56 protein-coding genes and 1 pseudogene (1 of these 57 running past the window's edge) are annotated in these 56,309 nt (G+C 72.7%); 35 read left to right on the forward strand and 22 right to left on the reverse strand.

Annotated features, from left to right (window positions below; translation table 11 throughout):
- Positions 1 to 269: 269 nt before the first annotated feature.
- Together GCL84_RS02740 and GCL84_RS02745 are read right to left on the reverse strand one after the other, a co-directional pair.
- A complete protein-coding gene (locus tag GCL84_RS02740) occupies positions 270 to 944 on the reverse strand; it encodes a response regulator (protein ID WP_156753730.1) in 675 nt (224 codons plus the stop codon).
- Positions 941 to 2,224, reverse strand: a complete 1,284-nt coding sequence (locus GCL84_RS02745) for a sensor histidine kinase (RefSeq protein WP_156753731.1) — start codon at positions 2,222 to 2,224, stop codon at positions 941 to 943. Before GCL84_RS02745 ends, GCL84_RS02740 begins: the two co-directional genes overlap by 4 nt.
- 61 nt (positions 2,225 to 2,285) lie before the next feature.
- Between GCL84_RS02745 and GCL84_RS02750 the strand changes: the two genes are divergently transcribed.
- Positions 2,286 to 3,167: an aminoglycoside phosphotransferase family protein gene (locus GCL84_RS02750; RefSeq protein WP_156753732.1), complete on the forward strand. Its 882-nt coding sequence runs from the start codon at positions 2,286 to 2,288 to the stop codon at positions 3,165 to 3,167.
- A 17-nt stretch (positions 3,168 to 3,184) separates the two neighbouring features.
- Here GCL84_RS02750 and GCL84_RS02755 read toward each other — a convergent pair whose 3' ends face one another.
- Complete coding sequence (locus GCL84_RS02755) at positions 3,185 to 5,155, reverse strand: hypothetical protein (protein WP_156753733.1); 1,971 nt, start codon at positions 5,153 to 5,155, stop codon at positions 3,185 to 3,187.
- A 272-nt stretch (positions 5,156 to 5,427) separates the two neighbouring features.
- Between GCL84_RS02755 and GCL84_RS02760 the strand changes: the two genes are divergently transcribed.
- Together GCL84_RS02760 and GCL84_RS02765 are read left to right on the forward strand one after the other, a co-directional pair.
- The gene (locus GCL84_RS02760) at positions 5,428 to 6,750 is read left to right on the forward strand and encodes a DUF2252 domain-containing protein (RefSeq protein WP_407924352.1); all 1,323 of its coding nucleotides are present in this window, start codon (positions 5,428 to 5,430) and stop codon (positions 6,748 to 6,750) included.
- A gap of 94 nt (positions 6,751 to 6,844) precedes the next feature.
- On the forward strand, positions 6,845 to 7,456 hold the full coding sequence (locus GCL84_RS02765; RefSeq protein ID WP_156753735.1) for a malonic semialdehyde reductase: 612 nt from the start codon (positions 6,845 to 6,847) through the stop codon (positions 7,454 to 7,456).
- Between the two features lie 95 nt (positions 7,457 to 7,551).
- Here the strand turns inward: GCL84_RS02765 and GCL84_RS02770 are convergent, their stop codons facing one another.
- The gene (locus GCL84_RS02770) at positions 7,552 to 8,964 is read right to left on the reverse strand and encodes an LVIVD repeat-containing protein (RefSeq protein WP_407924353.1); all 1,413 of its coding nucleotides are present in this window, start codon (positions 8,962 to 8,964) and stop codon (positions 7,552 to 7,554) included.
- Positions 8,965 to 9,160: 196 nt separating this feature from the next.
- Between GCL84_RS02770 and GCL84_RS02775 the strand changes: the two genes are divergently transcribed.
- The 4 genes from GCL84_RS02775 to GCL84_RS02790 all read left to right on the forward strand — a co-directional run bounded on the left by GCL84_RS02775 (position 9,161) and on the right by GCL84_RS02790 (position 13,089).
- A complete protein-coding gene (locus GCL84_RS02775; protein WP_235925950.1) occupies positions 9,161 to 9,805 on the forward strand; it encodes a DUF305 domain-containing protein in 645 nt (214 codons plus the stop codon).
- Entirely contained in the window at positions 9,802 to 10,338 is a 537-nt protein-coding gene (locus tag GCL84_RS02780) for a GNAT family N-acetyltransferase (protein WP_156753737.1), read from the forward strand. Before GCL84_RS02775 ends, GCL84_RS02780 begins: the two co-directional genes overlap by 4 nt.
- A 128-nt stretch (positions 10,339 to 10,466) precedes the next feature.
- Complete coding sequence (gene thrS / locus GCL84_RS02785; RefSeq protein WP_156753788.1) at positions 10,467 to 12,491, forward strand: threonine--tRNA ligase; 2,025 nt, start codon at positions 10,467 to 10,469, stop codon at positions 12,489 to 12,491.
- A 52-nt stretch (positions 12,492 to 12,543) separates the two neighbouring features.
- A complete protein-coding gene (locus GCL84_RS02790) occupies positions 12,544 to 13,089 on the forward strand; it encodes an HIT family protein (RefSeq protein WP_156753738.1) in 546 nt (181 codons plus the stop codon).
- A 46-nt stretch (positions 13,090 to 13,135) separates the two neighbouring features.
- Here the strand turns inward: GCL84_RS02790 and GCL84_RS02795 are convergent, their stop codons facing one another.
- Positions 13,136 to 13,696: a YceI family protein gene (locus GCL84_RS02795; protein WP_156753739.1), complete on the reverse strand. Its 561-nt coding sequence runs from the start codon at positions 13,694 to 13,696 to the stop codon at positions 13,136 to 13,138.
- Positions 13,697 to 13,795: 99 nt separating this feature from the next.
- Here GCL84_RS02795 and GCL84_RS02800 point away from each other — a divergent pair, with 99 nt between their 5' ends.
- From GCL84_RS02800 to pdxS, 6 genes are all read left to right on the forward strand, one after another.
- Positions 13,796 to 14,323 (forward strand): MarR family winged helix-turn-helix transcriptional regulator, encoded by a 528-nt coding sequence (locus GCL84_RS02800; protein WP_156753740.1) that lies wholly within the window; start codon positions 13,796 to 13,798, stop codon positions 14,321 to 14,323.
- A 113-nt stretch (positions 14,324 to 14,436) separates the two neighbouring features.
- Positions 14,437 to 15,045, forward strand: a complete 609-nt coding sequence (pgsA, locus tag GCL84_RS02805) for a phosphatidylinositol phosphate synthase (protein ID WP_156753741.1) — start codon at positions 14,437 to 14,439, stop codon at positions 15,043 to 15,045.
- Positions 15,042 to 15,914 (forward strand): phosphatidylinositol mannoside acyltransferase, encoded by an 873-nt coding sequence (locus tag GCL84_RS02810; protein ID WP_156753742.1) that lies wholly within the window; start codon positions 15,042 to 15,044, stop codon positions 15,912 to 15,914. Before pgsA ends, GCL84_RS02810 begins: the two co-directional genes overlap by 4 nt.
- Positions 15,911 to 17,035, forward strand: a complete 1,125-nt coding sequence (locus GCL84_RS02815) for a glycosyltransferase family 4 protein (RefSeq protein WP_156753743.1) — start codon at positions 15,911 to 15,913, stop codon at positions 17,033 to 17,035. The genes GCL84_RS02810 and GCL84_RS02815 overlap by 4 nt, the downstream gene beginning before the upstream one ends.
- A complete protein-coding gene (locus GCL84_RS02820; protein WP_156753744.1) occupies positions 17,032 to 18,009 on the forward strand; it encodes an NUDIX hydrolase in 978 nt (325 codons plus the stop codon). The genes GCL84_RS02815 and GCL84_RS02820 overlap by 4 nt, the downstream gene beginning before the upstream one ends.
- Positions 18,010 to 18,136: 127 nt before the next feature.
- A complete protein-coding gene (pdxS, locus tag GCL84_RS02825) occupies positions 18,137 to 19,063 on the forward strand; it encodes a pyridoxal 5'-phosphate synthase lyase subunit PdxS (RefSeq protein WP_156753745.1) in 927 nt (308 codons plus the stop codon).
- Between the two features lie 291 nt (positions 19,064 to 19,354).
- Here pdxS and GCL84_RS02830 read toward each other — a convergent pair whose 3' ends face one another.
- Positions 19,355 to 19,753 carry a prevent-host-death protein gene (locus GCL84_RS02830; RefSeq protein WP_156753746.1) on the reverse strand — a complete coding sequence of 133 codons (399 nt, stop codon included), beginning with the start codon at positions 19,751 to 19,753 and terminating at the stop codon, positions 19,355 to 19,357.
- A gap of 153 nt (positions 19,754 to 19,906) precedes the next feature.
- Entirely contained in the window at positions 19,907 to 20,464 is a 558-nt protein-coding gene (locus GCL84_RS02835) for a helix-turn-helix domain-containing protein (protein WP_235925951.1), read from the reverse strand.
- Positions 20,465 to 20,537: 73 nt separating this feature from the next.
- On the opposite strand from GCL84_RS02835, the gene GCL84_RS02840 reads away from it, so the two are divergent.
- From GCL84_RS02840 to GCL84_RS02870, 7 genes are all read left to right on the forward strand, one after another.
- Entirely contained in the window at positions 20,538 to 21,230 is a 693-nt protein-coding gene (locus tag GCL84_RS02840; protein WP_156753748.1) for an AzlC family ABC transporter permease, read from the forward strand.
- Positions 21,227 to 21,535: an AzlD domain-containing protein gene (locus GCL84_RS02845; protein WP_156753749.1), complete on the forward strand. Its 309-nt coding sequence runs from the start codon at positions 21,227 to 21,229 to the stop codon at positions 21,533 to 21,535. Before GCL84_RS02840 ends, GCL84_RS02845 begins: the two co-directional genes overlap by 4 nt.
- Positions 21,536 to 21,581: 46 nt before the next feature.
- A complete protein-coding gene (pdxT, locus tag GCL84_RS02850) occupies positions 21,582 to 22,211 on the forward strand; it encodes a pyridoxal 5'-phosphate synthase glutaminase subunit PdxT (RefSeq protein ID WP_407924354.1) in 630 nt (209 codons plus the stop codon).
- Between the two features lie 31 nt (positions 22,212 to 22,242).
- Positions 22,243 to 22,995 carry a YebC/PmpR family DNA-binding transcriptional regulator gene (locus GCL84_RS02855; RefSeq protein WP_156753750.1) on the forward strand — a complete coding sequence of 251 codons (753 nt, stop codon included), beginning with the start codon at positions 22,243 to 22,245 and terminating at the stop codon, positions 22,993 to 22,995.
- A 117-nt stretch (positions 22,996 to 23,112) separates the two neighbouring features.
- Positions 23,113 to 23,625 carry a DUF4262 domain-containing protein gene (locus tag GCL84_RS02860; protein WP_156753751.1) on the forward strand — a complete coding sequence of 171 codons (513 nt, stop codon included), beginning with the start codon at positions 23,113 to 23,115 and terminating at the stop codon, positions 23,623 to 23,625.
- The gene (locus tag GCL84_RS02865; RefSeq protein WP_156753752.1) at positions 23,622 to 24,524 is read left to right on the forward strand and encodes an ABC transporter ATP-binding protein; all 903 of its coding nucleotides are present in this window, start codon (positions 23,622 to 23,624) and stop codon (positions 24,522 to 24,524) included. Before GCL84_RS02860 ends, GCL84_RS02865 begins: the two co-directional genes overlap by 4 nt.
- A complete protein-coding gene (locus GCL84_RS02870; protein ID WP_156753753.1) occupies positions 24,514 to 25,266 on the forward strand; it encodes an ABC transporter permease in 753 nt (250 codons plus the stop codon). The genes GCL84_RS02865 and GCL84_RS02870 overlap by 11 nt, the downstream gene beginning before the upstream one ends.
- Here GCL84_RS02870 and GCL84_RS02875 read toward each other — a convergent pair.
- On the reverse strand, positions 25,220 to 25,690 hold the full coding sequence (locus tag GCL84_RS02875; protein WP_156753754.1) for a cupin domain-containing protein: 471 nt from the start codon (positions 25,688 to 25,690) through the stop codon (positions 25,220 to 25,222). The genes GCL84_RS02870 and GCL84_RS02875 overlap by 47 nt on opposite strands.
- Positions 25,691 to 25,708: 18 nt before the next feature.
- Between GCL84_RS02875 and GCL84_RS02880 the strand changes: the two genes are divergently transcribed.
- From GCL84_RS02880 to GCL84_RS02925, 10 genes are all read left to right on the forward strand, one after another.
- The gene (locus tag GCL84_RS02880; RefSeq protein ID WP_235925952.1) at positions 25,709 to 27,457 is read left to right on the forward strand and encodes a metallophosphoesterase family protein; all 1,749 of its coding nucleotides are present in this window, start codon (positions 25,709 to 25,711) and stop codon (positions 27,455 to 27,457) included.
- Between the two features lie 53 nt (positions 27,458 to 27,510).
- Positions 27,511 to 28,149 carry a crossover junction endodeoxyribonuclease RuvC gene (gene ruvC, locus GCL84_RS02885; protein ID WP_156753790.1) on the forward strand — a complete coding sequence of 213 codons (639 nt, stop codon included), beginning with the start codon at positions 27,511 to 27,513 and terminating at the stop codon, positions 28,147 to 28,149.
- Positions 28,146 to 28,748 (forward strand): Holliday junction branch migration protein RuvA, encoded by a 603-nt coding sequence (gene ruvA / locus GCL84_RS02890; protein WP_156753756.1) that lies wholly within the window; start codon positions 28,146 to 28,148, stop codon positions 28,746 to 28,748. Before ruvC ends, ruvA begins: the two co-directional genes overlap by 4 nt.
- 20 nt (positions 28,749 to 28,768) lie before the next feature.
- The gene (gene ruvB / locus GCL84_RS02895) at positions 28,769 to 29,830 is read left to right on the forward strand and encodes a Holliday junction branch migration DNA helicase RuvB (protein WP_197522983.1); all 1,062 of its coding nucleotides are present in this window, start codon (positions 28,769 to 28,771) and stop codon (positions 29,828 to 29,830) included.
- 118 nt (positions 29,831 to 29,948) lie between these two features.
- Positions 29,949 to 30,359 carry a preprotein translocase subunit YajC gene (gene yajC, locus GCL84_RS02900; protein WP_156753757.1) on the forward strand — a complete coding sequence of 137 codons (411 nt, stop codon included), beginning with the start codon at positions 29,949 to 29,951 and terminating at the stop codon, positions 30,357 to 30,359.
- 197 nt (positions 30,360 to 30,556) lie between these two features.
- Positions 30,557 to 32,368 carry a protein translocase subunit SecD gene (gene secD / locus GCL84_RS02905; RefSeq protein ID WP_156753758.1) on the forward strand — a complete coding sequence of 604 codons (1,812 nt, stop codon included), beginning with the start codon at positions 30,557 to 30,559 and terminating at the stop codon, positions 32,366 to 32,368.
- A 1-nt stretch (position 32,369) separates the two neighbouring features.
- Entirely contained in the window at positions 32,370 to 33,581 is a 1,212-nt protein-coding gene (gene secF / locus GCL84_RS02910) for a protein translocase subunit SecF (RefSeq protein WP_156753759.1), read from the forward strand.
- A gap of 1 nt (position 33,582) precedes the next feature.
- Positions 33,583 to 34,116 (forward strand): adenine phosphoribosyltransferase, encoded by a 534-nt coding sequence (locus tag GCL84_RS02915; RefSeq protein ID WP_156753760.1) that lies wholly within the window; start codon positions 33,583 to 33,585, stop codon positions 34,114 to 34,116.
- 314 nt (positions 34,117 to 34,430) lie between these two features.
- A complete protein-coding gene (locus GCL84_RS02920; protein ID WP_407924355.1) occupies positions 34,431 to 36,608 on the forward strand; it encodes a RelA/SpoT family protein in 2,178 nt (725 codons plus the stop codon).
- A 47-nt stretch (positions 36,609 to 36,655) separates the two neighbouring features.
- A complete protein-coding gene (locus tag GCL84_RS02925) occupies positions 36,656 to 37,546 on the forward strand; it encodes a hypothetical protein (protein WP_156753761.1) in 891 nt (296 codons plus the stop codon).
- 19 nt (positions 37,547 to 37,565) lie between these two features.
- Here the strand turns inward: GCL84_RS02925 and GCL84_RS30920 are convergent.
- From GCL84_RS30920 to GCL84_RS02950, 5 genes and pseudogenes are all read right to left on the reverse strand, one after another.
- Positions 37,566 to 37,780, reverse strand: a pseudogene (locus GCL84_RS30920) (IS982 family transposase); the annotation flags it as partial.
- Positions 37,781 to 37,911: 131 nt separating this feature from the next.
- Positions 37,912 to 38,154: a hypothetical protein gene (locus tag GCL84_RS02935; RefSeq protein ID WP_156753762.1), complete on the reverse strand. Its 243-nt coding sequence runs from the start codon at positions 38,152 to 38,154 to the stop codon at positions 37,912 to 37,914.
- A gap of 69 nt (positions 38,155 to 38,223) precedes the next feature.
- Positions 38,224 to 38,937 carry a helix-turn-helix domain-containing protein gene (locus GCL84_RS02940; RefSeq protein ID WP_156753763.1) on the reverse strand — a complete coding sequence of 238 codons (714 nt, stop codon included), beginning with the start codon at positions 38,935 to 38,937 and terminating at the stop codon, positions 38,224 to 38,226.
- Positions 38,937 to 39,638 (reverse strand): peptidylprolyl isomerase, encoded by a 702-nt coding sequence (locus GCL84_RS02945; RefSeq protein ID WP_156753764.1) that lies wholly within the window; start codon positions 39,636 to 39,638, stop codon positions 38,937 to 38,939. Before GCL84_RS02945 ends, GCL84_RS02940 begins: the two co-directional genes overlap by 1 nt.
- Positions 39,635 to 40,408: a peptidylprolyl isomerase gene (locus GCL84_RS02950; protein WP_156753765.1), complete on the reverse strand. Its 774-nt coding sequence runs from the start codon at positions 40,406 to 40,408 to the stop codon at positions 39,635 to 39,637. The genes GCL84_RS02945 and GCL84_RS02950 overlap by 4 nt, the downstream gene beginning before the upstream one ends.
- A gap of 131 nt (positions 40,409 to 40,539) precedes the next feature.
- Between GCL84_RS02950 and GCL84_RS02955 the strand changes: the two genes are divergently transcribed.
- Together GCL84_RS02955 and GCL84_RS02960 are read left to right on the forward strand one after the other, a co-directional pair.
- Complete coding sequence (locus GCL84_RS02955) at positions 40,540 to 41,247, forward strand: MBL fold metallo-hydrolase (protein ID WP_156753766.1); 708 nt, start codon at positions 40,540 to 40,542, stop codon at positions 41,245 to 41,247.
- Positions 41,247 to 41,870 carry a hypothetical protein gene (locus tag GCL84_RS02960; RefSeq protein WP_156753767.1) on the forward strand — a complete coding sequence of 208 codons (624 nt, stop codon included), beginning with the start codon at positions 41,247 to 41,249 and terminating at the stop codon, positions 41,868 to 41,870. The genes GCL84_RS02955 and GCL84_RS02960 overlap by 1 nt, the downstream gene beginning before the upstream one ends.
- Here GCL84_RS02960 and GCL84_RS29770 read toward each other — a convergent pair.
- The 3 genes from GCL84_RS29770 to pnuC form a co-directional block, all read right to left on the reverse strand.
- On the reverse strand, positions 41,842 to 42,981 hold the full coding sequence (locus GCL84_RS29770; protein WP_156753768.1) for a YibE/F family protein: 1,140 nt from the start codon (positions 42,979 to 42,981) through the stop codon (positions 41,842 to 41,844). The two genes, GCL84_RS02960 and GCL84_RS29770, sit on opposite strands and share 29 nt — an antisense overlap.
- Before the next feature lie 959 nt (positions 42,982 to 43,940).
- Positions 43,941 to 44,981, reverse strand: coding sequence for an AAA family ATPase (locus tag GCL84_RS02970; protein WP_156753769.1), 1,041 nt, complete (start codon positions 44,979 to 44,981; stop codon positions 43,941 to 43,943).
- Positions 44,978 to 45,610: a nicotinamide riboside transporter PnuC gene (gene pnuC / locus GCL84_RS02975; RefSeq protein WP_235925953.1), complete on the reverse strand. Its 633-nt coding sequence runs from the start codon at positions 45,608 to 45,610 to the stop codon at positions 44,978 to 44,980. Before pnuC ends, GCL84_RS02970 begins: the two co-directional genes overlap by 4 nt.
- A 129-nt stretch (positions 45,611 to 45,739) precedes the next feature.
- On the opposite strand from pnuC, the gene GCL84_RS02980 reads away from it, so the two are divergent.
- Positions 45,740 to 47,662: an intein-containing Rv2578c family radical SAM protein gene (locus tag GCL84_RS02980; protein ID WP_235925954.1), complete on the forward strand. Its 1,923-nt coding sequence runs from the start codon at positions 45,740 to 45,742 to the stop codon at positions 47,660 to 47,662.
- A 556-nt stretch (positions 47,663 to 48,218) separates the two neighbouring features.
- Here GCL84_RS02980 and GCL84_RS02985 read toward each other — a convergent pair.
- From GCL84_RS02985 to GCL84_RS29115, 6 genes are all read right to left on the reverse strand, one after another.
- The gene (locus tag GCL84_RS02985; RefSeq protein WP_156753771.1) at positions 48,219 to 49,001 is read right to left on the reverse strand and encodes an SDR family oxidoreductase; all 783 of its coding nucleotides are present in this window, start codon (positions 48,999 to 49,001) and stop codon (positions 48,219 to 48,221) included.
- A gap of 70 nt (positions 49,002 to 49,071) precedes the next feature.
- Positions 49,072 to 50,568, reverse strand: coding sequence for a DEAD/DEAH box helicase (locus GCL84_RS02990; protein ID WP_156753794.1), 1,497 nt, complete (start codon positions 50,566 to 50,568; stop codon positions 49,072 to 49,074).
- Positions 50,569 to 50,887: 319 nt separating this feature from the next.
- Entirely contained in the window at positions 50,888 to 51,856 is a 969-nt protein-coding gene (locus tag GCL84_RS02995) for a serine protein kinase RIO (RefSeq protein WP_156753772.1), read from the reverse strand.
- A 227-nt stretch (positions 51,857 to 52,083) separates the two neighbouring features.
- Entirely contained in the window at positions 52,084 to 52,824 is a 741-nt protein-coding gene (gene yaaA / locus GCL84_RS03000) for a peroxide stress protein YaaA (protein ID WP_156753773.1), read from the reverse strand.
- A 154-nt stretch (positions 52,825 to 52,978) separates the two neighbouring features.
- Positions 52,979 to 53,347, reverse strand: coding sequence for a VOC family protein (locus GCL84_RS03005; protein WP_156753774.1), 369 nt, complete (start codon positions 53,345 to 53,347; stop codon positions 52,979 to 52,981).
- Positions 53,348 to 53,395: 48 nt separating this feature from the next.
- Entirely contained in the window at positions 53,396 to 53,770 is a 375-nt protein-coding gene (locus tag GCL84_RS29115) for a peptide deformylase (protein WP_197522979.1), read from the reverse strand.
- Positions 53,771 to 54,753: 983 nt separating this feature from the next.
- On the opposite strand from GCL84_RS29115, the gene GCL84_RS03015 reads away from it, so the two are divergent.
- Both GCL84_RS03015 and GCL84_RS03020 read left to right on the forward strand, forming a co-directional pair.
- A complete protein-coding gene (locus tag GCL84_RS03015) occupies positions 54,754 to 54,945 on the forward strand; it encodes a hypothetical protein (RefSeq protein WP_156753775.1) in 192 nt (63 codons plus the stop codon).
- Between the two features lie 100 nt (positions 54,946 to 55,045).
- Positions 55,046 to 56,309: the 5' portion of a proline--tRNA ligase gene (locus GCL84_RS03020; RefSeq protein WP_156753776.1), read on the forward strand. It continues 485 nt past the right edge of the window; 1,264 of the gene's 1,749 nt are visible here — the first part of the coding sequence; its start codon is at positions 55,046 to 55,048; the stop codon falls past the right edge of the window.

Raw genomic sequence — 56,309 nt, forward strand, 5'->3', positions numbered from 1 at the left:
GTTGCCGAAACGACCGAGTACATCCAGTACGCGGCCGTTCCGGCGCCCCGCCCAGACACGCCGTGGACCCGCCGATACACGGCGAACGTTCTGAGCCGAGCCACTAGGCCGTGTTTCGGAAGTCCGTGTTCGCGATAGCCGCGCCGGAGCGGCCCCTGACGGCACGGGGTGAAGGCACCGGTACAACCCCGGTACCGGCACCTCCACCCCGCACCGCCAGAAACCACACCGATCACGACTCTCATCGAACGAGACTCCCGAAACGCGGCCTAGCCGCCGGGGGAGACGACACCGTTCTCGTAGGCGTAGACGACGGCGTGGGTGCGGTCGCGCAGGTCGAGCTTGGTCAAGATCCTGGACACGTGAGTCTTGACCGTGGTCTCCCCGAGGTGCAGCTCCTTGGCGATCTCGGCGTTGCTCGCCCCGCTGGCCAGGGCGACGAGCACCTCGTACTCCCGGTTGGTCAGCTCCGCGGGCTTCGCCGGGTCCGGGGCCGCGGGGCAGGGCGCGGGCTGGGGGGTGGAGAACCGGGCGATGACCCGGCGGGTGAGCTCGGGGGAGAGCAGGGCGTCGCCGCGGGCGACGATACGGACCGCGTCGACGAGGTCCTCGGGGGAGGCGTTCTTGAGCAGGAAGCCGCTCGCGCCCGCGCGCAGCGCCTCGAACAGGTAGTCGTCGGTGTCGAAGGTGGTGAGGATGACGACCTTGGTCGCGCAGTCCGGGTCGGCCAGGACGGTCCTGGTCGCGGCCAGGCCGTCGGTGCCGGGCATCTGCACGTCCATCAGCACCACGTCCGGGCGCAGCTCGCCCACCAGCTCCACCGCCCGCGCCCCGTCGCCCGCCTCGCCGACGACCTCGATGCCCGGCTCGGTCCCGAGGATGACCCGGAAGCCCGCCCGTACCAGGTCCTGGTCGTCGACCAGCACCACCTTGATGTCGCTCACGGCGCCGCCACCGCCTCCACCGGGAAGACCGCCCGCACCCGGTACCCGCGGTCGGAGCGCGGCCCCACCTCCAGCTCCCCGTCGTGCACGGCGACCCGCTCCCGCATACCGACCAGGCCGAAGCCGCCCGCCCCCGGTTTCGCGCCCGCCCCGTCGTCGGTCACCTCGACCTCCAGCGCGTCGCGCCGGAACCGCACCCGCACGTCGGCCGAGCGCGCGCCCGCGTGCTTGAGCACGTTCGTCAGCGCCTCCTGCACGACCCGGTAGGCCGAGAGGGCGACGCTCTCGGGCACCGGGCGCGGGTCGCCGAAGGTGCCGAGGGTGATGTCGAGCCCGGCCGAGCGCGCCGAGGCGACCAGGTCGTCGACCTGGCCCAGGCCCGGCGCCGAGACCGGCGCGGCCTGCTCGGGCTGGGCGTCGGTGTCCGAGCGCAGCACCCGCAGCAGACCGCGCAGCTCGCCGATCGCCTGCCGGGCGGTGTCCTCCACCGACCGCAGCGCGCCGCTGGCCACCGCCGGGTCCCGGTCGAGCACCCGCCGCGCCGCGCCCGCCTGCACGCCCATGACCGACACGTGGTGGGCGACGACGTCGTGCAGGTCGCGGGCGATGCGGACCCGTTCCGCGGTCACCGCGCCCTCGATGTTGCGCTCCTGCGAGTGCCGCAGCTGCTCGGCCCGGTCGGCCAGCTCGGCCTCCCGGCGCGCCGACAGCCACGCCATGTTGCCGTAGTAGTAGGCCGAGCCGAAGAACAGCATGTTGAACCCGATCGAGTAGAGGATCGACGCCAGCACCGGGTCCAGCGGCCCCGCCGCGCCGGGGAACTCCGGCGCGGGCTCCACCAGCGCCCGCACCAGCGACTGCCCCAGCCACACGAACATCGCCGCGATGACGCCCACCCGCGCCCACCGGGCCACCCGCCGGTCCTGGCCCCACGCCCCCACGTTGTGGATGGCCAGGAACAGCGAGATCGACGGCACCAGGTTGTCCCCGGTCTGCTGCCACTGCCCGGCGATGAACACCACCCCCACCACGACCAGCACCGGGACCGGGAACCGGGTGCGCACCACCAGTGGCAGCGCGATGGCGGTGTTCCACGCCAACTGCTCACCCAGGGGCGGGATGTCGTCGAACACCCGCCCCCCGGCGCTGCTGACCAGGATGGTCGTCAGAGCGGCCCCCAGGACCACCGCCAGCCCGAGCTGCACGTCCCGCCGCCGCTGCTCAGGCCCGGACGCGGGCCTGCGCCACACGGCGCGCTCCTCGTCGGACCATTCACCCATGCGAGTGACCGTACCGGGTAATTCGATTGCCCACGCCCGCGACCTGCGGTGACATCGACGCATGGACGGACGCGCGGGCATCGACGCGAACCTGGTGCGGCGGCTGCTCGCCGCCCAGTTCCCCCACTGGGCGGACCTGGACGTGCGGCCGGTGCCGGTCGACGGGTGGGACAACCGCACCTACCGCCTCGGTGACGACATGTCGGTGCGGCTGCCGACGGCGCAGGGGTACGTGCGGTCGGTGGGCAAGGAGAGCCACTGGCTCCCGAGACTGGCCCCACGGCTCCCCGTGCCCATCCCGGAGGTCCTGGGCGACGGCGTGCCGGGCGAGGGGTACCCGTTCCCGTGGTCGGTGCGCGGGTGGATCGAGGGCGAGCGCGCCGACCGGGCGGAGATCCCGGACCGCGCCGCGTTCGCCGTGCGGGTGGCGGCTTTCCTGCGGCGACTGGGCCAGTGCGACGCCGAGGGCGGGCCGTTGGCGGGCGAGCACTGCTGGTACCGGGGCGCTTCCCTGACCCACTACGACGATGAGACCCGCCAGTCCCTCCACGCCGTCCGGGATCTGATCGACGCGGACAAGGCCCTGCACGCCTGGGAGACCGCTTTAGCCGCGCGGTGGACCGGTTCCCCGGTCTGGTTCCACGGCGACATAGCCCCCGGCAACCTCTTGGTCGTCGACGGCCGCTTGGCAGCCGTGATTGATTTCGGCACGTCCGGGGTCGGTGATCCGGCCTGCGACCTGGTGCTCGCGTGGACGTGGCTGGACGGGGGCGCGCGGGAGGCCTTCCGCGAGGCCGTTGATCGTGACGAGGCGATGTGGGCGCGGGCGCGTGGGTGGGCGTTGTGGAAGTCGACCCTGGTGATGGCGGGGAACCTGGGGGACGCGGCGCAGGTCGCCGCTGAGCGGCGGATCGTCGACGCCGTGCTCGCCGAGGTCGAGTAGGCGGCGTCCTGTTGCTCTTACCTGACCACCAGGACGGCGATGCCCAAGATCGTCAGGAGCAGCAGGGCCACGATGACGATGATCATGAAGAGGATGGTCCTGCGGTAGGTCAGCGGCTTCATGCCCGCTTGCTTGACCGGGGGCACCGGGGCGGGTTGGGCGGGCGGGGGTGCGGCCGGGGTGTCCACTGTGGCTGGACCGGGTGGGGGCGGGGGTGGGGGAGGCGCGGGGGCGGGTTGGGGGGTTCTGGCTTGCTGTTCCAAGTAAGCGATGGTGGCGCGCAGGTGGTTCTCCTGCTCGTGCCACCGCTGCCGCTCGGCCGCAAGTTGGTGGGTGAGGTCGGGGGTGGGTGCGTGGTGGGGCGTGCCTTCGGCCAGGAGTCTCGCGGTGAACTCGGCGAAAGCGGCGGCGGGCTCGGGGGACCTCGTGCTGATGGCCAGGACCTCGCGTGCCAGCTCGACCGAGGGGCGTGCGGAGCCGGGGAAGGCCAGGGCCGCCAGGGCGGCCATGACGTCGCAGAGGGCGGGGTCGTCGGTGGCGTGCAGGGCGGTGAGCAGCCAGGTGGAGGGGGCGCCGTAGAAGCCCAGGCTGGTCGCGGTGTGGCGGTCGATCACGGCTCGGAACAGGGTGCGCCGGTCATCGTCGTCGCTGAGCCTGGCCAGCCAGCCCGGCACCACCCTGGCCTCCAGCGGGGGCACCTCGCCGACCAGGGCGAGCAGCGCCGAGGGGGCCGAGGCGAGGTAGCGCTCGCCGAGGGGGCCGATGTCGCCCTCGCGGACGACCTCGGCCGCCGCGGTCTCCAGGGCGACCGGGAACAGGTCGGCCAGGTCGGGGTCGGCGGGGTCCAGGCCCAGCGCGCGCAGCCACGCCCCGAGCCGCGCCGGGTCGGTGCCGGTCGCCACCAGGTCGCGGGCCAGGTTGACCAGGTCGGCTCGGCCGGGGCAGCGCCTGCGGGTCAGGGCGACCGAGGTGTCGAACCAGTCCGGGCGGTCCTCGCGGGCGGCGGGCAGGCGCAGCGGGACCACGGCCGGGGTCGCGATGTGCTCGGTGAGCAGGATCAGGTGGACCGCGTCGGCGAACACGCCGTCCTGGCCCGCGGGGCGGGCGCACAGCCAGTCGATCGCCTCGGCCGGCCTGCCGCGCACCCACGCGGTCAGCGGCGGCAGGTTCTCCGCCAGCAGCACCCGCTCGTCGCCGCGGTCCAGCGCCGGGCGGATCTCGTCGAGCTGCAGGTGGACCAGTTCGTTGTCGACGATCGCGTGCACCAGCGCCAGCGCCGACGGCGAGCCCCGGTACTGGCCGACGGCGGCGGGCTCGTCGACCCGGGACGCCAGCCACCGCACCGCCGCGCCGGTGTCCTCGTCCCACCCGGTCCGGGCCGCGGTCGGCCGCGCGCGGTCGGCCAGCCACCGCTCGACCCACGCCGCCGCCGCCGAGTCGCGCAGCCGCGCGGGCCAGGACCCGGTGACGACCCGGCTGGGCCCCGGCGCGTCGACCAGCAGCGTGGTCCACACCCGGTCGCGCACGACCGCGTCCGGCAGCACCCGCAGCACCGCGCCGATGGCGGCCACCACCCCGTCCGGCTCGCCGGGGACCCGCACGGCCGCGTCGTCGTCGACCAGACCGGCCAGCACGCGCTCGACCGCCGTCCGCGCGACCGGCAGCGGCGGGTGGTCCCACCCCGCGACCGACAGCCCCGTGTCCGGCAGCAGACCCCCGCCCGCCGCGACCTCCGCCGCGCACCGCTCCCACACCTGCCACGCCCGCGCGGACGCCGCCGGGACGAACAGGGCCTGGCACACCTCCGCCTGCACCGTGAAGCACCAGTGCTGCCCCTCACCGGGCACGTCGACCGCGCGCAGGCCCAGCACCGACTGCCCGTCCAGGTCGGGTGGCAGCGGCCCCACGAGCTCCTGGGCGATCGACCGGAGCGAGGCGGGGCCCTCCTGCGCGGGCCCGCCCCAGCGCACCAGGCGTGCGGCGGTCATCGCACCGGTCCGGGGCGGACGACGAGCGACACGGCACCACCTGCGGGGACGAGGCCCGTGACCTCGAGCCTGGCTTGAGTTCACCCGGTCGGGGCCGAATTCGCCGCCGACCGATCACTGATTGAGTCGTGCTGGCGGAATGAGGTGTTACCGCTTCGGCTCCGATGTCCTTTTCGCGTTTACCAGGATTCTTCGCGGGCACGCGAAACGTGCTTTGTACGCTTTCGCGGACGCCGCCCGCCCGCGGGGGTCGCGGGGGCAGTATGGCCGTCATGAGCGTGCAGACGGCTGACGAGGTCCGGGCCCAGGGCAGGGCGCTGCGCGAGCGGGTCGGGCTCGCCGAGCAGGGTGAGCTCACCCTGGCCGACGACCGGCTGACGGTCGTGGAGTTCATCGAGGCCAGCAACGCGGGCAGGCGCGAGGACCTGGTGCCGCTGCGGATCGGGCGGATGGCCGCCTCCCCGTTCGCCTTCTTCCGCGGCGCGGCCTGGCGGATGGCCGCCGACCTCGACGCGGGCCCGCGCACCGGCGTGCACGCCCAGATCTGCGGCGACGCGCACGCGGCCAACATGGGGCTGTTCGGCACGCCGGAGGGCAAGGTCGTCATGGACATCAACGACTTCGACGAGACCACCCAGGGCCCGTGGGAGTGGGACCTCAAGCGGCTGGCGACCAGCCTGGTGCTGGCGGGCCGCGTGGGCGGGGTGCCGGAGGCGCGCTGCCGGGAGGCCGCCGAGGACGTCGCCCAGTCCTACCGCAAGACGCTCAAGCGGCTGGCCAAGCTGCCGTTCATGGAGTCCTGGAGCGCGCTGGGCGACGAGTCGGCGGTCGAGGCGGCCGACGCGCACGCCCTGCTCGACGACTTCGCCGAGGCCGCGGCGAAGGCCGCCGCCAACACCAGCTCCCGCCTCGCCGCCCGGTGGACCAGCCGCAGCGACGACGAGTGGCGCTTCGTGCCCAGCCCGCCGCTGCTGTCCGAGGTGGACGAGCGGACCCGGGAGTCGGTGCGCGCGGCGCTGCCCTCCTATGTGGACACGCTGCGCGAGTCCCGGCGCAACCTGATCGACCGGTTCGAGGTGCGCGACGTGGCCTTCCGCGTCGTGGGCACCGGCAGCGTCGGATTCCGCAACTACCTCGTCCTGTTGCACGGCAACGACGAGGACGCGCTGGTGCTGCAGGTGAAGCAGGCCGTGCCGTCCTCGGTGTCGCGGGTGCTCGGGCAGCCCGCCGCCCAGCACGAGGGCAAGCGCATCGTCAACGGCGCCCGGCTGGTCCAGGCCGAGACCGACATCCTGCTGGGCTGGACGACGGTGGGACGGCGGCACTGCATCGTCCGCCAGTTCCGCAACCGCAAGGGCGAGATCGACCCGACCACCCTCGGCGGCGGCCACCTCGACGACTACGGCAGGCTCGCGGGCGCCCTGCTCGCCCGCGCGCACACCCGCTCGGTCGACCCCCGGCTGCTCGCGGGCTACTGCGGCAAGGACCTGGAGAAGGCCATCGGCGCCCACGCCGTGGCCTACGCCGACCGCACCGAGGCCGACCACGCCGACCTCGAGGCGGCCATCCGCGCGGGCCACCTGCCCGCGCAGTGATCGAGACCACGCCCGCGCCGGGAAATAGTTCAACGCTCAACATGGTTGTCTGGTCTCTGGAAGCGCCACCCCCGCGGCAGGAAGTGACACCCCGATGAGCACCGAGCAGGACACCCGCACCCTCACCCTGGCGGAAGAGGCCCAGGACCTGCTGTTCCGCCAGGCCCGCACCGCCAACTCGTTCTCCACCGACCCGGTGACCGAGGAGCAGGTCCAGGCCATCTACGACCTGGTCAAGTGGGCGCCCACCTCGATGAACACCCAGCCCCTGCGCGTCCTGCTCGTGCGCTCCGCGCAAGCCCGCGCCACGCTCACCCAGCTCATGTCCGAGGGCAACCGCGCCAAGACCGGCTCCGCCCCCCTCGTCGCCGTCCTGGCCGCCGACACCGACTTCCACGAGAACCTCCCCACCCAGTTCCCCCACTACCCCGGCGCCAAGGACAACTTCACCGACGAGCCGGCCCGCGCCGAGTTCGCCAGGTTCAACGCCCTCCTCCAGGTCGGCTACTTCATCCTCGGCGTCCGCGCCGCGGGCCTCGCCGCGGGCCCCATGACCGGCTTCGACGCCCAGGGCGTCGACCGCGCCTTCTTCCCCGACGGCCGCCGCAAGTCCCTGGTGGTGGTCAACATCGGCAACCCGGGCGAGAGCCCCTGGTTCGACCGCAACCCCCGCCTCGACTACACCGAGGTCGTCGAGTCCGTCTGACTTCCCGGACGCACAAGGGCCCACCCGGCGCCGCCGGGTGGGCCCTTGTGCGTGTGTCCTGGACGCCCGATCCAGGCCGCGCCTCAGCGCGAGGGCTAGTAGGTGCCCTGCGTCTGCACGTTCAGCTCCTCGCTCCGGTGCGACTTCGCCGGATCGGTGGCCGGGTCGTCCACCCTCAGCACGTCGAACCCCTTGCCCAGGTCCGACGCGTAGATGTGCCCGTTGTAGTAATAGGCCGACCACACCCCGCCGCTCTCCGCGTCGTTCGCGGCGGGGCCGCGCTCGAAGAAGCCGATCTCCCTCGGGGCGGTCGAGTCGGTGAAGTCGATGATCTGGACGCCGCCCATGTACCAGGCCTGGACCATGATGTCGCGGCCGGGGACGGGCAGCAGCGAGCCGTTGTGGGCGACGCAGTTCTCCTCGTCGGTCTGGTGGCGGTCGATCTTGTAGAAGCTGCGGAACTCCAGCCTGCGCTGGTCGGCCCTGCCGGTGATGTCGTAGATGCCGTTCGCGCCGCGGGTCGGGCCGATGTCCGGGTTGCAGGTGGCCGCCCCGCCGCCGCCGAGCTCGTCGGTGAACACGACCTTGGTGCCCGCGTTGTTGAAGGTGGCCGAGTGCCAGAAGGCGAAGTGGGCGTCGTCCTGGACGCGGTGGATGACGCGGGGCTTCTCCCGGTCGGAGATGTCCATGAGCACGCCGTCGCCCATGCAGGCACCCGCGGCCAGGTTCTTCGACGGGTACACCGTGATGTCGTGGCAGCCCGAGGTGGGCGAGACCATCCCGTTCCGGATGCTGCCGGGGACGCCGGGGTTGCCGCCGTCGGGGAACAGGTTCGGGGTGGCGACCAGCGCGGCGGCGCCCGGGTTCGCCACCGGCACCTTGATGATGGAGATGATGTCGTGCGGCGGCTTGCAGTTGCCGAGGCTCTCCGCCGGGCCGTAGGACGACACGTACAGGTAGACGTCCCCGCCCCTCCTGGCCGGCACCAGCGTGTGCGTGTGCGACCCGCAGGCGGTCTCGATCGCCTTGATGTAGCGCGGGTTGCGCTTGTCGCTGATGTCGAAGATCTTCATGCCCTCCCAGTAGGCCTTGGTGCCGTCGTTCTGGGCGGTGGAGGAGCACGAGGCGTCGCTGCGCCGGGAGTCGGTCGAGAGGAACAGCAGGTCCCCGCTGACCGAGACGTCGTTCTGCGAGCCGGGGCACAGCACCTGGCTGGTGATCGCGGGCCGCGCCGGCTCGCTGATGTCGTAGATGGTGAAGCCGAGGTAGTTGCCCGCGATGGCGTAGTCGCCGGTGAAGGCCAGGTCGGTCCCCGTGGAACCGGCCCCCGCGAGCGGCGCGGTGGCCGGGATGTTCGCCAGGTGCGTGACGTTCGCGCTGGTCACGACCTCATCGGGGGCGGGGAACGGGCCCTGGGCGCCCGCGGGGGACACCCCGGCGAGCGAGGACAGGGCGAGCGTCGCGGCTCCCACGGCCGCGGCGACCCCCAAACGTGGGGTGGATGGCACGGATCAAGCCCCTCTCACGTGCGCGTCGGGCGTTGCCGGAACCCGCAGTATGACCGGCGGTTTTGCGTCGGGCCAGCGCCACGCGTGTGCTGTTTTCACCAGTCATCCACATCTTGTTGCCAACAACCGGGAACGGGTAGCGTCGGATCTGCTACCGGATGTGAGTGCCGGATCGGTGAGACGAGGGGGTCCGCAGGTGTCGCTCCGACGTGCCGCGGCGGCCGCGCTGGCCGCCCTCGGCCTGCTCGGCGTGCTGGGCGCGTGCGCGGCCGAGCCGCGCACCCCGGCCAACCCGGTCGTGCAGCCCGGCCTGCCCGGCGAGGCCAACCGCACCCTCTCGGCGGAGGAGGCCTCGAGCGCGCCGCCCGCCACCCCGCCCAACGAGGCCGACCTCGCCTACGCCCGGGACATGATCGCCCACCACCGGCAGGCGCTGGTGATGACCGACCTGGTCCCCGCGCGCGGCGCCGACGCCACCGTCCGGGCCTTCGCCTCCCGCGTCGCCGACACCCAGCGGCCCGAGATCGACATGATGAACCGCTGGCTGCGCCGCAACGGCCAGCCCGAGGTCGACCAGCACGGCGGGCACGACCACGCCGACCACGCGGCCATGCCCGGCATGGCCTCCCAGCGGGAACTCGACGAGCTCGCCGCCGCCTCCGGGGCCGACTTCGACACCCGGTTCCTGACCATGATGATCCGCCACCACGAGGGCGCGGTCGCGATGGCCGACACCGTGCGCGAGGACGGCGTGGACGTGGTCGTGCAGGAGATGGCGGACAACGTCGTCGTCGAGCAGTCCGACGAGATCGCCAGGATGCGGGGCATGCTCGGGGCATGACGGACTTGATCCACACCCCGGTCCTGCCGGGCGCGCGGGTGCGACTGGTCCCGCTGGGCCCGGCGCACGTCGACGACCTGCTGACGATGGTCAACGACACCGGCCTGGCGGTGTTCACCGGCAACCACGGCACCTTCACCCGCGAGGAGCTGGTGGACTGGTGCGCCTCGCGCGCCGACCAGGTCGACCGCCTCGACTACGCGATCCTCGACAACGCCACCGGCGCCTTCCTCGGCGACCTCGCCGTCAACGCCTGGGACCCGGACAACCGGGTCGCGGGCCTGCGCATCGCCCTGGGCGGCCGCCACGGCGAGGGCCTGGGCACCGAGGCGCTGCGGCTGGTCCTGGCGCACCTGTTCGACACCGTCGGGGTGCACCGCGTCGGCCTGGAGGTCGTCGACCACAACACCCGCGCCATCGCCGCCTACCGCAAGGCCGGGTTCCGCGAGGAGGGCCGCCTGCGCGAGGCGTGGCTGTGGCAGGGCGCCCGGCACGACGTCGTGGTGATGGGCGCGCTGGCCACCGACCGGTAAACCGGGGCGCGCCCCGTCCGGGCGGGTCGATAGCATCGTCGGCGATCTGAGCAGCAGGTCCGAGCACCCCCGACGAAGGAGTCACCGTGTCCCAGCCGCAGCCCACCGCCGTCGCACCCGCATCGAGCGTGGTGGTGAAGGCGGGCACCACCGCGGGCGCGGCCGTCCGGGAGGCCGGCCTGCCCGGCAAGGGGCCGGACGCCGTCGTGGTCGTGCGCGACCCCGAGGGCCGCCTGCGCGACCTGTCCTGGGCCCCCGGGGCCGACACCGAGGTCGAGCCGGTCGGCGCGGACACCGAGGACGGCCGCTCGGTCATCCGCCACTCCTGCGCGCACGTGCTCGCCCAGGCGGTGCAGCAGCAGTTCCCCGAGGCCAAGCTGGGCATCGGCCCGCCGGTCAAGGACGGCTTCTACTACGACTTCTCCGTCGAGCGCCCGTTCACCCCCGAGGACCTCGCCGCGCTGGAGAAGCGGATGAAGGCGATCATCAAGGGGGCGCAGCGGTTCTCCCGGCGGGTGCTGGACTCGGTCGAGGCGGCCAAGGCCGAGCTGGCGGCCGAGCCGTTCAAGCTGGAACTGGTGGACATCAAGTCTGAGGACAACACTGTCGACACCTCCGAGGTGATGGAGGTCGGCGGCGGCGAGCTGACCGTCTACGACAACCTCGACCCGCGCTCGGGCGACCCGGTCTGGGGCGACCTGTGCCGCGGTCCGCACGTGCCGACGACCAAGCACATCCCGGCGTTCAAGCTCATGCGCGTCGCGGCCGCCTACTGGCGCGGCAACGACAAGAACCCGCAGTTGCAGCGCATCTACGGCACCGCGTGGGAGTCGGCCGAGGCCCTCGACGCGCACCTGGAGCTCATCGCCGAGGCCGAGCGCCGCGACCACCGCAAGCTCGGCGTCGAGCTGGACCTGTTCAGCTTCCCCGACGAGATCGGCTCCGGCCTGGCGGTCTTCCACCCCAAGGGCGGGGTGATCCGCAAGGCGATGGAGGACTACTCCCGCCAGCGGCACGCCGAGTCCGGCTACGAGTTCGTCTACTCCCCGCACATCACCAAGGGCGCCCTGTTCGAGGTCTCCGGCCACCTGGACTGGTACCGCGACGGCATGTACCCGGCGATGCACCTCGACGCCGAGCACAACGAGGACGGCACGGTCCGCAAGCCGGGCCAGGACTACTACCTCAAGCCGATGAACTGCCCGTTCCACGACATGATCTTCAAGTCGCGCGGCCGGTCCTACCGCGAGCTGCCGCTGCGGATGTTCGAGTTCGGGTCGGTCTACCGCTACGAGAAGTCCGGCGTGGTGCACGGCCTGACCCGCGTGCGCGGCATGACGCAGGACGACGCGCACATCTTCTGCACCGAGGACCAGGTCCCCGCCGAGCTGGCGTCGCTGCTCAAGTTCGTGCTCGACCTGCTGCGCGACTACGGCCTGGACGACTTCTACCTGGAGCTGTCGACCCGCAACGACGACAAGTACGTCGGCTCCGACGAGGTGTGGGAGCAGGCGACCGAGACACTGCGGGTCGCCGCCGAGGACTCCGGCCTGGAGCTGGTCCCGGACCCGGGCGGCGCCGCCTTCTACGGCCCGAAGATCTCCGTGCAGGCCAAGGACGCCCTGGGCCGCACCTGGCAGATGTCGACCATCCAGCTCGACTTCATGCTCCCCGAGGCCTTCGAGCTGGAGTACACCGCCCCGGACGGCTCCCGCAAGCGCCCGGTCATGATCCACCGCGCGCTCTTCGGCTCGATCGAGCGCTTCTTCGGCGTGCTGACCGAGCACTACGCGGGCGCGTTCCCGGCGTGGCTGGCCCCGGTGCAGGCCGTCGGCATCCCGATCGCCGACGAGCACAGCGAGCACCTGCTGGTCGTGGCCGAGCAGTTGCGCGCGCACGGCGTCCGGGTCGAGGTCGACCTGTCCGACGACCGCATGCAGAAGAAGATCCGCAACCACACCCTGCAGAAGGTGCCGTTCCTGCTGGTCGCGGGTGGGAAGGACGTCGAGTCCGGCGCGGTGTCCTTCCGCTTCCGCGACGGCTCCCAGGTCAACGGCGTCCCGGTGGCCGACGCCGTGGACGCGGTGCGCGGCTGGATCGCCTCCCGCGAGAACGCCTCGCCCTCGGCGGAGACCTTCACCGTCGCCGGGTAGGCGGCCGATCCGGTGGCGGCCCCGGCGCCGGGGCCTCCACTAGGATCGGCGCATGGTCGACCCGGAGTTCGTTCCCCAGGATGGCGTGGGCATCCCTGACGCGCTGCAGCGGTTGTGGACGCCCCACCGCATGGCCTACATCAAGGGGGAGGGCAAGCCGGACGGCGACGACGCGCGCGGCTGCCCGTTCTGCGGGCTGCCGGACCTCGACGACGCCGAGGCGCTCATCGTGGCGCGGGGCAAGGCCGTCTACGCGGTGCTGAACCTGTACCCGTACAACCCCGGGCACCTGATGGTCGTGCCCTACCGGCACGTGGCCGACTTCACCGAGCTGACCGCCGGGGAGACGGTGGAGCTGGCCGAGTTCACCCAGCACGCGATGCGGGTCGGGCGGCGGGTGTCGGCGCCGCACGGGTTCAACATCGGGATGAACCAGGGCGTGGTGGCGGGGGCGGGGATCGCCGCGCACCTGCACCAGCACCTGGTGCCCCGGTGGGGCGGGGACGCGAACTTCATGCCGGTGGTGGGGCACACCAAGGTGCTGCCCCAGTTGCTCGGCGACACCCGGCGGATGCTCGCCGACGCCTGGGAGGGCTGAGCCTCCCAGGCGTCGCGGCCGGGGCCGGGCTGGGGCCAGGCCGGGATCAGCCCGTGCGCAGCACGGCCTCGATGTCGATCGTGATCTCGACCTTGTCGCCCACCACGACGACGTTGTTCTGCACGCCGCCGAAGTTGACGTTGAAGTCCTTGCGGTTGATGTGGGCCTTGCCCTCGGCGCCGATCCGGGTGCCGCCGTAGGCGTCGCCGCCGAAGCCGTTGAACTCGAAGGTCAGCGGGACGGTCCTGGTGACGTCCTTGAGGGTCAGCTCGCCGTCCAGCACGTACTTGTCGCCGTCGGCGCGCACGCCGGTGGCCTGGTAGGTCATGGTCGGGTACTTCTCGACCTCGAAGAAGTCGGCCGTCTTGAGGTGGCCGTCGCGGTCGGCGTTGCCGGTGTGGATCGAGTCGAGGTCGACCGAGACCTCGACGCCCGCCGCGGCCAGGTCCTCGGTGGTGGTCACGGTGCCCGAGAAGGCGGTGAAGCGGCCCTTGACCTTGCTGATGCCGCCCATGTGCCGCACGGAGAAGCCGACCTCGGAGTGGGTGGGGTCGATGTCCCAGGTGCCCGCGACGAAGCCGGGGATCTCGGTGGTGGCGCTGGTCATGGCGTGTCCTCCAACAACTGGTTGAACGCTTGATTGAACTCTCAACGGGGACGGTACACGGTTTCGATTGAGAGTTCAACTAGGGGGTAGGATGGGGGCATGAGCGAGGCGACACGCTGGCTGGATGGCCGGGAACAGGACGTTTGGCGGACCTACATCACCATGTCGAGCGCGCTCACCGACGCACTCGACCGCCAGCTCCAGGGCGACTCGAAGATGCCCTACACCTACTACGAGATCCTCGTGGTGCTGTCCGAGGCCCCCGAGCGCTCGCTGCGCATGAGCGAGCTGGCCGGGCTGCGCGGCTCCTCGCGAAGCAGGCTCTCGCACGCTGTCTCCCGGCTGGAGGAGGCGGGTTGGGTCGTGCGCCGCGAGTGCCCCACCGACAAGCGTGGCCAGGTCGCGGTGCTGACCGACACGGGTTTCGACGCCCTGCGCGCCGCCGCCCCCGGCCACGTCACCGCCGTCCGCGAGACCCTGTTCGACCAGCTCACCGCCGAACAGGTCGACGCGCTCGGCCAGATCAGCGCCGCCGTCCTGCGCAAGCTCGACCCCGAGGGGACGCTGCCCGGCAACCGCGAACCAGCCCCCGGCGCGGGCGCCTGCGGCCAGCCCCCCGACGTCTGAGCCGGGACCGGGGGGACGCGGCCCACACCGGGTGGGCCCGGCGGGCGGGGCCTCCGGGCCGTTAGGCTGCGCCCACCAGGTCCCGCTGCCGGTTAGGTGTCCCCGACAGACTCATGCTCAACATCTTCGCCCGCGCGTCGGTCTCGCGCGCCACAGACCCGGTCGGGGCGTGGCTCGTCCGCCTCGGCCTCACACCCAACGCCATGACCCTGTTCGGCACCGCGGGGGCGGTGGTCGCGTCGCTGTGGCTGTTCTCGACCGGGCACCTGCTGGCCGGGTCGCTGGTCGTCACCGGCTTCGTCCTGTTCGACCTGATCGACGGGTCGATGGCACGGGCGCGGGGCGGGGGGACCAAGTTCGGCGCCGTGCTCGACGCGAGCTGCGACCGGATCGCCGACGGCGCCCTGTTCAGCGGGCTCGCCTGGTACCTGTTCACGATCGCCGACCACCCCGTGCTGGCCGCTGCCGCGCTGGGCAACATCGTGCTCTCGCAGGTCGTGTCCTACATCAAGGCGCGCGCGGAGGCCTCCGGCCTGGCGGCCGACGGCGGGCTGGTGGAGCGGGCCGAGCGGCTGATCATCATCCTGTTCGGCGCCGGTTTCGCCGGGATCGACGTGCCCTACGCCCTCGACGTGGCGCTGTGGCTGCTCACCGCCGGGTCGGTCGTCACCGTCGTGCAGCGCCTCCTCGCGGTGCGCCGCAGCGCGGAGGCCGCCGGATGAGCGGGCTCGCGGCACTGGGCTACCGGGCGGCTTGGCGGCTGGTGCGGCTGCTGCCGGAACAGGCCGCCGCCGCGCTGTTCCGCGCGGGCGCCGACTGGGCGGCCGCGCGCAGGGGCCCCGGCGGGCAGCGGCTGCGGGCCAACCTGGCCAGGGTGGTGCCGCAGGCCGGGCCCGAGGAGCTCGACGAGCTGGTGCGCGCCGGGCTGCGCTCGTACGCGCGGTACTGGTGCGAGGCGTTCCGGCTGCCGTCGATGGACGCCGACGCCGTCTACCGCGAGTTCGACCGGAACATGACCGGCGCGGAGTACATCACCGCCGCCCTGGCCGAGGGCAACGGCGTGGTGGTGGCGCTGACGCACTCGGGCAACTGGGACGCCGCGGGGATGTGGCTGGTCGCCGAGCACGGCACGTTCACCACCGTCGTCGAGCGGCTGCGGCCGGAGTCGCTGTTCGAGCGGTTCGTGGCCTACCGGGAGTCGCTCGGGTTCGAGATCCTGCCCAGCGAGGGCGGCGAGCGGCTGGCGTCGGTGGTGCTCGCCGAACGGCTGCGCGACAACGGGGTCGTGTGCATCGTCGGCGACCGCGAGCTGGGCCCGCGCGGCATTCCGGTCACCTTCTTCGGCCAGCCCGCCGTCTTCCCCGCCGGGCCCGCCTACCTGGCCGCGCGCACCGGCGCGGTGCTGCTGCCCGCCGGGCTCTGGTTCACCGAGGACGGCTGGGCCTGCCGGGTGCACCCGCCGATCCCGGTCAGCGGCGTGCGCGGCATCCCCGCCGCCACCCAGGCGCTGGCCGACGTGTTCGCCGCCGACATCGCCGCGCACCCGGCCGACTGGCACATGATGCAGCCCCTCTGGCAGGCCGACCGGTGAGGATCGGCATCGTCTGCCCCTACTCGTTCGACATCCCGGGCGGGGTGCAGGCGCACGTGCTCGACCTGGCCAGGGCGCTGACCGGGCAGGGCCACGAGGTCGACGTGCTCGCCCCCGCCGACGAGGACACCGAGCTGCCGGACTTCGTGCGCGCGGCCGGGCGGGCGGTGCCGATCCCGTACAACGGGTCGGTGGCGCGGCTGTCGTTCGGGCCGGTCTCCTACGCCCGGGTGCGCCGGTGGCTGCGCGAGCACGACTTCGACGTGCTGCACCTGCACGAGCCGATCGCGCCGAGCCTGTCCATGCTGGCGCTGATGGTCGCCGACGGGCCGATCGTGGCCACGTTCCACACCTCGACCCCGCGCTCCCGCACGCTCAGCGCTTTCCAGAACGTGCTGCAACCGTTCCTGGAGAAGATCACCGCCCGCATCGCGGTGTCCGCGCTGGCCAGGCGGGTCCAGGTCGAGCACCTCGGCGGCGACGCGGTGGAGATCCCCAACGGCGTCGACGTGGGGTTCTTCCGCGACGCCGAGCCGCTGCCCGGCTACCCGCGCGCGGGCGGCACGATCGGCTTCGTCGGCCGCTACGACGAGCCGCGCAAGGGCATGCCGGTGCTGCTCAAGGCGCTGCGGCTGCTCGACGACCTGCCCGAGGCCCGGCTGCTGGTGGTCGGCCGCGGCGACGAGGACGACCTGCGCCGCGCGGCCGGGCCGCTGGCCGACCGGATCGACCTGCTCGGCCAGGTCGACGACCGGACCAAGGCCCGCGCCCTGCGCAGCTTCGACGTCTACTGCGCGCCCAACACCGGCGGGGAGAGCTTCGGGATCATCCTGACCGAGGCCATGTCGGCGGGCGCGGTCGTGGTCGGCAGCGACCTCGACGCCTTCCGCCGCGTCCTGGCCGACGGGGCCGCGGGCGTGCTCACCGCGACCGGCGACCCGCGGTCGCTGGCCCAGGGGCTGCGCGCCGCGCTGACCGACCCCGCGCTGCGCGCGGCCAAGATCGCCGAGGCCACCGAGCGGGTGGCCGCCTACGACTGGTCGGTCGTGACCGGGCAGGTGCTGCGCGTGTACGAGCAGGCGGTGGCCGCCGACCCCCGCCGGGTGGAGGAGGCCGGGTGAGCGACCTGGGCTTCGTGCTGCTGCTCGTCGGCCTCGCCGTGCTGGTCGTGCTGGGGAGCTGGCTGGTCGGCACCGCCAACCGGCTCGACCGCCTGCACGTGCGCACCGACGCGGCCTGGGCCGCCCTCGACGCCGCCCTGGCCCGCCGCGCGGTGGTCGCCCGGGCCGTCGCGGGCTCGCTCGACCCGGTGCCGGGGGACCGGCTGCGGGTGCTCGCCGAGCGCGCCGAACGCGCGCCCCGGGCCGAGCGCGAGACCGCCGAGAACGCCCTGAGCAGGGAACTGGCCGAGGTCGACCGCCAGGCGGTCGCGCTGGCGCTGGTCGCCGAGCTCGTCGACGCCGAGCACCGGGTGGTCATCGCCCGCCGGGTGCACGGCGACGCCGTGCGCGACACGCTGTCGCAGCGGCGGCGGCGGGTGGTGCGCTGGTTCAAGCTCGCGGGCACCGCCCCGGAGCCCGCCTACCTCGAGATCGCCGAGCCCGAGCCCGACCTGCCCCGGCCCCGCCCGTCGGCCAGGGTCGTCCTGCTCGACACCGAGGACAGGGTGCTGCTCTTCCGCGGCCACGACCCCGCCACCCCCGACCACTCGTTCTGGTTCACCGCGGGCGGCGGCGTCGACCCGGGGGAGGACCTGCGCGCCGCCGCCCTGCGCGAACTCCGCGAGGAGACCGGTATCGCCCTGCCCGACGCCGCCCTGACCGGCCCGGTCTGGCGGCGGCGCACCGTGTTCAGCTTCGAGGACCGCGCCTACGACGGGGAGGAGTGGTTCTTCCTCGCCCGCCTCCCCGATGGCGCCCGGGTCAGCACCGCGGGGTTCACCGAGCTGGAGGCCCGCACGATCGCCGAGCACCGCTGGTGGTCGGCGGCCGACCTCGCCGCCACCGCCGAGACCTGCTACCCGGTCCAGCTCGCCGAGCTGCTGCCCGAGCTGCTGACCGGGCAGTGGACCGGCGCCCTGCGCACCGTCCGCTGAGCCGCCCGGCCGAGAAGTGGCCTGGTGAGATCGGGCCCGATTGGCCTCGGTGAGCGGGCCACCTCGTCCTATCGTCGGTGCTGCGGCGAGCGCGCCGCGCCCCGACGAGCAGTGGAAGGCAGGACGGGTGTCCCAGACGCAGACCGAGGCGACCCAGGCGGAGCAGTCCCAGGACGGGACCGGCACGACCCGCGTCAAGCGCGGCATGGCCGAGATGCTCAAGGGCGGCGTGATCATGGACGTGGTCACCCCGGAGCAGGCCAAGATCGCCGAGGACGCGGGCGCCGTGGCCGTGATGGCGCTGGAGCGGGTGCCCGCCGACATCCGGGCCCAGGGCGGCGTGTCCAGGATGAGCGACCCGGACATGATCGACGGCATCATCGCCGCGGTGTCCATCCCGGTGATGGCCAAGGCGCGCATCGGCCACTTCGTCGAGGCGCGGGTGCTCCAGTCGCTCGGTGTCGACTACGTCGACGAGTCGGAGGTGCTGACCCCCGCCGACTACGCGAACCACATCGACAAGTGGGCGTTCACCGTGCCGTTCGTGTGCGGGGCGACCAACCTGGGCGAGGCGCTGCGCCGGATCACCGAGGGCGCGGCGATGATCCGCTCCAAGGGCGAGGCGGGCACCGGCGACGTGTCCAACGCGACCGGGCACATGCGCAAGATCCGCGGCGAGATCCGCAGGCTGACCTCACTGGCCGACGACGAGCTGTACGTGGCCGCCAAGGAGTTGCAGGCCCCCTACGAGCTGGTCAAGGAGGTCGCCCGCACCGGCAAGCTGCCCGTCGTGCTGTTCACCGCGGGCGGCATCGCCACCCCGGCCGACGCGGCGATGATGATGCAGCTCGGCGCCGAGGGCGTGTTCGTCGGCTCCGGCATCTTCAAGTCCGGCAACCCCGCCCAGCGCGCCGAGGCGATCGTCAAGGCCACCACCTTCCACGACGACCCGGACGCCATCGCGAAGTTCAGCCGGGGTCTGGGCGAGGCCATGGTCGGCATCAACGTCGACGAGATCCCGCAGCCGCACCGCCTCGCCGAGCGCGGCTGGTAAGCGCTCGAACGCCAGGCGATTCGGGCCCACGCTGCCGAGGATCGCGGCGTGGGCCCGGTCGTTTCGGCGCTGTGGTCGGGACTGATGCCGTGGTCCAAGCTGGGTATCAGCCTTCGGTCGGACGCCGCCGTGCTACTTCGTCTGGTTCGGGTGGCTCGTGTGCACCTGCTCCAGGTACACCGTCCTCCCGTCGACGTAAGTCGCCCCGCCGTGCTGGATCGTGCCGAGCTCTCCCTTGAGGCGGTGGTTCGTCGGCGTCGTGGACAGAGGCGTGCGTGTGAGGAAGTCCCATTAGGGACGCTCCACGGTCTCGGCGGCTTCGTCCTCGTCGAGCCACTCCAGATCGGCGCTGCCCAAGCCCGCCGCGATCGCCGCGGCAGTCTCCTTCCAAGACGTCAGCTCAGCGATCGCCAGGCGCGGCTGGCGCGTCGAGAACGACGCGCGCGCGGCGTCGACAAGGTCCTGCGCACACGTCTCGCGGTCCGCGGGAGAAAGCGCCAGCATCCAGGGGAAGACCTTCGCCATGCGCTCGGCGAGGGTGCCGGTCTCGTCCAGGACCGCAGTGATCAGCTGCGCGGCGAAGTCCAGCATGCGCGTGTGCCCCTCGGCCTCGGCGAAGACCTCGGCCGAGTGCTTGCTCAGGTCCGAGGAGCGTCGTGTGGCGACGGGGAGGTCAACTGCGCTGGTCATGGACCCATCATGTTCGGAACGTGTTCGGAAGTCAGGGCGGAGCCGCGCGGCGGTGGACGGTTCCGTCGACCAGGCCGAATGGCTTCCGACCAACCGTTGGATGCGTGCCGGTGGTCGGGATAGACGACGCCGGGTGGGCGGCGGGAGGAATCGTCAACGGTGCTCGGAGAGGGACACCGCCGTGGTTCCCGGTTCCAGGGCCTCGAAGACGTGCGGCTCGTCGCCGGGGTAGGTCATGAAGTCCCCCGGCGACAGCTCGACCGGCGCGTCCGCCGGACCGACCAGCGCCCGCCCGGTGCAGAGCACGACGTGCTCGACCTCGCCGGGCGGGTGCGGCGCCGACTCCCGCCGCGACCCCGGCTCCGCGGTGAGCAGGTACAGGTCGCGGCGGGTGTTCGCCGGACCGGCCGACAGCAGCGCCGTGGTGTAGTCGGCGGTCTCGGAGGCCACCGACGCCGCCTCGCCGCGGCGGACCACCCGCACCCGGGGCGAGGGCGGGTCGACGAGCCTGCTGAACGGGATGTCGAGCGCGGTCCCGATCGCCCACAGCGTCTCGATGCCCGGGTTGCCCGCGCCGGACTCCAGTTGCGACAGGGTCGATTTGGCGACCCCGGCCCGTTTGCCCAGCTCGCTCAACGACAGCCCGGCGCGCTCGCGCTCGCGGCGCACGGCCCTGGCGATCACGCCGCTGATCTCTCCCCGGTCCGACACGTCGCTCCGTTCGTTATATCGGTCCGAACGTTCATCTTGACGAACGCTCGGTCGTGCGTTCAGGATACTGGCCATGCGTTCGACATGGCGAACACTCGATCGGGAGTCGCGCCGGGGGATCACGGCGATCGTCGCCGCCTCGTTCGTCAGCGGCCTGTCCTTCGGCGCCATCGCGGTGGCCTCCGGCATGGCGCTGTGGGTGCCGCTGGTGATGTCCGTGCTGGTCTTCGCGGGCGGGTCGCAGTTCCTGGCCGTCGGGCTCGTCGCCGCGGGCGGCAGTCCGGTCGCGGCCGTGGCCGCCGGGCTGGCGCTCAACGCCCGGCACCTGCCGTTCGGCCTGGCGGTCGGCCACCTGCTCGGCGACCGCCTCGCGGCCCGGCTGCTGGGCAGCCACCTGCTGGTCGACGAGTCGGTCGCCTTCGCCATGGCCCAGCGCGACCCGGCCAGGGCCAAGGCGGCGTTCTGGGCCTGCGGCGCCGGGCTGTTCGCCGGGTGGAACCTGGGCGGCCTGCTGGGCGCGCTCGCCGGGCAGTCGATCGCCGACCCGGGCGCGCTCGGCCTCGACGCCGTCTTCCCCGCCCTGCTGCTGGCGCTGGTCATCCCCGCCATGACCGGGCCGGACAAGTGGCGCCCCGCCCTGGCGGGCGCCGCCATCGCCTTGGCCACCACCCCGCTGCTGCCCGCGGGCGTGCCGGTGCTGCTCGCCCTGCTGGGCATGGCCGCCGTCCCCCGCCGCCGGGCGACCACCGATGAGGTGCCCGCGTGAGCATCGTGCCGATCCTCGCCCTCGCCGCGGGCACCTTCGCCCTGCGCTTCGCGGGCACCGCCCTGCGCGGCCGGGTGAGCATGCCCGACCACGTCCGCGACCTGCTCGCCACCGCCGCCCTCGTCCTGCTCGTCGCCCTCGCCGCCACCGCCGCGCTGGCCAAGGGCCAGTCCTTCGGCGGCTGGGCGCTGGCCGCGGGCGTCGCCGTCGGCGGGCTGCTGGCCTGGCGGCGGGCGCCGTTCCTCGTCGTCGTGGTCGCCGCGGCGCTGATCACCGCCCTGCTGCGGCTGGCCGGGGTCGGCTGACTAGGCTCGGACGGCCCGGACCGGCCGGGCGCGGCGACGAGCGGGGGTGAGCGAGGTGGCCGACCAACCGCTGATCGGTGTGCTCGCCCTGCAGGGCGACGTGCGCGAGCACGCCGCCGCGCTCGAGTCCGGCGGCGCCAGGACCACCACCGTGCGCAGGCCCTCCGAGCTCGACGACGTCGACGGCCTGGTCATCCCCGGTGGCGAGTCCACCACGATGTCGCGGCTGCTGGAGACCTTCGAGCTGCTGGAGCCGCTGCGCGCCCGGCTCGCGGGCGGCATGCCCGCCTACGGGTCCTGCGCCGGGATGATCCTGCTCGCCGACAAGGTGCTCGACGGCCGCCCCGACCAGCGCCAGCTCGGCGGGATCGACATGGTCGTGCGGCGCAACGCCTTCGGCAGGCAGGTCGACTCGTTCGAGACCGACCTCGACCTCGCCGGGGTCGACGGCGGCCCGGCGCACGCGGTGTTCATCCGCGCGCCCTGGGTCGAGGCCGTCGGCCCGGCGGTCGAGGTGCTGGCCGCGGTGCCCGACACCCCGGCGGCCGGAGCCGCCGCCGGTAGGATCGTCGCCGTCCGGCAGGGGGCCGTGCTGGCCACCGCCTTCCACCCGGAGCTGACCGGAGACTCCCGGGTGCACCGCCTGTTCGTGGACGTCGTCCTCGGCCGGGCGTGAGACCTACTCGACGTGAAGTGACGGAGGAGAGATGAGCGGCCACTCCAAGTGGGCGACAACCAAGCACAAGAAGGCCGCCCTCGACGCCAAGCGTGGCAAGCTCTTCGCGAAGCTGATCAAGAACGTCGAGGTCGCCGCGCGCACCGGTGGCGGTGACCCGGACGGCAACCCCACGCTGTTCGACGCCATCCTCAAGGCGAAGAAGAACTCGGTCCCGCTCGACAACATCGAGCGCGCCCGCAAGCGCGGCGGCGGCGAGGAGGCGGGCGGCGCCGACTGGCAGACGATCATGTACGAGGGCTACGGCAGCAACGGCGTCGCGGTCCTGATCGAGTGCCTGACCGACAACCGCAACCGCGCCGCCAGCGAGGTCCGCACCGCGATGAGCCGCAACGGCGGCTCGATGGCCGACCCCGGCTCGGTCGCCTACATGTTCAACCGCAAGGGCGTCGTCGTGATGGGCAAGGGCGACCTGTCCGAGGACGACGTGCTCATGGCCGTGCTCGACGCGGGCGCCGAGGAGGTCAACGACCTCGGCGACAGCTACGAGATCATCTCCGAGGCCACCGACATGGTCGCCGTGCGCAAGGCGCTGCAGGAGGCGGGCTACGACTACGAGTCCGCCGACGCCAGCTTCCTGCCCACCCTCACCGTCGCCCTCGACGCCGAGGGCGCGCGCAAGGTCTTCAAGCTCATCGACGCCCTCGAGGACTGCGACGACGTGCAGAACGTCTACGCGAACTTCGATGTGAGCGACGAGGTCATGGCCGAGGTCGACGCATAAGGACACGATCGGCTGACCAGTGCGCGGTTTTCTGGTCTTATGGGAGGCCCGGGGTTCGCCCCGGGCCTCCCGTGTTCCCACCAGTCCCCACTGTGCTGATCCCAAGAGGAGCCGACGATGTCCCTCGACGAGATCTCCGAGGACGAGGCCCGCCTGCGCGACTGGCTGCTGGCCACCTGCCAGACCGAGGGCCACGCCGTGGTCGAGGTCGGCGACGACGAGTTCGGCGCGGGCTACACGTTCTCCGTGGGCGCCTGGCGGGTGCACGGCGCGCCCGAGGCCGTCGTGGTCGGCATCCCGCAGGACATCGCCCGCGGCCTGATCGAGCTCTACGTCCGCCGCGTCGCCGCGGGGGAGCGGTTCTTCCCCGGACTGCCCTACCTGGACTTCTTCGACGGCACCCCGGTCGTCGTCGAGCGGGTCGACCACGCCTTCTACCCGGAGTACCTGGGCAGCGCGCTGCTGGTCTACCCCTCCGGCCAGTTCCCCGCCCTCCAGCTCATCGTCGCCACCCCCGACGGCCACTTCCCCTGGCACGCCGACGCCCCCGACGGCTTCCGCGACTGGCAGCCGGTGCTCACCGACAGCGGGCTGCCCGAGAGCTGGCGCCCGGGGGTCGACGGGCCGTGACGCCCGCGTACTCCGTCGAGGACCTGGTCCTGACCTACCCCGGCCAGGACCGGCCCGCCGTGGACGCGGTGTCGTTCACCATCGCCGAGGGCGAGGTGTTCGGCCTGCTCGGCGACAACGGGGCGGGCAAGTCGACCGTCGTCCGGCAACTGGTCACCTTGCTGCGCCCGACCTCGGGCCGGGTGGCGCTGTTCGGCGTCGACGTCGCCACCGACCCCGGGCTGGTCTCGCGCAAGGTCGGGTACATGCCGCAGAGCAGCGCCGCGCTCAACCGGCTCACCGCCGCCGAGTCCGTCTACTTCGCCGCCCACCTGCGCGGCCTGTCGCGCCGGGACGCGCGGCGCGAGCGCGACGAGCTGCTCGGCCTCTGGGGTGTCGACGAGGTGGCGGGGCGCTCCTCGGCACGGCTGTCCGGCGGGCAGCGCAGGCTGCTCCAGCTCGCCGTGGCGATGGCGGGCAGGCGGCCCGTGCTCATCCTCGACGAGCCGACCAACGACCTGGACCCGGTGCGCCGCAAGCACGTCTGGTCGGTGCTGCGGCAGCGCAACGCCGAGCTGGGCACGACCATCGTGCTGGTCACCCACGACGCCGTGGAGGCGGAGAAGGCCATCCAGCGCGTCGGCATCCTGCGCCGGGGCCGGTTCACCGCCATCGGCACCCCCGCCGAGCTGCGCCGGGGCATCGAGGGCTCGCTGCGGGTGGAGCTGGCCTTCCCACCGGGCGACCCGCCTGCCCTGCCCGCGGGCGTGACGCCCCGGGAGGCGGGGGAGGGGCGGTGGCTGCTGCTGCTCGACCACGCCGACGCGGGCGCGCTCGTCGCCCGCCTCGACCCCGCGACGACCGACATCCGGCTCAGCTCGACCACCCTCGAGGACCTGTACCTGCACTATGCCGCCTGAAGCCCTGCCAGCACGGGAGCAACTGCTCGACCTCGTGCTCATCCAGTTCTCGAACCTGCGCTGGGCGTGGACGTCGATGGTGCTCACCGGTGTGCTCATGCCGGTGCTCATGACCCTGTCCTTCGGCGCGATGGCGGACCGGGGCAGCGACGACGTCACGGCGGTGCTGTGCGGCAGCGTGGTGCTGTCGCTGATGTTCCAGAACCAGAACAACGTGGCCTCGAACTTCGCCTACATGAAGGCCATGGGCACCCTGGACTTCCTCGCGACCCTGCCGGTGCGCCGCCACCTGCTCGTGGTCGCCACCGTGGCCGCGTTCTTCGCCCTGTCGCTGCCCTCGGTCGTGGTGACGGCGGCGCTCGGGGCGCTGGTGCTGGGCGTGCCGCTGTCGCTGAGCCCCTGGGCGGTGCTGGTGCTGCCGCTGTGCGCGCTGCCGCTGGCCGGGATCGGCGCGATCGTCGGCATCACCGCGCGCACCCCGGAGGCCGCGGGCTCGGTGAGCGTGCTGGTCAGCCTGGTGCTGGTGTTCCTCGGACCGGTGCTCATCCCGGCGAGCAGGCTCCCGGGCTGGGTGCTGGCCACCAGCCACCTCAGCCCGGCCACCTACGCCGCCTCCGCCGTCCGGCAGGTGCTGGCCGGGCCGGTCACCGCCCGCCTCGCCCTCGACCTCGCGGTGCTCGCGGGCGTCTGCGCGCTCAGCCTGTGGTGGGTCGGCGCCCGCCTGCCCTGGCGCCAGGGCTGAGCCGCGAGATCACGCCCCCGTGCTGGGGGAACCGCGCGACCAGGTCCTCCGGGAAGTGGACCGTCGAGTCGGTGTAGGGCGGGACGACCACCGTGCCGACCAACGACCAGTCGGCGGTCTCCGAGGCCTGCCACACCCCAGCGGGGACCACGGCCTGCGGGCGCTGGCCCGCCGCGAAGTCCAGGCCCAGGACCGTGGTGGTGAGGCGGCCGTCCGGGTCGATCTGGCGCAGCACCAGCGGCGAACCGGCGTGGTAGGCGTACAGCTCGGGGTGGTCCAGGCGGTGCCAGGCGGAGAACTCCGGGGCCCGCAGCAGGTAGTAGATGGCCGAGAACGCCTCGTCGCGCCAGGACTGCGACCACAGCCCGCCCTCGACCGGCAGCGGGGTCAACCCGAGTGCCGTCTTGATCTGCTCCACGGTCATTGCGCGATCATGGCTGACATGAGCAGCGCACCGCGTCCCCGGGACATGTCGGAGGAGCAACTCGGCTTCCAGCCGCAGGAGGCGGTGCGCTGGCTGGCGCCGAAGGTGCTGGTCACCACCGGCATCCAGTCCGTCATCGCATCGATCTTCGGGTCCTACGCCGACAAGCGGGAGCTGCAGGGCTCCCTGCCCGCCGAGGTCCACCGCTTCCCCGACGCCGACGACGACGGGGCGTTCTGGCTCGACTACGTCGCCGACCTCGGCGACGGGTTCGACGCGACCTACTCGGTGGCCTCGCTGCTGGCGGCCGAGGAGCTGGACCTCCCCGACGCCGGGCCGCTGCCGCGCGGGCGGCTGCTGGTCATGGGCGGTGACCAGGTCTACCCGTCGGCGTCGACCCGCGCCTACGAGGACCGGACCAAGGGCGTCTACCGGGCCGCGCTGCCCGAGGCGCGCGGCGAGTCGCCCACCCTGTTCGCCCTGCCGGGCAACCACGACTGGTACGACGGCCTGACCTCCTTCCTGCGCGTCTTCGCCCAGAAGCGGGCCTTCGGCGGCTGGGAGACGGCGCAGACGCGGTCCTACTTCGCCGTCCAGTTGCCCCACCGGTGGTGGCTGTGCGCGATCGACACCCAGTTCGACGACTACATCGACGGCCCGCAGTTGGAGTACTTCCGCTCGATCTCCCAGGAGATGCGGCCCGGTGACGGCGTCATCCTGTGCACGCCCACCCCGGTGTGGGTGGCGGCCGGGTCCGGCCACGAGGTCGAGAAGTACGACACGATCGACTTCTTCGACCGGGAGGTCGTCCGCCCGCGCGGCGCCGAGGTGCGGGTCATGCTCTCGGGCGACAAGCACCACTACGCCCGCTACGCCGAGACCGGCGGCGACCGGCAGCGGATCACCGCGGGCATCGGCGGCGCCTACCTCTCCGCCACCCACGAGCTGCCGCGCGACCTGGTGCTGCCGCCGCCGAAGTCGCGGATGCGCGACAAGTCCCCGACCGCCGAGTACGCCCTGGCCGCCCGCTACCCCAAGCGGCTGACCTCGGAGGCGTTCGCCGCGGGCATCTTCCGGCTGCCGCTGCGCAACCCCGGGTTCTGGGGCCTCACCGGCGTCCTGCAGACGGTCATGACCCTCGCGGTGCTCTACGGGCTCGTCGAGACCCTGGGCGAGCAGCGGGACAAGGGCTTCTTCGGCATGGTCGCCTCCTGGACCCCCGCGCTCATCGTCGCCGTGGTGCTGCTGCTGGGCGGGACGGCGTTCGCCAAGATCGAGCGGTTCCACGGCGGCGGCACGGCGACCTGGGCCGGGGTCCTGCACGCCCTGGCGCACATCGGGCTCAGCGTGGGCTGGTCGTTCGTCGTCATCTGGCTCTACACGACCGTCCTGCCGCGCGGGGTGGTCGACGACTGGGCGACGCTGGCGATCGTGCTGGTCGGCACGCCGGTGGTCATCGGGTTCCTCGACGCCGAGCTCGTCGCCCTCTACCTGATGGTCGCCTCCCGCTTCGGCATCAACCTCAACGAGGTCATGGCGGGCCAGAGCATCGAGCACTACAAGGGCTTCCTGCGGCTGCGCATCTCCGCGGACGGCGACCTCACCGTCCACCCCGTCGGCCTCGACCGCGTCGGCCGCCGCTGGCGGGCCGACCCCGGCGGCGCGGCGCACGAGCCGTGGCTGACCCCGTCCCGGCCGCTGCGGCCCCGGCTGATCGAGGCGCCGGTCACCGTGCCCCGCGTGTCTGCGCGGCCCGCCGCGGGCTGACCCCTAAGCTCCTCGAACGAGTGTTCGCAGAGATCGGCCACGAGGGGAGCGGCGTGCGCGTCCTGGGTGTCGACCCCGGCCTGACCAGGCTCGGGATCGCGGTCGTCGACGGCGGCACGGGCCAGGCGGTGCGCGCCGTCGCGGTCGACGTCATCCGCACCCCGGTCGAGGACGACCTGGCGGTCCGGCTGCTCAAGGTCTCCGACGGCGTCGAGGCCTGGCTGGACCGCCACCGCCCGGACGTGGTCGCCATCGAGCGGGTGTTCAGCCAGCACAACGTGCGCACCGCCATGGGCACCGCGCAGGCCGCCGGGGTGGTCGCGCTGGCCGCCGCCCGCCGCGGCCTGCCGGTCATGTTCCACACCCCCAGCGAGGTCAAGGCCGCCGTCACCGGGTCCGGCCGCGCGGACAAGGCGCAGGTCACGATGATGGTGACCAAGCTGCTCCGGCTCACCGAGGCGCCCAAGCCCGCCGACGCCGCGGACGCGCTGGCGCTGGCCATCTGCCACCTGTGGCGGGCCCCGGTGCGCAACCGGATGGCCGCGGCCGAGGCGAGGGCGGCGGAGCTGGCCAAGGCGCACCGTGCGAGGCTGGCCGCGGCGGCGCAGCGGACCAAGCGGGCCGCCCAAGGCAAGGCAACACAGGGCAAGGCAAGCGCAGCGGCATCCACGAGCAGGACGGTGGCGGAGTGATCTCATCGGTGCGGGGGACCGTGGCGTCCATCGGTCTCGACCACGCCGTCGTGGAGGTGGGCGGGGTCGGGCTCGCCGTGCAGGCCACCCCGCACACGCTGGCCACCCTGCGCCGCGGCGACGAGGCGGCGCTGTCGACCGCGCTGGTCGTCCGCGAGGACTCGCTGACCCTGTTCGGCTTCGCCGACACCGCCGCCCGCGACCTGTTCTGGCTGCTGCAGACCGTCTCCGGCATCGGCCCCCGGCTCGCCCTGGCCACCCTGGCCGTGCTGGAGCCCGCGCAACTGCGCCACGCCCTGGCCGACGGCAACATCTCCACCCTGACCCAGGTGCCCGGCATCGGCCGCAAGGGCGCCGAGCGGCTGATCATCGAGCTGCGGGACAAGGTCGACGCCGTGGTCCCCGCCGACGCCGCCCCGGCCGCGCCCAGCGCGTCCGCCGTGCGCGGGTCGGTCGTCGAGGCGCTCACCGGCCTCGGCTTCCCGGTCAAGCAGGCCGAGCAGGCCGTCGACCGGGTGCTCGCGCACGCGGAGAACGCGGGCGCGCCGACCTCGGCCGTGCTCCGCCAGGCCCTCGCCGCGCTCGGGCCCAAGCGGTGACCGAGCACCTCGGCGACGACCTGGGCGCGCTCGACGAGCAGGACTGGGCCGACTCGCAGCTCTCCCCGGTGGCCGAGCCCGCCGAGCGCGACGACGAGACCACCCTGCGGCCCCGGCTGCTCGACGAGTTCGTCGGCCAGCCCCGGGTCCGCGAGCAGCTCCAACTGGTGCTGCAGGGCGCCCAGCGGCGCGGCTCCCCGCCCGACCACGTGCTGCTGTCCGGCCCGCCCGGCCTGGGCAAGACCAGCCTGGCCATGATCATCGCCGCTGAGCTGGGCAGGCCCATCCGGATCACCTCCGGCCCGGCGCTGGAGCGCGCGGGCGACCTCGCCGCGATGCTGAGCAACCTCGGCGAGGGCGAGGTCATGTTCATCGACGAGATCCACCGCATCGCCCGCCCCGCCGAGGAGATGCTCTACCTGGCCATGGAGGACTTCCGGGTCGACGTCGTGGTCGGCAAGGGGCCGGGGGCCACCAGCATCCCGCTGGAGATCGCCCCGTTCACCCTGGTCGGGGCGACCACCCGGGCGGGCTCGCTGACCGGGCCGCTGCGCGACCGCTTCGGCTTCACCGCGCACATGGAGTTCTACACCGCCGAGGAGCTGGAGCTGGTGCTGCGCCGCTCCGCGACGATCCTCGGCATCGACCTGCTCGACGACGGCGCCGCCGAGATCGCGGGCCGCTCCCGGGGCACCCCGCGCATCGCCAACCGGCTGCTGCGCCGGGTCCGCGACTACGCCGAGGTCCGCGGCGACGGCCGCGTCGACGTGCCGACCGCGCGCGCCGCCCTGGAGGTCTACGACGTCGACGACCTCGGCCTCGACCGGCTCGACCGCGCGGTGCTCGGCGCCCTGGTCCGCTCCTTCGGCGGCGGCCCGGTCGGCGTCGCCACCCTCGCCGTGGCGGTGGGCGAGGAGCCCACCACCGTCGAGGAGGTCTGCGAGCCCTACCTGGTGCGCGCGGGGATGCTCGCGCGCACCCCGCGCGGCCGGGTGGCGACCGCGCTGGCGTGGACGCACCTCGGCCTGCCCGCCCCCAGCGACGCGCCGGGCTGGGCTGCGCCTACCCTGTTCGACGAGTGACCGCTCGCACGCTGCCGACCCCGGGGTCCTGGGACTTCCGCACCTGGCAGACTTGGGTCCAACAAACCCGAACAATCGGACTTTTCCCGCATCGGGAACGGTTCCCGGACGGAGAGACATGAACCAAGCCCTACTGCCGCTGCTGCTCGTCGCCGCGCTCGCGATCCCGCTGGTCATCGGCTCCCGCAAGCAGAAGAAGATGGTCGCCCAGCAGCAGGAGCTGCAGAACTCGCTCGACGTCGGCGACCGGGTCATGACCACCTCCGGCCTGTACGGCACCGTGTCCGACATCTCCGACGACGCCACGATCGGCATCGAGATCGCCCCGGGTGTCGAGACCACGTGGCTGCGCCAGGCCGTGCGCGAGAAGGTCGGCCCGGACCTGCTCGACGAGGACGATGACGACATCGACACCGCCGACACCGACGTCGACGCCGACGACCGCGAGGAGCGCACCGCCTCCGCGACCGGCTCGTCCTCGGCGTCGACCGCTCAGGTGGCCCCGCCGCTCGAGCACGGCAAGAACTGACACCCAGGGGCTCGTCACTGTCCGCCCCCGGTAGTGGGCGGACAGTGAGCCGCGCAACACTGGGTTAACTTCGCACCAGGTACGCTGCGCCCTCACCCACATGTGTCATCCGGGTGTGGGCGCAGCGTCATGACCACACATCGCGGCGCGCACGCAGTTCCGTGCGCACACGAGCGAGCCGAGGAGACGGACCGACCGTGGCACCACCGGTTGGGCAGATCCGCCCAGGGCGCTATCTGGCGTTCTTCGTAGCAATCGTCGCCATCCTTTACGCCCTGGTCTTCGCGACCGGCGACCGCAAGGCCGAGCCCAAACTGGGCATCGACCTGCAGGGTGGCACCCGGGTCAGCCTGACCGCCCGGACCGAGACCGGCGAGCCGCCCAGCCAGGAGTCGCTCGAGCTCTCGCGCCAGCTCATCGAGACCCGGGTCAACAACACCGGTGTCAGCGGCGCCGAGGTGGTCCTCGACGGCAACAACCTGGTGATCACCGTCCCCGGCACGAACGGCGAGCGGGCCAAGGACCTCGGGCAGACCGCGCAGTTGCGCTTCCGCCCGGTCGTGCAGGCAGCGGCGCTCCAGCAGCCCCAGCAGCCCCAGCAGCCGCAGCCCACGCAGCCCCCCGCCGCGCCGCCCTCGGCCGGGGCGAGTGACGCGCCCGCGACCCCGCAGGGCCGCCCCGCGCCGAACCTGGCGCAGGACCAGCCCTCCACCCCCGCCCCGCCGCCCGCGGACCAGCCCGCCGCGGGCCAGGGCGAGGACCCGCGCGTGGCCGCCGCCCCGGAGACCTGCAAGGAGTACGTGCGGCTGTCCGTCCAGAACAGCGACCCGAACACGCCGTTGACCGCTGAGGAGAACGGCAACCTCATCAGCGAGGGCAAGAAGTGCAGGCAGGACCCCAGGCTGGCGCCCGCCGACGGCTCGCAGGCCGACCAGGCGCTGCAGCAGGCCGTCATGAGCGTGCTGACCTGCGGCCCCGGCCAGATCGACCCGCTGGTCGGCCACGACGACCCGACGCTGCCGCTGGCCGCCTGCGACCAGGAGGGCGCGGAGGTCTTCATCCTCGGTCCGTCGTTCCTTGAGGGCACCGAGATCAGCGACGCCAACGCCAACCCGGACTCGCAGGGCGCGGGCTACCTGGTCACCGTGAGCTTCAAGTCCGCGGGCCAGGACGTGTGGGCGAACTACACCCGCGACCACGTCCAAGAGCGCGCCGCGTTCGTCCTCGACACCCAGGTCGTGTCCGCGCCCACCATCCAGGGCGCCATCGCGGGCGACACCACGATCACCGGCGGCCAGGGCGGGTTCACCAACGCCGAGGCCACCAAGCTGGCCAACGTGCTCAAGTTCGGCTCGCTGCCGCTGTCCTTCGAGGCCTCGGAGGCCGAGACGGTGTCGGCGACGCTGGGCCTGGCCTCGCTGGAGGCGGGCCTGATCGCGGGCGGCATCGGCCTGGCGCTGGTGTTCATCTACTGCCTGCTCTACTACCGCCTGCTCGGCGTGCTGACCATCCTCTCGCTGGTGCTCTCGGCGGGCGTGGTCTACGCCTTCCTGGTGCTGCTCGGCCGGTGGATCGGGTTCACCCTCGACCTCGCGGGCATCGCGGGCTTCATCATCGCCATCGGCATCACCGCTGACTCGTTCGTCATCTTCTTCGAGCGGATCAAGGACGAGATCCGCGAGGGCCGCACGTTCCGCTCGGCCGTGCCGCGGGCGTGGGTCCGGTCGCGGCGCACGATCCTGTCCGCCGACGCCATCAGCTTCCTGGCCTCGGCCGTGCTCTACGTGCTGGCCGTCGGCCAGGTCAAGGGCTTCGCGTTCACCCTGGGCATGTCCACGGTGCTCGACCTCATCGTCGTGTTCCTGGTGACGCACCCGCTGGTGGTGCTGGCCTCCAAGTCGAAGTTCCTGTCCAACTCGAAGCTCTCCGGCCTCGGTGCGGCGCACCACTCCGCCGCCGCGACGCGGGCGACCAAGGCCGCGGGCGCAGCGGCCCCGAAGGAAGTGTGACGTGTCCTCTCCCCAGGGAACCGAGAAGCACGCTGACCGGGCCAGTGCCACCAAGGCCAGCGTCTTCGAGCGGCTCTACGTCGGCAACGGCGCGTTCGACATCGTCGGCAGCCGCAAGCGCTGGTACATGCTCTTCGGCGTGCTGATGCTGGTCTGCGTGCTGTCGATGGCGCTGCGCGGGTTCAACCTCGGCATCGACTTCGAGGGCGGCACCCGGCTGTCGATGCCCGCCCAGAGCGAGACCGGCCAGGTCATCGAGGTGACCGAGGTCGAGCGCGTGTTCAACACCGCCGCGGGCCAGCCCGCCGCGTCGGTGCAGTCGGTCGGCACCGGCGGCGGCGCGACCATCCAGGTCAAGTCCGAGACCCTGGACAACAACCAGGTGGCGCTGGTGAAGGCCGCCCTGGCCAACGAGCTCAGGCCGGTGTCCGCCGACGGCGGCACCGGTGTCGGCCAGATCAGCGACTCGGCCGTCTCGGGCACCTGGGGCAGCGAGATCTCCCGCCAGGCGCTGATCGCGCTGGCCGTGTTCATCGCGCTGGTGACGGTCTTCCTCGCGCTGTACTTCGAGAAGTGGATGGCGCTGGCCGCGCTCGGCGCGCTCGTCCACGACATCGTGGTCACCATGGGCATCTACTCGATCATCGGCTTGGAGGTCACCCCGGCGACGGTCATCGGCCTGCTCACGATCCTCGGGTTCTCCCTCTACGACACGGTCGTCGTGTTCGACAAGGTCAAGGAGAACACCCGTGGCATCCTCGGCCTGACCAGGCGCACCTACGCCGAGGCGGCCAACCTGGCGCTGAACCAGACGCTGATGCGCTCGATCAACACCTCGGTCATCGCGCTGCTGCCGGTGATCGGCCTGCTCGTGGTCGGCGTCGGCCTGCTCGGCGTCGGCACCCTGGGCGACCTCGCGCTGGTGCAGATGACCGGCATGATCGCCGGTGTGCTGTCGTCGATCTTCCTGGCGACGCCGTTCCTGGTCGACCTCAAGCTCACCGAGTCCAGGTACCGCCAGCAGGCGGAGAAGGTCCGGCAGCGCCGCGTGACGGCCGCCCGCCGGGCCGCGGGCGGCGAGCAGACCGCCGAGGGCGACGACGAGCCGCGCCGGGAGAACGCCTACGCGAGCACCGTCCCCGGGCGCATCCCCAAGGCCAGCGACGCGCGCCGGGTCGCGGCGAACCGCCCGACCGGCAAGCGCAAGCGCTGACATGACCGACAGCGTGACCACCGACGAGGCGCTGGCCCTGGTCCGGGAGGTCCCCGACTTCCCGGAGCCGGGGATCGTCTTCCGCGACCTCACACCGGTGCTGGCCGACGGACCCGCGTTCCGGGCGGTCACCGCCGCCCTGGTCGCGGGCCTGCCCGCCGAGGTGACCGCGATCGTGGCCATCGAGGCCCGCGGGTTCCTCTTCGGCGCGGCGATGGCCCAGGCCACCGGCCTGGGCCTGGTCACCGTGCGCAAGCCGGGCAAGCTGCCCGCGGTCGCCGCCAGCGCCACCTACGCCCTGGAGTACGGGACCGCCACGCTGGAGCTGCCCGCCGCCACGCTGGCGGCGGGCGCCTCGGTGGTCATCGTCGACGACGTGCTGGCCACCGGCGGCACCGTGGCGGCCACGGCGGGACTGGTCGAGGAGGCGGGCGCGCGCACCGCCGCCGTGGCGGTGGTGCTGGAGCTGGGCGCGCTCGGCGGCCGTGCGCGGCTGCCCGCGGGCGCGGTCTGCAACGCCCTTGTCACCGTGTGAGCAAGATGCCGCTCGACGCGGGGCCGTGCTTCGTCCCCGCTGCTCAGGTGTGACCCTTCGACGTCCCAAGTGGGCAGTTCACCGCCCCGAAGCGCCTGCCGCGGCCGCGGCGGAGTTATTCTCGGTGTCCGGGCCACACCCGTGACCCGGACACCGAGAGTGCGCCGGGAGCTGGCTTGACCCACCACGTGGACACGAGTCCCGCCGCACCGGGCGCCGCCGAGGCGGCGCCCACCCCCGCGGGTCGGCAGCCCTCGGCCACCCGCCGGGTGCGGGCCAGGCTCGCCCGGCGCATCACCGCCCAGCGCCCCGCCGTGGTCAAGCAGGTCCTCGAACCGCTGGCCGCGGTCCACCGCGAACTGCACCCCAAGGCCGACCTGGCGCTGCTGCAGCGCGCCTACGACGTCGCCGAGGAGAAGCACCGCGCGCAGAAGCGCAAGTCCGGCGACCCCTACATCACCCACCCGCTGGCCGTGTCCACGATCCTGGCCGAGCTGGGCATGGACACCACCACCCTCGTGGCCGCCCTGCTGCACGACACCGTCGAGGACACCGAGTACTCCATCGACGCGCTCACCGAGGACTTCGGCGAGGAGGTCGCGCACCTGGTCGACGGCGTCACCAAGCTGGACAAGGTGCAGCTCGGCACCGCCGCCGAGGCCGAGACCATCCGCAAGATGGTCATCGCCATGGCCCGCGACCCCCGGGTGCTGGTGATCAAGCTGGCCGACCGGCTGCACAACATGCGCACGATGCGCTTCCTGCCGCCGGAGAAGCAGGCCAAGAAGGCCCGCGAGACCCTCGAGGTGCTCGCCCCGCTGGCGCACCGGCTGGGCATGGCCACGGTCAAGTGGGAGCTGGAGGACCTGGCGTTCGCCATCCTGCAGCCCAAGAAGTACGACGAGATCGTGCGCCTGGTGGCCAACCGGGCGCCCTCGCGCGACACCTACCTGCAGAAGGTCGTCGGCGAGCTGGGGTCCAACCTGGAGAGCTCGCGGATCGACGCGCGGGTCGAGGGCAGGCCCAAGCACTACTACTCGATCCACCAGAAGATGATCGTGCGCGGCCGCGACTTCGACGACATCCACGACCTGGTCGGGGTGCGCATCCTGGTCGACGACGTGCGCGACTGCTACGCGGCGATGGGCGTCGTGCACGCGCTGTGGCAGCCGATGCCCGGCCGGTTCAAGGACTACATCGCCCAGCCGCGCTTCGGCGTCTACCAGTCGCTGCACACGACGGTGATCGGCCCGGACGGCAAGCCGCTGGAGGTGCAGATCCGCACGCACGAGATGCACCGCACCGCCGAGTACGGCATCGCCGCGCACTGGCGGTACAAGGAGACCAAGGGGACCCACACCGGGCCCGAGGTCGACGAGATGGCGTGGATGCGCCAGCTCCTGGACTGGCAGCGGGAGGCGGCGGACCCGGGCGAGTTCCTGGAGTCGCTGCGCTACGACCTGGCCACCAGGGAGATCTTCGTCTTCACCCCCAAGGGCGACGTGGAGACGCTGCCCGCCGGGTCGACCCCGGTCGACTTCGCCTACGCCGTGCACACCGAGGTCGGCCACCGCTGCATCGGCGCCCGGGTCAACGGCAGGCTGGTCGCCCTCGAGCGCAAGCTGGAGAACGGCGACGTCGTCGAGATCTTCACCTCCAAGGCCGAGGGCGCCGGGCCGTCCCGGGACTGGCTGGCCTTCGCCGCCTCGCCGCGCGCCCGCGCCAAGATCAAGCAGTGGTTCGCCAAGGAGCGCAAGGAAGAGGCGATCGAGGCGGGCAAGGACGCCATCGCCAAGGAGGTGCGCCGGGTCGGCCTGCCGATGCAGCGCCTGGTCTCCGCCGACTCGGTGACCGCGCTGGCCCGCGAGCTGCGCTACCCGGAGGTCAGCTCCCTGTACGCGGCGGTGGGGGAGGGGCACACCTCCGCCCGGCACGTCGTGCAGCGCCTGGTCGCCCTGCTCGGCGGGGTCGACCACGCGGAGGAAGAGCTCGCCGAGCGCTCCACCCCGTCCACGATCACCCGCCGCCGCGGCTCCGGCGACGCGGGCGTGATCGTCAAGGACGCCTCGGACGTGTGGATCAAGCTGGCCCGGTGCTGCACCCCGGTCCCCGGCGACGACATCCTGGGCTTCGTCACCCGAGGCGGCGGGGTCAGCGTGCACCGCACCGACTGCACCAACGCCGACGAGCTGCTCCAGTCGCCCGAGCGGCTGCTGGAGGTCGAGTGGGCGCCCTCGGAGTCGTCGGTGTTCCTGGTCGCCATCCAGGTGGAGGCCCTCGACCGGCACCGGCTGCTGTCCGACGTGACGAAGGTGCTGGCCGACGAGCGGGTCAACATCCTCTCCGCCTCGGTGCAGACCTCCCGCGACCGGGTGGCGGTGTCCCGCTTCTCCTTCGAGATGGGCGACCCCAAGCACCTCGGCCACGTCCTCAAGGTCGTGCGCAGCGTGGAGGGCGTCTACGACGTGTACCGGGTGACGTCGGGGTCCTGACCGTTTTCGCCAAGACGCGCGCCGGGCCCGGCCCTAGCGTGGTCCGCGTGCAGACAGTCAGCCCCGAGTCCTTCGCCCGCGCCGAGACGTTCGTGTGGTCCGCCGCGCGCGTCCTCGACCGCCACCGCCACGCCCACCTGTTCGCCGACGGCCCGGCCGCCCCGGTGCTGGCCGCCCTGGCCGCGTACCGCAACCCCGACGGCGGGTACGGGCACGCCCTCGAGCCCGACGGCCGCGGCCCGGGCAGCCAGCCGATCACCACGTTGACGGCCCTGCACGTCCTGCACGAGACGGGCGCCGCCCCGGACGGTGTGGCCGACTACCTGGACTCCATCACCGCCCCCGACGGCGGCCTGCCGTTCGTCCACCCGAACGCCGCGGACTACCCGCGCGCGCCGTGGTGGCAGATCGCCGACGAGTACACCGGCGAGCTGCTGACCACCGCGAACCTCGCGGGCGCCCTGTGGCGGGCGGGCGTCACCCACCCCTGGCTCGACCGGGCCGCCGAGTTCTGCTGGCCCCGCCTCGAGTCGATCACCGCCACCCACCCCTACGAGGCGATGGGCGCCATCCGCTTCCTGGACTCCACCCCGGACCGCGACCGCGCCGAGCCCCTGGCCCGCCGCCTCGGCGCCTTGGTCCGCGACAGCGGCCACGTCCGCGTGGGCGATTCCGGCGCCCCCGCCGACGGCTACGCCGCCGACGAGGTCAAACACCCCCACGACTACGCGGTGACCCCGGACAGCCTCGCCCGCCACTGGTTCACCGACGAGGAGTTCGAGCACTCCCTCGACCACCTGGTCACCGCCCAGCGCGAAGACGGCAGCTGGCGCGTCGACTGGCCGACGTGGACCCCGGTGACGGAACTCGAATGGGCAGGCATGCACACAGTGGACACCCTCGCCCAACTCCGCCTCTTCGGCCGCCTGGCAGGCTAGATGGGCAATTCGTGATCGGTCAGTGGTCGTAGGCGATCAGGGATCGGGTGATGGGTTGGCCGGTGGCGCGGTTGTGCCAGATCGCGGCGGCGAGGGCGAGGGTGCAGACCAGGTGCAGGCGCGCAGGCCCCGGAAGAACCGTGCGTGCGACGAGCAGTAGCCGTAGCCGGTCCACCCGGCCAGTTCCGAGCGTTTGGTCGTCTCGCGGGAGCGGGCGCATTCGAGCCGGGTTGTTGTAGCCGGACTGTTGTGGCAGGTAGGCGAACGTGCCGAGCATGTGTTTAGGTCGGTCTTCACAAACTGATCCTGGACACCCTTCGTCCGTATCCAACCACCGCCCCGACTGAGGACTTACTCATCTAGAACTAGCGCGTCTGCTGCTTCAGCGCGGCTCGGGCTTGCTCGCGCGCCTCCTTCTTCTCACCCTTCTCGACTTTGGCCCGCAGGTCGAGAATGTCCTTCGCGTCCTTTGCGGCCTTACCTTCCCAACCATCGATTTTCTTGTTCAAGGCCGCTATTTCCTCGCGGAGGCCCATGGCCTGCTTGAGGTGCCCATCCCGTGACTTGATCTTGCTTTCCAGGTCTCGCCGGTCTCTTTCCAGGGACAACGCATCTCCAAGATCGTCGATCGAACACTGCGACCGCCCACAGTACGATCTTTCCGCGGCCGCAACAGCTCACTCGGGGATCTGTCGTGGAACTGGCAGGTTTCCCCGGCCGACCAGGGTCGAGAGCGAGACGCCCGCGAACTCTCGGACGTCCTTGGCCAGGTGCGGCTGGTCGGCGTAGCCGAGATCGGCCGCGATCGCGCCGAAGTGCGTGCCCGTGCGGGCCTGCGACACCGCGGCGCTGAACCGGAGGACGCGGTGCAGCATCCGGGGGCCGTAGCCGAAGGCGGCTTGGCAGTCCCGCCGGAGTTGGCGGGGGCTGCGGTTGAGCCGATCGGCCATGCCCCGCACGTCACCGGTCGTCGTGGCCAGACGACGCAGTTCGGTGGCCAGGGGGTCGGCGGGGGCGGGCAGGGCGCTGGTCAGCACCCGCTGGGCGTCGGCAGTGGTCGTGGTCTGCGCGAGGCGGTCGGCGAGTTCGCCCGCGCGCGGGTGCAGGTCGGCCAGGGGGACGCGGGCATCCACGAGGTCGCAGGCGGGGATGCCGAAGGCGGGCCGCAGCGAGGGGTAGCGGATGGCGACCAGGGTGCCCGGGAGCGGGGAGGACAGCTTCGCGGTGGTGTCCGGGCCCGCAAGCCACAGCTCACCGGTCTCGCGGTGCCAGATGACGTCGGCGCACGCGTCGGGCAGGACCCGGGTCGGGGTGGTGTCGCCGAACCGGGTCCAGACGCAAGCGACGCCCGCCCCGGAGTCCCGGGACGGGCGTCGCTCGGCATAAGGCATTAGCCGACCGTGGCCGTGGTGATGGTGACCTCGGTGTTGGGCTTCCCGTCCTGCTCCGGCGTGGAGCCCGCCTCCGCGACCTTGGCGACGACGCCGGTCCCGGCGTCGTCCATCGTGCCGAAGACGGCGTAGTCCGGGGGCAGGGGGCTGTCCTGGTAGACCAGGAAGAACTGGCTGCCACCGGTGTTGGGACCGGCGTTGGCCATCGCGACCGTGCCCGCCGGGTAGACGACCGAGCCGCTGCGCTCGGCGGGCTTGAGGTCGGTCGGGTTCTCGTCGGGGATGGCGTACCCGGGGCCGCCCTGGCCCGTCGCGGTCGGGTCGCCGCACTGCAGCACCCAGATGCCCGCCGTGGTGAGCCGGTGGCACTTGGTGCCGTCGAAGTACCCGGACGAGGCCAGGTGGGCGAAGCTGCGGGTCGTGCAGGGCGCGTTCTCGGCCAGGGTGATCGCGACGTCGCCCTGGTTGGTCGCCAGGGTCACCGAGGCGGGGCGCTCGTCGGAGGTGGCGGGGGGCCGGCCGACGTCCTTGCCCGCCGAGGAGCCCTCCGCCACGTACTCGCAGGTGCCCGGCTCGGCCGCGGCGGGCGCGGTGGTCGACGCGGGGGGCTGCGAGTCCGTCGACCCGGTGCCCGACGTGCTGTTCCCACACCCGGCGAGCAGCAGCCCGCCCAGCGCCAGTGCGGCGGCGGTCAGCCTCATGCGATCGCCACCGCGTCGATCTTGGCGGGCGAGGCAGGCTTGCCGTCGCTCGCACCGCCGTCCACGCCCTGGCCCGCGACCTCGTCGACGACCTTGAGGCCGTCCTCGGAGACGGTGCCGAACACCGTGTACTGCGGCGGGAGCTGGGAGTCGCCGAAGACGATGAAGAACTGGCTGCCGTTGGTGTTCGGGCCGGAGTTGGCCATCGCCAGCGTGCCGCGCGGGTAGGTGAGGTCCGCGGAGACCTCGTCGTCGAACGAGTAGCCGGGGCCGCCGCCACCGGTGCCCGACGGGTCGCCGCACTGCAGGACCTTGAGGCTCTCGCCGGTGGTCAGGCGGTGGCAGTCGGTGCCGTCGAAGTAGCCCTGGCCCGCCAGGCTGGCGAAGCTGGCCACGGTGCACGGCGCCTTGGCCTGGTCCAGCGTGATCGGGACGTCCTTGCCGTTGAGCTTGATCGTGGCCGGGGTGGTGCCCTCGGTCTTGACCTGCTCGGGGTCCGGGGCGGTCGCCTCCTTGGCCGCGGGCTTGCCCTCGGTGACCGGGTAGGCGCAGTTGCCCGGACCGGACGGGGTGGCCTGCTCGGCGGTGCTGGTGTCGTCGTCGCCGCCGATGTTGACCAGGAGGTAGACCACGCCGACAACGACGACGACGCCGACGACGGTGCTGATCACACCGATGAGCCGCCGCTTGCGCGCGCGTTCGGCCCTGTTGGCGAGCTGGCGTTCCAGCTTGGCCTTGGCCGCTTTCCGGCGCTGATCGTTGCTCGGCACCTGGCACCCTCCCTGACCTGACGATTCCGGCAGTGGCGCAGTCTATGGGCACCCCCGGTAAGAACAGTGTGGTGGTACCGGCCGATAGGCTGGGAAGCGCTTGAGAACACAGTCACCTTGGAGGTCTCCCCGTGCTGGTCGTCGGCTTCCCCGCCGGAGCCTTCCAGGCGAACTGCTTCATCATCGCCCCCGGCGAGGGCGCGCAGTGCGTCATCGTCGACCCAGGTCAGGACGCTGAGGAGCCGTTGGCCGAGGCCCTGCGCAAGCACCGGCTGACCCCGGTCGCCGCCGTGCTCACCCACGGCCACCTCGACCACGTGTACTCCGTCGCCCCGGTCTGCGACGGCAGCGACATCCCGGCCTGGATCCACCCCGACGACCGGTACATGCTCAGCGACCCGCTGCGCGGCCTGAGCCGCGAGTCGGCCGCGTTCTTCGGCGGCCTGGAGCTGCGCGAGCCCAAGCAGGTCCGCGAGATGACCGACGGCAGCGTCCTGGACCTCGCGGGCCTCACGCTCACCGTCACCCACACCCCCGGCCACACCGAGGGGTCGGTGGTCTTCGGCCACGACACCGCCGACGGCGACCACCTGCTGTTCGCGGGCGACACCCTGTTCGCCGGGTCCATCGGCCGCACCGACCTGCCCGGCGGGTCGATGGCCAGGATGACCGACTCGCTGCGCAAGCTGCTCAGCCTCGACGACGAGACCGTCGTGCTGCCCGGCCACGGCGGTGCGACCACCATCGGCCGGGAGCGGGCGAGCAACCCGTTCCTCACCGGGATGATCGACCTGGACGCCCCCGGCTCCGACCACAAGCACCGGGGTCAGGGCATCTGATGGCCGACCGCGTCCCGCTCGACCTCGGCGAGCCCGCCTCCGCCCGGCGCAAGGGCTGCGCCACCGGCTTCGTCGTGCTCGTCTTCGGCGCCGCCGTGGGCGGTCTGGCCGGGCTCGTCGCCGGGCGGACCGCCGGGCTGATCGCGTTCGTCGTCGTCGCGGTGCTGCTCGGCGTGCTGGTGTGGGCGATGGCCAGCCGCACCGTGTGGCTGGAGGGCACCACCGTCGTCGCCCGCACCATCACCCGCCGCTCGGTCGACCTGGTCACCGCCGAGCGGCTGGAGCTGCTGGTCACCGACGTCCGGGGCGCGCGCACCATCGGCATCCTGGTCGGCTCCGGCCGCCGCTCGGTGAGCATGTCGCTGGCGGTCTACTCCGGCACCGGCGGGCGCGAGCTGGGCATCCTGGTCCTGCGCAAGCTCGCCGACATCTTCGCCACCAGCGAGAACACCGCCGGCCTGGTGTTCTCCGAGCTGCTGGTGGCCCAGTTGCGCGCCGAGGCCAAGGGCGAGGCCGCCCCGGACCGCCCGCTCTACCAGCTCGCGTCGGTCGCCCCGGCGGGCAGGCTGGCGCAGCGGCTCAAGCCGGAGGCGGTCACGCGCTTCGTGGCGTCCCTGGACTGACCGGCTCCCTGACCGCGACCAGCGCGGCCAGTGCCGTGGTGACCGGGACGGCCGCCACCAGGCCGATGCTGCCCACCAGGGTCCGCACGATCTCCTGGGCGATCGACTGCGACTGCAGGATCGTGCCCAGCCCCACCCCGGAGATCGACGAGTAGAGCAGCACCGGCAGCGCCGCGCCCGCGTACGCCATGACCAGGGTGTTCACCGCCGAGGACACGTGGTCGCGGCCGATCCGCAGCCCGGCCGCGTAGAGCTGCCGCCAGCCCAGGCCCGGGTTGGCCGCGCGCAGCTCCCACACCGCGCTGGTCTGGGTCACCGTCACGTCGTCGAGCACGCCCAGCGCGCCGATCACGATGCCCGCCAGCAGCAGCCCGCGCGTGTCGATCCCGTACCCCAGCGTCCCGACCAGCGTCGTCGCGTCCTCGTCCAGCCCGGTCAGCGACGACACGGCGGCGAAGACCGCGCTCAGCACCCCGATCAGCGCCAGGCTGACCATCGTGCCCAACACCGCCGTCGACGTCCGCGCCGACAACCCGTGCGTCAGGTACAGCACCACGAACATGATCACGCCCGACCCGACCACGGCCACCCACAGCGGGTTCTCCCCGGCCAGGATCGCGGGCAGCACGAACAGCAGCAGCACCACGAAGCTCAGCACCAGCCCCACCAGCGCCTTGAGCCCCTGCCACCGCCCCAGCACCAGCACGGCGAGGGCGAACAAGGCCGCCAGCACCGCCAGCGGCGCCCCCCGCTGGAAGTCGACCACCTGGTAGCTCTCCCCGGCGAGCGGATCACCCCCCGAGTACGACATGACCACGTCGTCCCCGACCGCGAACCGCGGCGTGCTCGGCTCGATCGGCACCACGGTCCGCACATCGCTGCCCGCGGCGTCCCCATCGGACATGAGCACCGTGAGCACCAGACACCGGTCCCCACCCGCATCGGACGACCCGCACGGCCCCACCTGCGCGGCGACGACCTCACCCGCGACCGCGCTCTGCAGCGAGGAGTTGACGGCGGTGGGGGTGTCGCCGGTGGGGAACAGGACCACCATGCCGACGAGGGCGGCGAGCGCGAACGGGGCGAGCAGGCCGAACAGCAGCTTGCGCACGGCGTCGGAGACGGGGGCGGCCGGCCCGTGTCCGTGTCCGTGCCCGTGTCCGGTGAGGACGATGTCGGGGTCTGGCTGGGGTGTGCGGGTGGTGTCCGGGGTCGAGTGGCTGCCGGGCTCTCGACGGGCACGGCGTGGGGAGGCGGTGTCGTCCGGGGTTGGGTGCTCGCTGGTGCGGTGGCGTCTTTGGGGGGTCTCGTCGGGGTCGCGTCGTCGTGGTTCGGGGTTGTCGGGTGGGACTGGGTGTTGGCCGGTGCCGGGGTGCCTCCGGGAGGCGTCGCCGGGGTCACGGCGTCCGCGCCGGGGGAGTCCGGGGTCGACGGCCGGGTCTGGACGCGTGGTTCGGCGGGGCGGCGCGGGGTCGTCCGGGACCGGGTGCTGGTCGGTGCCGTGGCGCCCCGAGGCGGCCGTGCGGCCGTCCTCCGGGGCTCGTCGGCGGCCCGGTCGCGGCGCGTCGGGGTGCTGGGACCGGTCGGGCCGGACCCTCGGAATCGGCTGCGTGTCCCCGTCGTCCACGGGGCCATTGTCCCAGCAGGCGCCCGGGTGCGGGTGGGGCAGGTTGGCGGTCAGCCCAGAACACGGTGCGCGCGCCGCCGAACCCGGCGCGTCAGACACGCCTGGGGATCGCCGCGGAGTTGTCCACAGGCAAGATCGACTCCGGCGTGCCGAACGGGTGAAGCCGGTAGAATGGGCCTCGGGCCGCCCCCAGTGGTGTGGTGGGGTTTGGTGTCGCGCGGGGTGCGCTCGAACGGGTTCGCCTGCCCGGGTCGGAAGGCGGGGGCCTGTGTGGTTGTCAAGCTGCGGTAGTGGGCGCTGTTGCGGGAGCATGGCGTAGAGGACGTCGCGGCGTCTGCGGGCGAGGAAGAACGCGCGTTTGAGTTTGTGGTTGCGGGGCCGGGTGTTCGGCCTTGGTGCCGAAGCTCCTGGTTCAGGAACCACGAAACATCACGGGGATGGGGTCAGAGCGGGTCCGCGAAGGTGAATCGTGTGGTCATCGCTTGCTCGCAGGCCCTGACCGCCCGGCGCAGGCGGTGTTCGCGGGTGCCGGTCAGCAGGACCCACGGCACACCGCGCTCCCGCAGCCCGCGCACGAACCGGGCGGTCATCCACGGGCGCAGGTGCTCGCCGTCGCGGGTGCCGTCCTGTTCGAACGGGACGCCCACGTGGTCGGTCAGCAGGTACAGCGCGGGCCGCCGCGACCCCACGGCCGCGTCGACCTCCGCGTGCCCCGCGCCCAGGTAGCGCTCGCACCACACCGTCGCCGCCCACGGGTCGTTGTCGCAGACCAGCACCGGCGCCAGCGGGGCCGCCGCGTCCTCGTCCGCGCCCTGGCGCACCGCGACGTCGACGAAGTCGCCCACCGTCCACACCGTCGAGCCCGCCCTGGTCTTCACCTCGGTGTGCTCGCGGCCGTACTCCGGCACGAAGTCGCCGCCGTGGTGCGCGGCCAGCGCCCTGGCCAGCGTCGTCGTCCCGCTGGACTCCGCGCCGAGCACGACCACCCGCGTGCACAGCCCGGCCCGCGTCGACCGGGCCAGGCGCGACCAGTTGCCCCGGACGTCGGCGCGCACCGCCGTGCCCGACACCGGGTGCGCGACCCGGCCCGGGTCCACCGGCACGTGCCGCGCGCCGAGGCGCCGGGCGAGCTCGGCCCCGTAGCCCTCGCTGCTGAACACCGCGTCGACCGGCTCGTGGCCGTCCAGGGCCGCCCGCCGGGCCAGCACCGAACGGACGACGCCCATGTGCAGGTCCCACACGGCCGGGTCGTGGTAGTCGATCGGGTGGTCGTCGAGGTCGCCGACGACCCGGACGCCGGGGTCGGCCGCGTGCTCCTCGGCCAGCCAGGACACCCGGTCGCGGATGGACAGCGACTCGACCGTCGCGCCGAGCATCGCGACGGTGGTGCGCCCGGACTCGGCGGCGGCCGATCGGATCAGGTGGTGGTGCCCGGCGTGCGGGGGGTAGAACTTGCCGAGCACCAGGGCGTGGCGGAACCTCATGCCGCGGTCCGCGCGCGCAGGTCGGCCCGCCACGAGCGCAGCCCGAGCACGCACAGGGCGAGGAAGCCGACGTAGAGGATCGACGTCAGCCACAGGCCCTTGTAGGCGTAGAGCGGGATGTAGACCAGGTCGGCGGTGATCCACAGCCACCAGCTCTCCAGCTTCTTGCGGGCCTGCCCCCAGGTCGCCAGCAGCGACAGCACGGTGGTGAACCCGTCGGGGAACGGGACCGTGGAGTCGGTCGCCGTGCTGAGCAGGAAGGTGAGCGCCGCGGTGGCGGCCACGCCCACGACGAGGACCACCCGCCACTGCGCCACGGTGACCCGCGAGACCGTGAGGTGGGTGCGCTCGTCGCCCCCGCGCAGCCACGACCACCAGCCGTAGACGGCGAGGGCGACGTAGACGACCTGCAACCACGCGTCCGCGTAGAGGCCCGCGGTGATGAACAGGGCGAAGAACGCGAGGTTGTTGACAATCCCGATCGGCCAGTTCCACACGTTCTGCCGCGCCACCAGCCACACGCACAGCGCGCCGGTGACGAACCCGACCACCTCCATCCACGAGGTCTCGGCGCCGAACGCGGTGAACGCGGTCGCGCGAAGTGGTCCCAGCACGCCGTCGAGTGACACCGGCTGACTCCTCCCTGTTCGACCGCCGCCCTGGTCAGCCGACCCGCAGCCTACGGAGCCGCTGCCCGGTCGGGCGACAAGTGGGATCGACCCGTTGCGCGATGATCGAACATGTGTTCGACTAACGCCGTGCGATGGGACGGACAGCGGTTGGACGGGACCCGGGCCGACGAGGCCGGGCAGGGCTCGCTGCCGGGGCTGCCCGGCCTGGTGCGCAGCGTGCGGACCCCGGAGTTCGCCGGGGTGGTGTTCCACGAGGTCTTGGCCAAGTCAGTGCTCAACCGCGTGCCCGGGCGCGGCGAGATGCCGTTCGAGTGGACGGTCAACCCCTACCGCGGGTGTTCCCACGCGTGCACCTACTGCCTGCACGGCGACACGCCGATCCTGATGGCCGACGGCACGACCAAGCCGCTGGCCGAGATCGCCGTCGGCGACCGGATCTACGGCACCGAGCGGCGCGGCAGCTACCGCCACTACGTGCCCACCGAGGTGCTCGACCACTGGAGCACCACCAAGCCCGCCTACCGCGTCACCCTCGCCGACGGCACCCAGCTCATCGCCAGCGGCGACCACCGCTTCCTCACCGAGCGCGGCTGGAAGCACGTCACCGGCGAGGTCTCCGGGCCCGGCCGCCGCCCGCACCTGACCGTCGGCAACAAGCTCATGGGCACCGGCCAGTTCGCCGCCGCCCCCAAGGACACCGCCGACTACCGGCGCGGCTACCTCGCGGGCGTCGCCAGGGGCGACGGCGGCGCGCCGCGCGCCGAGCAGGCAGGCGCCCGGGTCGCGGAGTACCTGTCCGGCGACTCCGGGCTCACGCTGCCCGTCGACTGGCCGCGCACCCCGACCGACGAGTGGCGCAAGGGCCTGCTCGCCGGGGTGTTCGACGCCGACGGCACATTCGCCCACCGCATCCTGCGACTGCCCAACCTGGGGCCGCGCGCGCTGGCGGCCGTCGAGGAGGCGTTGTCGCGCTTCGGTTTCCAGCACGCCCTCGAGCAGCGCAGGCTGCCGATGGCCCGCCGCTGCGTGCGCGTCGACGGCGGCCTGCCCGAGCACCTCCGCTTCTTCCACCTCACCGACCCCGCCGTCACCACCAAGCGCACCATCGACGGCGCCGCCATCAAGTCCCCCGCCCGCCTCGACGTCGTCGCGGTCGAGCCGCTGGGCCTGGAACTGCCGCTCTACGACATCACCACGGGCACCTCGGATTTCATCGCCAACGGCGTGGTCAGCCACAACTGCTTCGCCCGCCACTCGCACACCTACCTCGACCTCGACGCGGGCGACGACTTCGACAACCAGGTCGTGGTCAAGCTCAACGCGCCCCAGGTCCTCAAGCGACAGTTGACCGCCCCCTCGTGGCACGGCTCGCCGGTGGCCATGGGCACCAACACCGACCCGTACCAGCGCGCCGAGGGCCGCTACGGGCTGATGCCCGGCATCATCCGCGCCCTCGCCGAGTCCGGAACGCCCTTCCAGATCCTCACCAAGGGGACCATGCTCTCCCGCGACCTCCCGCTGCTCAAGGCCGTCTCCGCGGACGTGCCGGTCGGCCTCGGCGTCTCACTGGCCCTGCTGGACCGCGAACTCCAGTCCTCTGTGGAACCAGGCACGCCGTCCCCGTCGGCCCGCCTGGAACTCATCCGCCGGATCACCGGCGCGGGCCTGCCCTGCGGTGTGTTCGCCGCCCCGATCCTGCCCGGCCTCACCGACGCGGTGGAACAGTTGGACGCGCTGCTGGCCGCCATCGCGGCGGCGGGCGCGACCGGCGTGACGGTGCAGCCGTTGCACATCCGGCCGGGTATGCGCGAGTGGTTCGCGGCCTGGCTCGCCCGCGAGCACCCGGTGCTCGTCCCGCTGTACCGGCGCGTCTACGGGCGGGGGCTGCGGGCCGCGCCCGGGTACCGGGCCGCGTTGGCCGCCCGGGTCGCGCCGTTGGCGCGTCGACACGGGTTGGCGGGTGGGGGGTACCGGTTCCCGGAGGGGAGCGTGGTCGAGAAGCGCGTTCCGGAGCAGACGACGGGCCCGGACCAGTTGAGCCTGCTCTAGGCCCCCTGAACCTTCGCCCGCACCAGTGCGCGCCGCGTCCTGGCGAGCCGCCGCGGAGTTGTCCACAGGCATGATCGACTTCGGCGTGCCGAACGGGTGAAGCCGGCAGAATGGGCTTGGGGCCGCCCCCAGTGGGCAATGCCACTTACTTCGTGTTTTTCCTGGTTGGGCGGGTGTGGTGGTGGAGGGTTCGGGTGGGGGCCGGTCGGTGTCGGCTTGCTCGGTCGTCTCGCGCACGGGGTTGGTGGGTGAGGCGACCGGATGGGCTCGGTTCTGTCGCCCCTGTTCGGGACCTCGTACTCGGGGACCCGAAGGAGGGTGTGGTCGACAGGCAGGGCCGTGCGGTGTTCTCGCGTTCGGAACGCTTCCACGCCTCGATCTCCGCGGCCGCCATCACCACGCACGACCCCACAGCCTCCACGCCGGGCTAAGTGAGTGGCATTGCCCAGTGGTGTGGCGGGGTTTGGTGTTGGCGGGGTTTGCCGCGAATGGGATTGGAGTGGCGGGCCGCTTGCGGATGTGGAAAGGCGAGGGCTGGGGCGGGTTGCCGGTTGTGCTACATGACCCAGCGGCGGAAGCCGCCCTCGGAGTTGATGACCTGGCCGGTGACCCACTGGCTGTCGTCGGAGGCCAGCCACCGCACCAGGTTCGCCACATCGGCCGGGGTCCCCCAGCGCCCGGCGGGGAGGGCGCGGCCGACCTGCTCGGCCAGTTCCCCGCCTGCCCAGCCGGTGTCGACCGGGCCCGGGTTCACGGTGTTGACGGTGATGCCCCGGTCGATCAGCGCGTCCGACAGGGTCAGGGTCATCTGGTGGATGGAGCCCTTGCTGATGGCGTAGGGGATTTCCTGGCTCATCGGTCCGAGGTGCTGGCCCGAGGTGAACAGGATGATCCGCCCGCCGCCGCGCGTGTCGTCGTGGGCGGCGGCGAAGGCTTGGGCCAGGAGGACGCTCGCGCGGGCGTTGACCGCCCAGGTCAGGTCGAGTTCGGCGGCTGTCACCTCCGCGAGGGTGCCCAGCGAACTGCGCGCGTGGTTGGCGACCACCACGTCCACCCCGCCGAAGGCGTCCACCGCCGCTTCGATCACTCGGCGCGGCGCGTCCGGGTCGGCGAAATCCGCGACCACGTGCCGCACACCCTCGCCCAGCAGCCGCACGACCCCGGACTCGCCCAGGTCGTCGGCGCCCCACGGCTGACCGGCGTCGTGCTCCGCCCAGGACTGGACCAGCACCGACGCCCCCGCCGCGAGCAGGTCCGCGGCCAGGGCGAACCCGATCCCCGCCCGCCTGCTGACCCCGGTGACCACGACGACCTTGCCCGTCAACGCCTGCACGCCCATGTCCCGACCGTAGCCAGCGAACGCCAGTGCCCTCCACCCGGAATCCGGGTGGAGGGCACTGGTCAGTCGATCAGCGCTCGGCGTTGAACCGGCGCGGTGCGCGGCGCGGTGCGGCGGTGCCCCGGCGGGCGCCGCGGTCGAAGCCTGCGTCGTTGCGGGTGTCGCGGTGGGCGCCCTCGCGCGGGGCTCCCTCGCGGCGGCGCGGGCGGAACTCGCCGCGGAAGTCGCCGCGCGGGCCGCCGCCGTCGCGGCGCGGGGAGCGCTGCGGGCGGCTGGGGCGGGCCGGGGGCTCGATCCACGGCTCGCCCGTGGGGACGCGCGCGCCGGTGATGCGGACCAGGTCGGCGTTGCCCGGGGCGACCCGGGTGCTCTCCGGCTTGATCCCGGCCTTGTCGGTCAGGCGGGCGACGCTGCGGCGCTGCTCGTGGGTGACCATGGTGACGACGGTGCCCGACTCGCCCGCGCGGGCCGTGCGGCCCGCCCGGTGCAGGTAGTCCTTGGAGTCGGCGGGCGGGTCGACGTGCACGACCAGGCTGACGCCGTCGACGTGGATGCCGCGGGCGGCGACGTCGGTGGCGACCAGGACCGGGGTGACCCCGTCGCGGAACTGCGAGAGCACGCGGTTGCGGGCGCCCTGGGTCTTGCCGCCGTGCAGCGCCCCGGCGCGGACGCCGACCTCGCGCAGCTTCTCGGCCAAGCGGTCGACGTGGTGCTTGGTGCGCACGAACATGATCGTGCGGCCGTCGCGGGCGGCGACCTCGGTGATGACGTCGGTCTTCTCCCGCTTGGACACCAGCAGCACGTGGTGCTCCATGGTGGACACGCTGGCGGTGGACACGTCGACCGAGTGCGTGACCGGGTTGGTCAGGTAGCGGCGGACGAGCTGGTCGACGTCGCCGTCCAGGGTGGCCGAGAACAGCAGCACCTGGCCGTCGCGGTCGGTGAGGTCGAGGATCTCGCGGACCTGGGGCAGGAAGCCCATGTCCGCCATCTGGTCGGCCTCGTCGATCGCGCTGAACTGCACGTCGGTCAGGGTGCAGGTGCCCTGGCGGACGTGGTCGGAGAGCCGACCGGGGGTCGCGATCAGCAGGTCGACGCCGCGGCGCAGCGCCTCGGCCTGCCGGGGGAAGGACATGCCGCCGACGGCGGTGCGGCACCACAGGCCCAGCGCGCGGGCCATCGGGGTCAGCGCGTCGGAGACCTGCAGCGCCAGCTCGCGGGTCGGCACCAGGATCAGCGCGCGCGGGCGGCCGGGGCGGGCGTGGCCGCCGTCGAGCCGGGCCAGCAGCGCCAGGCCGAAGGCCAGCGTCTTGCCGGAGCCGGTCTGGGCGCGGCCCAGCACGTCGCGCCCGGCGAGCGCGTCGGGCAGCGTCGCGGCCTGGATTGGGAAGGGGGAGTCGATGCCGGCCTCGGCCAGCGCCGCCAGCAGCTTCGGCGGCAGGCCCAGCTCGGCGAAGGAGGGACCGTTCTCACCGATCTCGTTGTAGCGGCCCTTGCCGCTCTGGCGGTGTCGGGGCTTGCGGTCCGCCTGGTCGACGCCAAGGTCGGCCTGCTCGGAATCGATCATGGACAGGGCAGTGTCTGGCACGGGGTCCTCTCGGGACGTGGCACGTCTCGGGAGGCTCCGCCCTCTGTCATGAGGTCGGCAGGCTTTCACGCGGACGGGCCCGGCGTGGTAGCACGCCGTTATTGGGTGGTCTGTCTGATGGTCACCGCCACCGCCCGGACCGTTGAACTGATCCGACGGGAGCGACTCTTGTCGCTCGCGGTGCTGAACCGATACTACCTGACGTGGTCGCCCCCTTGTCCGGTGCGGGCCCTTCGAGATCGTGAGCGTGCCCACTGGGCAGGTGGGGCGGGCGACCGCGGTCACCCGCCCCACCTGGTCAGACGCCCGCTATCGACAGCAGCCTGGCGGTGAGCGCCGCGGCGTCGCCGACCTCGGCGGGCAGGCCCCGCCCGGCGAACCAGGAAGCGATGTTCGCCACATCCCTGGCCAGGAACTCCCGGCCCGCCGGGTTGGCGACGACGTCGACGACCTGCGGCAGGTCGATCACGACCAGCTCGCCGTCGCGCACGAGCGCGTTGTAGGCGGACAGGTCGCCGTGGGTGAGCCCTTCGGTGGCGAAGACCTCCAGCGCCCGCACGAGCTGCTCCCACAGGTCGCGCAGCTCGTCGGCGCCGGGGCGCACCTGGGCCAGCCGGGGCGCGCCCTCGGTGGCCGCGCCGCCCGCGGGCCGGACGAACTCCAGCAGCAGTTCGGTGCCGTCGCGCTGGACCGGGTAGGGCACCGGGGCGCCCGCCGCCCACAGCCTGCCCAGGGCGGCGAACTCGGCCACCGCCCACTGCTCGGCGATGAGGTTGCGGCCGAACGACGTGCGCCCGGCGATCGCCCGGTTCTCCCGGGACCGGCGCATCCGCCTGCCCTCGAGGTACCCGGCGTCGCGGTGGAACAGCCGGTGCTCGCCGCCGCGGTAGCGCTTGGCGGCCAGCACGCACGAGTCCCCGTCGGGCACCGCGCGCTCCAGCAGGAAGACGTCGGCCTCCTTGCCGGTCTTGAGCACGCCGAGCTCGGTGTCGGCGGCGGCCAGCTCGGTCACCAGCCAGTCCGGCCGGGGCTTGGGCCCCTGCTCGGCCTCGCCCCAGGTCGACCAGCGGTCGGCGCCGTCGGGCAGCAGGCCCTGGGTGGTGTAGGCGTCGTCGCGGACGCGGGCCAGCCGGGCCTTCTCGGCCTCGGTGAGCCGCCCGGACCTGGTCGGCTGCGGGTCGTCGTCGAAGCGCCGCCGCCTGCGGGCCCGGGGGTGGTCGTCGTGGTGTTCGTCGGAAAAGTCGTCGGTGAGACCGTGCGAGCGCACTGGTTGTTTCTCCTTGAGCGGGGGTGGGACCCCTCGGAGGACCAGCGCGAGCAGCGCTCAGCGGCCGGTCGACTCCGAGGGGCGGGCGGGCGGGTACGGCGCCACCACAGGGACGTTCATGTCCATCGGGCACCTCCTCGGCTCCGCCGGTGTCTCCGGCTCGGGTCGTACGCGAACAGCATGGCGCGGCGGCCGCACGCCGCGCAATCGATTTAACTCGTCAGGGGTCAGTCGATGACCAGTTCCAGCTCCCGCTCGCCCACGGGCTCCAGCCGCAACCCGGCGGCCCTGGCGGCGGAGACGATGGTCCGCACGGTCCCCGGCTCGCGCGGGGCGGTGGCCAGCGCGGCGGCCAAGCGGCCCTTGGCGGCCTTGTTGAAGTGGCTGACGCTCTTGCGCCTGCCGCCCGCGTCCTCGGTGACCACCCGCACCGCCACCGCCCGCGGGACGTCGGCCAGCGCGGCGTAGGCGCCGGACCGCAGGTCGACCACTAGGTCATCCACTGTGGACAGGGTCTTCTCCAGGTCGGCCCGCCAGACCGTCCGGAGGCCGCCGACCCCGGGCAGCGCCGAGCCGCCGGAGAGTCGGTAGGCCGGGATCGGGTCGCTCGTCCGCACCACCCCGAACAACGCGGAGGCCACGGCCAGCCGCCTGTCCGCCCGCGCCCGCTGCGCCCTGGTGAACGACCCCGCGCCGAGCGAGTCGTAGAGGACGCCCGTGTAGCGCTCCAGGGCGGGCGCCGTGGGGGAGGTGAACAGCTCGGCGTTGCGCTCGACCTCATCGGTCTGCCGCTCGGACAGCCCCAGCGCCTGGAGGCTGGCCGGAACGTCGTCGGCGAGGGTCCGCAGCGCCTCGGTCAGCCTGCGGCGGACCGGGGTGAGTTCGGGGAAGGAGAGCGCCCCGAGGTCCAGGGGGAGGCCATCCCCGCCATCGCTCTTGGTTTCCGAGGGCGGCAGGAGAACAAGCACGCGGCGAGCCTAGAGAACGGCGGCGGTGCTGTTGTCCCGGGGCCGTGACCTGTGGGGCAGGCCCGGGGGAGGCCGGGGTGGGCCCGCTGCCCTCGCGGGGAGCGGGCCCGGCGGAGCCGCGTCCGGGGAAGCGAGTCGCGGCTCGGGTCGGGGGTCAGCCCTCGGTGGGCTGGCCGATGCAGAACTCGTTGCCCTCGGGGTCGAGGAGCACCGTCCAGGCCAGGCCCGGGATCTCGTGCTCGTCGACGGCCTTGGCGCCCAGGGCGACCACCCGGGCGACCTCGCGGTGGCGGTCGTCGGTGTGCAGGTCGAGGTGGAGGCGGTTCTTGCCCTCCTTGACCTCGGCCACCCGCTGCACGGCGAGGTAGGCGGCGGAGTGCGGCGCCGCCCCCGGCGGGGTCATGGCGATGAAGCTGTCCTCGTAGTTCAGGCTGATCTCCAGGTCGAGGACCTGGGTCCAGAACTCGGCGAGGGCCGGGGGGTTGATGCTGTCGATGGTCACACCGCTGTGCTGCAAGCTCATGCCCGGCAAGGTACTGGCGGGGACCGACAAAACCGCCGCCCGACGCTCTCACCTGGTCGTATAGGTCCAGCCACTCCCGGTTCCCCGGTACAGCGCGACCGGGATCGGGGAGACCCCCTCCCGCATCCGCTCGCGGTAGAGGACGCCCCGGAGGTGGTCGATCTCGTGGCAGACCAGGCGGGCGATCCCCCGGTCGAACCGGGTGACCCGGGCCTCGCCCGCCAGCGTCTCGTGCGCCACCTCGACGGCGAGCGGCCGGGGAACGACACCGCGCACGTCGAAGAAGCTGAGACACCCCTCGTGCTGATCGTCGGTCCCGGACGACTCCTCGATCACCCGCGGGTTGAGCGGTGTGATCGTCTCCGCGCCGGGCGCCCGCACGACCGCCGCGGCGCGCCCGATCCCGATTTGCGGCGCGGCCATCCCCCATCCCCTTGGTGAAGTCGTGTACCCGCCGCACCCGTTCCACGGCCGCCATGAGCCGGTCGACGACGCGCCGGGCCTCCTCGGCTTCCTCGGGGAGCGTGAACGGCCTGGCGACCTGGCTCAGGATCTCGTCGCCCTCCTGGGCGATCCCGAGTCCGCGCATCGTCTCGGAGGGTGAAACCGGCTCTGTGGTGCTCACCGCGTCGGACGCTCGCAGCTTCCACTCCATGCGGTAGCGGGCGTGCAGCGACGTTTCCACACCCCAGAGGATGGGATCGAGTTCGTCCGGGAATTCGACGGCCATGCTGAGCCGCCGGGCGGGCAGTCGAACAGCCCGCTGCCACCACGGCCCCACTTGTGCCCCGGGACGTCGTAGGTGTACTCGATCAACGCGGATTCACCTGGGTAGAGGGGGAATTTGGCCCCATCGTTCTCGAACAGGAGCCAGACCTCTTTGAACGCGTCCTGGTCGTCTTTCACCCGCCAAGACATTTTCTCTCCGCGAGAGGTCGCGGCCGGGACGATCTCAGGCCAGGTCAAGGGGTCATCCCGGTACAGCAGGGCGGGTCGCCCGCGTCGCCAGGAAACCGGTCGACCGCGATGCGGATCAAACACGACTTGCAGATCGCGCCATCTCCGGACGAGCGCGCCGCCCGCCAGGAGATTCCGGTCCGCTCCCTCAGCGAAAGCAAGACTCGGGACCACAGTGCCTCGTTCGACTTTGCTGACGTAGGAAGGGTCTTAACCAACTGCCCGCGCCAGTGCCTTCTGCGATCGCCCAGCACCCGCGCGCAAGCGTCGCAGTTCGGTGATGAACGCGCCCTGTGCGTCATTCCCGTCGTCGGCCGCCTTGCCGCTCATGTGTCCCCAGACCTCATCACGTGAATGGAATGAACCGGGTGTGATCGCGGATCAACCCAGCGTCCACCCGCGCGGCCCTCTCGGTCGCGACCGCCGTCCTGGCCGACTTCGCCCGCGCCGTGCGGACACTTGTCGAAGACCCCGGTTCCCGCATCGACCCTGTTCAGGAAACCAAGTTCGACGACCTGCTCCGCGTGGCCCGCACCGCGGGCGCCTCGCTCGCAGACGGGGAGATCGATCCAGGGCACCTCGACGACTTCAACGCGGTCGTGTCGGCGATATCGCGGTCGCGCGGGCGGGCCGTGGCCTGACCCCGGCGCGGGTCGTCTACCTCGCGACAACCCGAATGCGCAGGCCGGGGGCCGGTCACTACCCTCTACAAGCACCATTCCCGCGCTCGAGGAGCCCACCGTGATCACCAGGATGTCGTCGTTGTTCCTGCGCACCCTGCGCGAGGACCCGGCGGACGCGGAGGTGCCCAGCCACAAGCTGCTGGTGCGCGCCGGGTACGTCCGCCGCGTGGCTCCGGGCGGGTACTCGTGGCTGCCGCTGGGGCTGCGGGTGCTGCGCAACGTCGAGCGGGTCGTGCGCGAGGAGATGGACGCCATCGGCGCCCAGGAGATCCAGTTCCCGGCGCTGCTGCCCAAGGAGCCTTACGAGGCCACCAACCGGTGGACCGAGTACGGGCCCAACCTGTTCCGGCTCAAGGACCGCAAGGGCGCGGACTACCTGCTCGGACCCACCCACGAGGAGCTGTTCACCCTCACGGTCAAGGGCGAGTACTCGTCCTACAAGGACTACCCGGTCACGCTGTACCAGATCCAGACCAAGTACCGGGACGAGGCGCGGCCCCGGGCGGGCATCCTGCGCGGCCGCGAGTTCGTCATGAAGGACTCGTACTCCTTCGACCTCGACGACGAGGGGCTGTCGGCCTCCTACCAGGCGCACCGCGACGCCTACATCAAGATCTTCGACCGGTTGGGCGTCGAGTACGTCATCTGCTCGGCCACCTCGGGGGCGATGGGCGGCTCGGCGTCGGAGGAGTTCCTGGCGGTGGCGCCCACCGGCGAGGACACCTTCGTGCGCAGCACCGGCTCGGACTACGCGGCCAACGTCGAGGCCGTGGTGACCCCCGCGCCCCCGGCCCGCCCGCTGGAGGGCCTGCCCGCGTCCCAGGTGCACCACACCCCGGCCACCCCGACCATCGACACGCTGGTCGCCTTCCTCAACGGCGCGGGCCTCGGCCGGGAGTTCACCGCCGCGGACACCCTCAAGAACGTCCTGCTCAAGACCCGCCAGCCCGGTGCGAAGGAGTGGGAGCTGCTGGGCGTCGGCGTGCCCGGCGACCGCGAGGTGGACCAGAAGCGCCTGGAGGCGTCGCTGGAGCCCGCTGAGGTCGCGCTGCTCGACGACGCCGACTTCGCCAGGAACCCGTTCCTGGTCAAGGGCTACATCGGGCCGAAGGCGCTGCTCGACAACGGCGTGCGCTACCTGGTCGACCCGCGGGTGGTCACCGGCACCGCCTGGGTGACCGGCGCGGACACCGCCGACCACCACGTGGTCGACCTGGTCGCGGGCCGCGACTTCACCCCGGATGGCACGATCGAGGCCGCCGAGGTGCGCGCGGGCGACCCCGCCCCGGACGGCACCGGCACCCTGGTCGCCGCGCGCGGCA

Source organism: Actinokineospora pegani, from assembly GCF_009745975.1.
GTDB lineage: Bacteria > Actinomycetota > Actinomycetes > Mycobacteriales > Pseudonocardiaceae > Actinokineospora > Actinokineospora pegani.

Excerpts from the sequence above, each read along its gene's own strand:
- GCL84_RS02745 (WP_156753731.1), bottom strand. The coding sequence starts at position 2,224 with ATGGGTGAATGGTCCGACGAGGAGCGCGCCGTGTGGCGCAGGCCCGCG.
- GCL84_RS02750 (WP_156753732.1), top strand. The coding sequence starts at position 2,286 with ATGGACGGACGCGCGGGCATCGACGCGAACCTGGTGCGGCGGCTGCTC.
- GCL84_RS02755 (WP_156753733.1), bottom strand. The coding sequence starts at position 5,155 with ATGACCGCCGCACGCCTGGTGCGCTGGGGCGGGCCCGCGCAGGAGGGC.
- GCL84_RS02760 (WP_407924352.1), top strand. The coding sequence starts at position 5,428 with ATGAGCGTGCAGACGGCTGACGAGGTCCGGGCCCAGGGCAGGGCGCTG.
- GCL84_RS02765 (WP_156753735.1), top strand. The coding sequence starts at position 6,845 with ATGAGCACCGAGCAGGACACCCGCACCCTCACCCTGGCGGAAGAGGCC.
- GCL84_RS02780 (WP_156753737.1), top strand. The coding sequence starts at position 9,802 with ATGACGGACTTGATCCACACCCCGGTCCTGCCGGGCGCGCGGGTGCGA.
- GCL84_RS02790 (WP_156753738.1), top strand. The coding sequence starts at position 12,544 with ATGGTCGACCCGGAGTTCGTTCCCCAGGATGGCGTGGGCATCCCTGAC.
- GCL84_RS02795 (WP_156753739.1), bottom strand. The coding sequence starts at position 13,696 with ATGACCAGCGCCACCACCGAGATCCCCGGCTTCGTCGCGGGCACCTGG.
- GCL84_RS02800 (WP_156753740.1), top strand. The coding sequence starts at position 13,796 with ATGAGCGAGGCGACACGCTGGCTGGATGGCCGGGAACAGGACGTTTGG.
- pgsA (WP_156753741.1), top strand. The coding sequence starts at position 14,437 with ATGCTCAACATCTTCGCCCGCGCGTCGGTCTCGCGCGCCACAGACCCG.
- GCL84_RS02810 (WP_156753742.1), top strand. The coding sequence starts at position 15,042 with ATGAGCGGGCTCGCGGCACTGGGCTACCGGGCGGCTTGGCGGCTGGTG.
- GCL84_RS02830 (WP_156753746.1), bottom strand. The coding sequence starts at position 19,753 with ATGACCAGCGCAGTTGACCTCCCCGTCGCCACACGACGCTCCTCGGAC.
- GCL84_RS02840 (WP_156753748.1), top strand. The coding sequence starts at position 20,538 with ATGCGTTCGACATGGCGAACACTCGATCGGGAGTCGCGCCGGGGGATC.
- GCL84_RS02855 (WP_156753750.1), top strand. The coding sequence starts at position 22,243 with ATGAGCGGCCACTCCAAGTGGGCGACAACCAAGCACAAGAAGGCCGCC.
- GCL84_RS02860 (WP_156753751.1), top strand. The coding sequence starts at position 23,113 with ATGTCCCTCGACGAGATCTCCGAGGACGAGGCCCGCCTGCGCGACTGG.
- GCL84_RS02870 (WP_156753753.1), top strand. The coding sequence starts at position 24,514 with ATGCCGCCTGAAGCCCTGCCAGCACGGGAGCAACTGCTCGACCTCGTG.
- GCL84_RS02875 (WP_156753754.1), bottom strand. The coding sequence starts at position 25,690 with ATGACCGTGGAGCAGATCAAGACGGCACTCGGGTTGACCCCGCTGCCG.
- GCL84_RS02880 (WP_235925952.1), top strand. The coding sequence starts at position 25,709 with ATGAGCAGCGCACCGCGTCCCCGGGACATGTCGGAGGAGCAACTCGGC.
- yajC (WP_156753757.1), top strand. The coding sequence starts at position 29,949 with ATGAACCAAGCCCTACTGCCGCTGCTGCTCGTCGCCGCGCTCGCGATC.
- GCL84_RS02915 (WP_156753760.1), top strand. The coding sequence starts at position 33,583 with ATGACCGACAGCGTGACCACCGACGAGGCGCTGGCCCTGGTCCGGGAG.
- GCL84_RS02940 (WP_156753763.1), bottom strand. The coding sequence starts at position 38,937 with ATGCCTTATGCCGAGCGACGCCCGTCCCGGGACTCCGGGGCGGGCGTC.
- GCL84_RS02945 (WP_156753764.1), bottom strand. The coding sequence starts at position 39,638 with ATGAGGCTGACCGCCGCCGCACTGGCGCTGGGCGGGCTGCTGCTCGCC.
- GCL84_RS02960 (WP_156753767.1), top strand. The coding sequence starts at position 41,247 with ATGGCCGACCGCGTCCCGCTCGACCTCGGCGAGCCCGCCTCCGCCCGG.
- GCL84_RS02970 (WP_156753769.1), bottom strand. The coding sequence starts at position 44,981 with ATGAGGTTCCGCCACGCCCTGGTGCTCGGCAAGTTCTACCCCCCGCAC.
- GCL84_RS02985 (WP_156753771.1), bottom strand. The coding sequence starts at position 49,001 with ATGGGCGTGCAGGCGTTGACGGGCAAGGTCGTCGTGGTCACCGGGGTC.
- GCL84_RS02990 (WP_156753794.1), bottom strand. The coding sequence starts at position 50,568 with ATGATCGATTCCGAGCAGGCCGACCTTGGCGTCGACCAGGCGGACCGC.
- GCL84_RS03005 (WP_156753774.1), bottom strand. The coding sequence starts at position 53,347 with ATGAGCTTGCAGCACAGCGGTGTGACCATCGACAGCATCAACCCCCCG.
- GCL84_RS29115 (WP_197522979.1), bottom strand. The coding sequence starts at position 53,770 with ATGGCCGCGCCGCAAATCGGGATCGGGCGCGCCGCGGCGGTCGTGCGG.